This is a genomic window from Flavobacterium sp. UBA5153 (assembly GCA_002413745.1).
In the GTDB taxonomy this organism is placed as follows: Bacteria; Bacteroidota; Bacteroidia; order Flavobacteriales; family Flavobacteriaceae; genus Flavobacterium.
The window spans coordinates 1-57,671 of record DHXP01000035.1 but is presented as its reverse complement, the minus strand read 5'-3'; the positions used below and the strand labels follow the sequence as shown (position 1 = coordinate 57,671).

Sequence of the window (57,671 nt, the reverse complement as noted above, 5' to 3'; positions counted from 1 at the left end):
TACCTTGGTAATCGGAAGCAATTTACTGGTAATGTTCATTGGTTGGGAAGGTGTTGGACTTTGCTCCTATTTATTGATTGGGTTTTGGTACAAAAACCAAGATTTTAATGATGCCGCCAAAAAAGCCTTCATTATGAACAGAATTGGTGATTTAGGTTTTCTTATCGGAATCTTCATTATTGGTTCAATGTTCAATACATTAGATTTTACAAGTTTAAAAACTATAATTGCTTCTGCAAGTGACACCAATGATTTTTGGGTTGCTGCCGCTGCTTTAGCCTTGTTCATTGGAGCATCTGGAAAATCGGCACAAATTCCTTTGTATACTTGGTTGCCTGATGCGATGGCTGGACCAACGCCAGTTTCGGCATTAATCCACGCAGCGACGATGGTTACAGCAGGAATTTTTATGATTACACGATTGAATTTCTTGTTTGATATCGCTCCAAGTGTCCAGAATATCATTGCCGTTATTGGAGCTGTAACTTCTTTAGTTGCCGCAACAATCGCATTGACACAAACAGACATCAAAAAAGTATTGGCTTATTCTACGGTTTCCCAATTGGGATTAATGTTCCTAGCTTTAGGTTTGGGAGCTTATCAAGTAGCCGTTTTTCACGTAATCACGCACGCTTTCTTCAAAGCTTGTTTGTTCTTGGGTTCAGGATCTGTAATTCACGGTTTGAATGGCGAACAAGACATGCGAAAAATGGGCGGCTTGAAAAAAGCAATGCCCATCACTTTTATAACGATGCTGATTGCCTCATTGGCCATTTCTGGAATTTTCCCGTTGGCAGGATTTTGGTCAAAAGACGAAATTTTGATGACTGCTTTTCACCAAAACCCGACATTATGGGTAATTGGTTCGGTAGCATCAATAATGACGGCTTTTTATATGTTTAGATTAATGTACTTGACATTTTTCAAAACCTTTAGAGGAACGTCAGCACAAGAGCACCATTTACACGAAAGTCCAAGTTTAATTACTTTCCCTTTAATCATTTTGGCGATTTTATCTTTCTTTGGTGGAATTATCAGTTTACCAGGAAATAGCTGGTTAAACGACTATTTATCGCCACTATTTTCAAAAGTTGCTCACGAAGAACATTCATTGGGAACTACCGAATATACCTTGATGGCAATAGCCACGATTGGTGCTATAGCTGGAATAGTATATGCTCGTATGAAATATATCAAAAACAGTTTAATTCCGAGCGAAGATTCAGAAATCACTGGTTTAACCAAAGTTTTATACAACAAATATTATGTTGACGAAGCTTACGATGCAATTTTTGTAAAACCTGTAAATTTCTTGTCCAGTTTCTTTAGGGATTCTGTTGAAACGACTTTATCGGCAATGGTTTTTGGATTAGGAAAAGTGACCAACGAATTGGCTTTCCAAGGAAAAAAATTACACAACGGAAGTATTGGTCTCTATCTTTTCGCTTTTGTTATAGGAGTTTGCGCCATATTAACCTATTTCTACTATCAAAATAATTTTTAAATAATGGATGTAACTACTATATTAATTATACTTCTGGTTGGCGCATTGGCTACTTATTTTTCGGGCGATAAATGGGCTCCAAAAGTGGCATTGCTTTTTGGATTGACTGCATTTGCCAGTTCAATTTGTTTGCTAAGCCAATACAATTTAGGAAACGAAATTGACTTTATAAAACCTTGGATTTCTAAACCAAGAATCTATTTTGCTTTACACGCAGACGGCCTTTCATTAGCGATGCTTTTGCTGACAACTGCTTTGACTCCAATTATCATCTATTCTTCTTTTGGAAACACGTATAAAAACTCGAAAGCTTTTTACGCACTAATCTTGTTTATGACCTTTGCGATGGCGGGAACTTTCCTGGCTTCTGATGGACTTTTATACTACATTTTCTGGGAGTTGTCATTGATTCCTATTTACTTCATCGCATTGATTTGGGGTAATGGTGATGCCGAAGAACGCAAAAAAGCAGTGGTGAAATTTTTCATTTACACTCTTGCCGGTTCTTTATTTATGCTGGTTGCTTTTATTTATTTGTATCAAAAAGCAGGAAGCTTTTTAATTAGCGATTTAGTTAAAACTAATTTAAGTTCAACAGAACAATTTTGGATATTCTTGGCTTTCTTCCTGGCTTACGCCATCAAAATTCCATTAATTCCTTTTCATACTTGGCAGGCAAAAGTGTACCAAAAAGCACCAACCGTTGGAACGATGTTGCTTTCGGGAATTATGCTAAAAATGGGATTGTACAGCGTTATTCGTTGGCAATTGCCTATTGCGCCACTTGCCGCAAAAGAATATATGTTTGTTTTTATTGGGCTCGGAATTGCCGGAGTAATCTATGGTTCCATCGTGGCATTAAGACAAAAAGATTTGAAAAAATTATTGGCTTATTCTTCCTTGGCACACGTCGGGTTGATTGCTGCAGGTTCATATACATTAACACTTGACGGATTCCGAGGCGCCGTTTTGCAAATGATAGCACACGGATTTGTTGTTGTTGGTTTGTTTCTTGTTGCCGAAATCATTTTCAGAAGATATGAAACAAGAACCATTTCAGAAATGGGAGGCATTCGTTCTCAATCACCAAAATTAACTTCAATGTTTATGTTATTGGTTTTGGCTTCTGTGGCTTTGCCGTCAACATTCAACTTTGTGGGGGAATTTACCGTTTTATTCAGCCTTTCTCAAGTAAACATTTGGTTTGCCATCCTTGGCGGAACAACCATAATCTTGGGAGCTTACTATATGTTGAAAATGTTTCAACACGTGATGTTGGGTGAAACCAATGTGAAAATTTTCAAAGACGTGACTTTCAACGAAGGATTGTCTTTGGTTCTTATCATTGCCGTTTTATTCTTCTTTGGGTTGTATCCAAAACCAATTATGGATTTGATTACTCCAAGTCTCGAAAATATTTTAACTCAAGTAAATAGATTTAATTAAAGAATTAGGATTAAGGATTTGAGAATTAGGATTTTTGTTTGATGAGTAAAGAACAATATTTATAAATTTTTGAATATGACTAAAGAGGAACTTAAAAACCGCACCAAACAATTTGCATTAAATGTTTTTAAATTTTTAATGTCATTAGATAAGAACAAAGCGGTTGATGTAGTTTGCTATCAACTTTTTAAATCTTCATCTTCGGTTGCTGCAAATTACAGAGCAGTTTGCAGAGGTAAATCGAGTGCTGATTTTTTGAATAAATTAAAAGTTGTAGATGAAGAAGCCGATGAAAGTTTATTTTGGCTAGAATTTATAAAAGGGTTAGAAATAGAATGTAATAGAGTTGAGCTTGAAAAATTAATAAAAGAAGCAGATGAATTAGTAGCCATATTTTCATCAGGAATAAAAACAATAAAAGAGAAAAATAATATAAAAAATTAGGGTTTGGGAATTGAGAATTAGGATTTTTGTAGATTATAATCCAGTTTCACAAATCCTAATTCGTAAATCCTAAATCAAAAAATCAAAAAATGAATACATTAATAGCTATAACAGGATTAGGTGTTTTATGCCTTTTATTTGAAATTTTAAATTTTAGAAAAGCCATTGTTCCCATAACGATTATTGGATTATTGACAGTACTTGGATTAACCTTTTCGGAATTTAATTCTCCGGGAAGTTATTACAATAATATGATTGTGGTGAGCAAATTTTCTTCCTCATTTTCAGCATTGTTTATTGTTCTTACTATTTTCTTGGTCGCTTTGAGTCACGATTTTTACGAAGATCACCAAACTAAAATTTCCGATTTTATTGCCATAAAAATATTTATGTTGGCTGGTGCGGTTGCAATGGTGTCTTTTGGAAACTTGGCAATGTTCTTTTTGGGAATCGAAATTTTGTCCATTTCCCTTTACATTCTTGCCGCAAGTAGTAGAACGAATATAAAAAGTAACGAAGCAGGAATGAAATATTTCTTGATGGGTTCCTTTGCTTCGGGAATTATTTTGTTCGGAATTTGTTTGATTTATGGCGCAATGGGCACTTTTGACATTGCCGAAATTACAGAATGGTCACGTTCTGCCGAATTGCCTTCTTGGTTTCCAATTGGAATTTCATTGGTAACTATCGGAATGCTTTTCAAAATTGCCGCAGTACCTTTCCATTTTTGGGCACCTGATGTTTACGAAGGTTCTCCAGCTTTGACAACCGCAACAATGAGTACTTTGGTAAAAGTGGTTGCAATGGCAACTTTATACAAATTGCTTACTGCAATGAATGCTGATCTTTCGGATGCATTTATCAATATCATCATCGTAATCTCGATTGCTTCAATGACCGTAGGAAATATAATGGCGTTGAAACAAAACAATGTGAAACGTATGTTGGCTTTCTCTGGAATTTCACATGCAGGTTTTATGTTGATGGCTTTGTTGAGTATTAGCACTTCAGCTGGAAGTTTATTGTATTATGCTTCGGCTTATTCATTGGCAGGAATTGCTGCTTTCGCCGTGATTTTATACGTTTGCAAAAACAAGGATAATGAAGATATTACTAACTTCAACGGATTAGGAAAAACCAATCCATTATTGGCAGCCGTTCTTACGGGAGCTTTACTTTCAATGGCTGGCATACCAATTTTTGCCGGATTTTTTGCAAAAATGGTTTTGTTCAATCAAACTATTCAAGCGGGTTATTTGGTGGTCGTAATCGCAGCGGTTATCAACTCGATTATAAGTGTGGGTTATTATTTCAAATTAGTCTTGGCTATGTATGGCAAAGAGCCCAATGAAGAAGCCGCAAAAACTCCTTTTGTATTTTATGCCGTGGCTGTTGTCGCGATTCTTTTGAATATCGTTTTAGGATTGTTTCCTTCTGTGGTATTGGATTTATTGGGATAATTCTAAATAAAAAATAAATTACACGAAACCATCAAAAGCAATTTTGGTGGTTTTTGTCTTCATTATAAAACAGATTATACAACCAAAATATGTTTTTTAACTCTTTACCATTTGCTGTTTTTTTGCCAATAGTATTTCTACTGTATTGGTTTGTTTTCAGTAGAACCAAAAACACACAAAACATATTTCTCGTTGTGGTGAGTTATTATTTTTATTCTTGTTGGGATTGGCGATTTTTATTTTTATTGCTTTTCTCGACCCTTTTATGTTATTACACGGGGATCAAAATAGAAAAAAGCACTCAGGATCGAGAACGCAAATTTTGGTTTTGGCTGAGTATCTTTTTCAATCTGGGATTTTTGGCAATATTCAAATACTACAACTTTTTCGCTTTTTCCTTTTCAGAAGCTTTAAACAATATTGGAATACAATCCAGTCCGCTTTTGCTGAACGTGATTCTTCCTGTTGGAATTTCCTTTTATACTTTTCACGGCTTGTCGTATGTGATTGACATTTATTACAAAAGGATAAACTCCGAAAAAAACGTTGTCGATTACGCCTTATTCGTGAGTTATTTTCCGCTTTTGGTAGCCGGTCCCATCGAAAGAGCGACACACTTATTGCCTCAGGTGAAACTAAAAAGATCCTTTGATTTCGAAAAAGCAAAAGAAGGTGTGTACCAAATTATTTGGGGATTAGTCAAAAAAGTGGTTATCGCCGATACCTGTGCGACTTATGCCAACGCCATTTTTGACAACTATACCTCGATGAATTCCTTGTCACTGATTTTAGGCACTTTTTATTTTGCATTCCAAATTTATGGCGATTTTTCGGGCTATTCGGATATGGCTTTAGGAATGTCTAAACTCTTCGGATTAGACTTGCTACGAAATTTCAATTATCCTTATTTCTCCAGAGATATCGCAGAGTTTTGGCGTCGTTGGCACATTTCCTTATCGTCTTGGTTTCGGGATTATTTGTACATCCCTCTTGGCGGAAGCCGAGGAAACAAATTAAAACAAGTGCGCAATGTATTTATCATATTTGTCGTGAGCGGTTTTTGGCACGGAGCCAATTGGACTTTCCTGGCTTGGGGATTTATCAACGCTCTGTATTTTTTACCGTCATTGCTATTGGGAACCAATCGGAATAATATGGAAACGGCGGAGCTGCATTGGGATACGGATTCCATAAAAGTATTCTTTAGCATTATCGCAACTTTCACCATTACGTGTGTGGCTTGGATATTTTTTAGGGCAAAATCCATAAGCATTGCTTTCGATTACATTGGAAGAATATTCACTGACCGAACCTTTTCATCGCAATATTTGGTAAACGAACGCTACAGCAACGAGTTAATCCTGTTGGTTATTGCTTTTGTTGTGGTGGAATGGAACAGCAGAACTAAAATAGAACCCATTTCAGGAAAATACAGCGGACTAAAACTGGTTTTGTGTCTCTTGGCCATCATCGCCTTGGGCACTTATTCTGACTATAAAGAATTTATATATTTTCAATTTTAATGAAAAAATTTATATTATTTGTCGCCAAAATTCTGGTTATAATTCTAGTCCTTCTAGTAATGCTGGATTGGGTTTATACGACCGTGTATTTGCATTCCCACAATCGAGGAAAGGTAGAATATGTTTTTAATTCCAATGCCAGAAATTATGATGTCGTAATTTTGGGTTCTTCGAGAGCCAACAATCATTTTGTATCCCAAATGTTTGAAGACAGAGGACTGAAAACCTTTAATTACGGGATGAGTGGCGCGCATTTATTCGAAGCTTCCCTGATGCTAAAGCTAATGGCGGAGCGACATTATAAAATCAAAACCGTGATTTTAGAAGCCGATTTAGGTCTTTGCAATGAGAAAGAATCCGAAGGAATTGCGGCAAAATTCCTGCCTTATATCCATCATTCAAAAACAATCAGGGAACATTTTTCTGGTCAGGAAGACTTTAATACGTTGTATTACGTCCCTTTTTACCGTTATGTCGATTTTGATGCCCTCATTGGTTTCAGGGAAATGTACCAAACGGCAATACACACGCCCACGAATAATTTGGATTATTTAGGATATCATCCTTTGGGTCATAAACCCGTAAATATGAAGAATGATATAAGGGCTTTGAAACCCATTCACAACAAATATTACGAGGAAATCAAGCAAATTTGCAAGCAAAATAATTACAATCTGATTGCCGTAATGACGCCAATGTGTACCAATGTGAAAGGACTGGATTATTTTGAGAAAGCAAACAAAATTTATCCCGAAATTCACAATTTGGAAAATGTAGTGCAAGGCGACCAGTACTTTTCTTCCTGCGGCCATTTGAATGATGCCGGCGCGCGGATATTCACGAAGGTTGTCATAGAAAAGTTTTTTGAGAAGAAATAAACCTATGATTGAGCAAATTCCATTAGTGGCTGCAACTCATTCTTATCTGCCAATTTAACTGCTTTGATATAGGAATTTCTCGTATCAGTTTGTTTAACCAAACTATTTCCTCCCCAACTAAAAATCGGTTTTCCAAAAACTTTTTCCATAATCAAGTCCGCCATTAATCTGGAATGTCTTCCATTACCATTTGCGAAGCAATGAATACTAACCAATTTATGTTTGAAACGCACCGCAATCTCAACCGATTCAAAGGTGTTGTTTTCTATCCAAAACAAGCAGTCGTCCATTAAAATCTTGAGTTCTGTGGCAATTTTATAACTCGCAACTCCTAAGTTTTTTTCTGATTTTCGAAACTTTCCAGCCCAACGCCACACATCACCATACATTTTTTTATGCAATTCTTTAATAAATTTTTCAGACAGTAGTTGCTCTTTACTCAATTTTCGGGAATAAACCCATTGAATAGCTTTTTCAATGTTGTATTGCTCAAACTCGTCCAATTCTTCACGAGTAGAAATCGTTGTAATTTGCAATCCTTCTTTTTCCTCTTCGTCTAACGGAGTTTGTCCATTATTATAAACTAAATCTAATCCCATAAATATTTTGGCATTTCCGTTTTAATTTCGGCTGTCTTTTGCTCAATGGCTTTTTTAATTCGATCTGCAGAGTTTTGTTGGTCTTCTAATATCATTGAATTATTAGTGCGTAACACAATTTCTCTGGCGATTTCTTGCGCTCTTTTTTCAATCATTTTGTCCAGACTTTCGTGCTTGGAAACAAAACCGTAAACCAATTTCATATCTAATACTCTTGCAGCTTCATTAAGTGATTTAATGGAAATGGAACCGTTAGCTTCCCGTGCTTCCATCTCTTTGACACTTTGCGCAGCCATTGACAATCTAATTCCCAATTGTCGCAGAGACATTTTTAATGATTTTCGTATGGTGTGTATCCATCCATTTGGAGGAATAACAATGGCTTCAAGCGAACGGAATGGCTCCAATTTTCGTTCGGTTTGTTCCATTAAAAGTTGTTGTTTAGTGTTTTTCATAAGGGTATAGCCTTAAAATTAAAAAACAAATATAAGGTTATAACCTGAAAAAACAAATTTATTTTAAGGTTATAGCCTTAAAATAAAATTTATCCCGAAATTCACAATCTGGAAAACGTCGTGCAAGGCGACCAGTATTTTTCTTCTTGTGGACATTTGAATGATGCGGGAGCAAGGATGTTTACTGCGGTTGTGATAGAAAGGTTTTTTGAGAAGAAATAAACTATACTCAGTCATTAGATGCTGGGCAAAATCTCCCGACTTTGTTCCCGCAATAATGAGCAAACAACACGATCAACAAATAAAAATTACAACGGTAAGAAGTTGTAGTTTTTTTCGTTAATTTTGAATTGGTTTTAATAAACTCAAAGTCGAGACTTTGCCAGCAGGGCATAAATATTCACTCTTTTATAGTTGCAATTAACAACAGATTTTCAGCTATTGTAAAATGCAAATTGCTGCTTTTTGTAATTTCGGAATTGCTTTTTCGCTCATTTCGTTTTCAAAAGATAATGGACCAACATTTATTCTTATATAGATTATTTTTAAAGTAGATAGTAGCTTGAAATCTTCATACGTAATAGTATATGTAGAAACATAATTAGTTGCAACTGTTTTACCTGAACTAATAATTGGTTTTGGTGTAATTCGGTTCTTAGAATATAATGTAATCACATTTCCATTTTCAAGTTTTAACATCAACGAATCACTTTCTTCAATATTTTCATTTGAAATTGTATTAATGCCCAATCTACTTATTAGAGAATAGTCATCTCCCATTCTGTCAAAATCAATACCCCAAGCACTAACTGCTGAGAACATAGCCATAGATTTAATTAGAACATTGGTTGCTTTGTGTTGTTTCCCAGTTAATTCATCTGTTTTATCAACATAAAATTTACACTTGTCTTGAGCACTAGCAGAAGTACAGTTGAGAATTAGATACGTACCAATAATCAGAATCAATAATAATGTTTTTTTCATTTTTATAAGTATTAATTTGTTCCCTACTCGTATGGCTTTTAGGAATCGCCCCGTTTATATGGTTTCTGGTCTCCATTTTCGTTATTTAATCCTTAATACATCGTACAGAAAAACCATATACTTTATTGGGTCCCATAATACGCACAGTACCATCACCATAATAGAGTGAGATGGTAAGTGCATTTTTAGCATCGATTTCTGTAGAACTCCACCAGAAACTACCTACACCCACATTATTAAAATTACCACCAAAATCTCGTTGCCCTCCTGGAAGACCTGTAAAACCACTACTATTTGTGGCATCTGTGTTAGGCATATCCCAATGTGTAGTGCCAGCTTCCTTCAGTATTCCTCCAGCAGTACCCACACCTCCTGAATTTGTTATGATTAGTGTAGACCAGTCTGAATCTGTAGGAATATGGTATCCCGTTGGTACTAATCCTCTTGAGTCATTAACAGCATACCAATTATAGAGTTTCCCATATATAGCACCTCTAGCCACATCATTACTGTAATAACACCAAGCTCCAGTTGTTAAGTTTGCCCATGCTAGGGCATCTTGCACTTGGGATATCAAGTCTCCGTTTCTGTATTTATCTACATCAAGATTTTTTTTCATCCAAATTTGGCTTCCAATAGTAACTGTTGCACTTGAACCTGATGGTGAGTTATTAGCATCATCTTTGGAACATGACAAAAAAGTACCCAATACTAAAATGACTAATAAAAATAATTGTCTTACATTTTTTTTCATTTTAAAAAATATTAATTTCCCTATTCATAAGCTTTTCGGTTCCGCTCCGTTTTTTAAAGTGGGTTCTGGTTTCCACATTTAATTCATTCCATCAAGACGGTAATTTCAAAAATATTTATGGTGTTAATTTTCACCACATTGTCATTTTTCTACCCAAACAAAATCTCTCCTTAGAATAATTTTGTTTGTTTTGCATAATGATTATTTTAAATATGAATATTTTAATCTTCTGATGCTTCCCCTTTGTTTGCTATCTCAAGCTTTTTTGCTTCTGTAAAACCTTTTATATGTATTGTAAAAGTATCTGAAAGACCTGTAAATCGTCTTCCCCTAAAGTTGTGGTACTGTAATACCCTAGGCAGATCCGGATTATAATTTAACAACTTAATATTATGCTAGAGTCACCCCTTATTTTTATTGTAAAATTGTATTGATACACCAGCTTTAAATAGCTCAAAAGTGCCAGCACCTGCAAATAAATTAATTATCTTTCCTAATTTATAGGTCGCAACGGCACCTACATTAATTTTAGATACCCCGGCAGCTTTACCTGTACCAATAGTAGGAGTTACTGAAAATTTGTCTGTTGATGGAAATACGTAGCCTGCAGAGAATAATGTAATAACATCATCATAAGCGTATCTACCAGTATAGACGCCGCCGCCAGTAACAGTTCCTAATTGTGCATTAGCAAAACTTACATAAAAGCGATTCACTGTAGCATTAAGGTTGAAACCAGTTACTGCTGGATAGGATTCAGTTTTATTAAAATAGGAAATTCCACCACCAACTGCAACAGACTTAATAGCCTGACCGAATGACATCGTAGCAGTAATCATAAGCATAAACATAAATAACATTTTAAACTTTTTCATAATTAAGATATTTATTTTCCTACTCATAAAGCTTTTCGGTTCCGCTCCGTTTATATGGTTGCTGGTCTCCATTTTTGTTTAAGTCACTCAAACACACAATGTATTTATATCTTTTTGTTTGTTAAAATTTCCTTAAATAAATTTAATGCATAAAAAAGAATCCTCTTGAATCTTGCAACTATAATATATTCACTAAAAGAATAATTTATTTGAAATATTTTTATACATTTGAAAATAAGTTTGATACAAATGATACTAGGACATAAAATAAAAAAACTGCGGGAATTAAAGGATTTAACCCAAGAATATATGGCTCAAGAATTGGGTCTTAATCAAAGTGCATACAGCAAAATAGAGAGCGGAGCAAGTGATGTCTCTTTTTCTAAACTAGAAAAAATCGCAACTGTTTTAGGATTGAAACTGGAAGATATTTTGAGCTTTAACGAGCAGCTGGTTTTTAATGTTATGAACAATCAAAATGGTCAAAATGGATTAGTCATTAACAACTCCGTTTCAGAGAATGAAAAAGGTCTTTATACAGGTCAAATAAGCTCATTGAAAGAGGAAGTGGCTCATCTTAAAAAGATATTAGATCAGGTATTGACAGCAAAGTAGTAGCCTTTTTATAACTTTACAATTATGAAAACGAAAAACGAAAACTCTAACAATCTTGCCACTCCAGGCAAACCAATGTCTCAAAAGAAACTGGCTTCTTTGATAAAAGAGGCTGAGGAAGGAGAATTTTTAACATTAGACGAGTTCAAAATTAGATTTGATAAATGGAGATTACAAAGAAAAAAGTAGTCAAATCCGTTTATTATTATAAAGATATTCAAGATATTTTTGAATATGGAGAAGCAACTTTCAGCGAAAAAGCGGCATTGTCGTTTTTCGATGAAATAGTATTCGTCACTCGTAATCTCGAATCTCACTATTTACTTCATCCAGAATGTCGTCATCTGGAGACCAAATCTAAAATATACCGGAATATAATTTTTGGTTCCTACCTCATCATTTATAGAATTACGCCCCATAGAATAGAAGTTTTGAGAGCTTTTCACGGCAGTCGTTCTCCAAAATCCATCAAGAAATCAAGAAATATTAAAGTCGATTAATTTTTATCAACAATCCCCAAAATTAACTTTTTATCCACACCACAATGATCGGCTATTCTGTAATTTTACACGATGTACGCATTAGTCGATTGCAATAATTTTTACGCCTCCTGCGAACGTGTTTTTCAACCGAAATTCAACGGAAAACCTGTCGCGATTTTATCAAACAACGACGGCTGCGTAATTTCGAGAAGCAACGAAGCCAAGGCTGTTGGCGTTCCAATGGGCGCTCCGGCATTTCAAATCAAGGAATTGGTACGAGAAAAAAACGTGAAATTATTTTCTTCCAATTATCCACTTTACGGGGATTTGAGCAATCGAGTGATGTCGATTTTGGGTCAGTTTACACCTAATCTGGAAATCTACAGCATTGACGAAGCCTTCCTGAATTTTGATGGTTTGACCATTTCAGATTATCATAATTATGGAATCCAAATGAAAACCCGTGTGCAAAAATGGGTCGGAATTCCGGTTTGCATTGGCTTTGCCGAAACCAAAGCTTTGTCGAAAGTTGCCAACAAAATTGCCAAGAAATTCCAAGACAGAACGCAAGGTGTTTATGTAATTGACACCGAAGAAAAACGCATCAAAGCCCTGAAATGGACCAAGATTGAAGATGTTTGGGGCATTGGCTATCGAATGAATAAAAAAATGAAGTTGAAAAATATCAAAACGGCTTTCGATTTTGTTCAACCTCAATACGAAGCTTGGATCAAGAAAGAAATGGGCGTTGTGGGAATGCGGTTGAAATATGAACTGGAGGGAAAATCAGTTTTAGATTTAGAACCCGTTGTCGACCAAAAGAAAAGTATCGCCACCACCAGAAGTTTCCCCAAACAAATTTCTGATTTTGACTTGTTACGGGAACGCGTGGCAACATTTGCTTCGGTTTGTGCGGAGAAATTACGGAAACAAAAATCCTGTTGTCATACGATTATTGTGATGTTGGTGATTGATAAACATACGATTCAAACCTCGAAATATTATTTTAATATGGCGGTTACGCTGCCTTTTGCCACGAATTCGACCCTGACTATTTCGAACACGGCAATCGATATGTTGAAAAAACTGCACAAAGGAAATGAAAACCTAAAGTTCAAAAAAGCAGGCGTTATTGTCACCGAACTCATAGACGAAAACAAAAAACAATTGCAATTGTTTGAGGAAGAAAACCCAAAACATTTGGCTTTGATGCAAGTTATGGATAAACTAAACAACAAAATTGGCGACAAAAAAGTGAAATTGGCCACGCAAAACTTAAACCTGACCTGGGATATGAACCAGAATCATCTATCGCCAAAATACACCACTAATTTTAAAGATATTCTCGAAATACGATGCATATAAATAAAGATCAAAAACTAACTTTTTTTCATCCTGATTTAGAAAGTAAACTCCGAATTCCTTTCATAAAAGAAGGCGTTTCGGCGGGATTTCCCTCACCTGCGGCTGATTTTATGGAAACTAATATCGATTTGAATACCGAATTAAGCGAGAATCCTTTGGCAACTTTCTACATCAAAGTCAAAGGAAATTCGATGATTGACGCCGGCATCAACGACAAAGACGTACTCGTGGTGGATCGAAGCCTGGAACCTCAAAACAACAAAATCGCCATTTGCTTTATCGACGGCGAATTTACCGTGAAGCGCATTCAAAAAGAAAAAGACTGCTTGTACCTTATGCCAGAAAACTCCAATTATTCTCCCATAAAAATCACCGAAGAAAACGAATTGGTCATTTGGGGAATCGTGACTTATGTGATAAAGAAGGTGTGATGAAACAGTAAAATGTATTATGGCATTTAGTATATTTGACTAGTTTCCAATAATTTTAAAGAGCATAATTGTAATTTTAGATTAAAACAACCACAAATTAAACTAATAAAAACGTTGCGTCAATAATAATTAGTTATTTAGTAACAAATTAATTACATTTGCAAAAGATTAACCAATGAGAACATTATTTATCACACCCGAATTTACATCGTTTTTAGAAAGTTTAGACCATTCAACAAAAGAAAAAATATCCTATTTATCTGAAATTTTAACAACGCAACCCGTAATAAATACCAAAGTAGCAAAGAAATTAACCAATACCGAATTTTACGAAGTACGAATACAAGTAAAAAATGAATATCGAATTATCGTTTTTGCAATAGACAACGATAACATAAACCAAAGTAAAAACATTTTGTTACTCAACGGATTTATGAAAAAATCGACAAAGGATTACGACAAACAAATAAAAATAGCAACTAAAATTTTAATACAATGGCTAGACCAAAATTAGATTTAGAAAGAATAAAAAGGGAGCTGCACACAGTCAACGACTATTTAGACGAACAATACGGCAAACAAGGAACACCTGAAAGAGAAGAGTTTTCAAAAAACGCATTGTCTTTTTACTATGGCGAATTAATAAAAGAAAAACGCAAAGAAAAACATCTTACCCAACAGCAACTCGCTGACCAAATAGGCAAAGAACGCGCCTATATTGCCAAAATTGAACAAGGTAAAACCGATTTGCAAATTTCAAATTTTGTACAAATTATCAATGCATTGGGATTGACTTTGCAAGTGAAAGAAAGTTAAAAACAATTAACCCGACCGCGCGGATATATCTCTAATTTGATAGCGCGGAATTGCATTCCGTACCCACAATCGAGAGCAAACAAAAACAAACTACACTGGAATTCGTTGCGATGTAAAACCAAAAAAACCGCTTCTTTCGAAGCGGTTTTTGTACCCGGAGCCGGAGTCGAACCGGCACGGTTTCCCACAGGTGTTTGAGACCAGCGCGTCTACCAATTCCGCCATCCGGGCTTAGCAGACATGAAATAAAAACAATTATTTCAACGCAATAAAAGAGGAGATTGTTATAAATCAACCATCGATTCCTTTAACACGGTGCAAATGTAAAAAATAATATTAAAAATTCTATTAAAAATACACGAAATTTTCCTTTCAGAGTTCGATTTTATTCCTAAATTTGCACCTCGGTAAAACGAAACACACTAACTAACTACACCCGAGGCGCATACATCATAAAGCTAAGACAAATAACAAAGCCGAATTGTATGGTGCGTAGCGGAATAAAAACAACATACTAAATGTCACACTTAGAGCCAGAAGCTAAAATTTTTGCGTGTTCACAAAGTGTTTATCTCGCTGAAAAAATATCCAAGGAATATGGGATTCCATTAGGCAAGGTTACTATGTCAAAATATAGTGATGGAGAATTTCAACCATCTTATGAGGAATCTATCAGGGGTTTACGCGTATTTATTGTTTGTTCCACTTTTCCAAATGCCGATAATTTGATGGAATTGCTACTGATGATAGATGCTGCAAAACGGGCTTCAGCAAGACACATAACAGCAGTAATACCATACTTTGGTTGGGCAAGACAGGATAGAAAAGACAAACCAAGAGTTCCGATTGGAGCCAAATTGGTAGCCAATTTATTAGATGCTGCGGGTGCAACCCGAGTAATGACAATGGATTTGCATGCCGATCAAATTCAAGGATTCTTTGAAAAACCGGTAGATCATCTTTTCGCATCGACAATATTTTTGCCTTATGTAGAAAGTTTAAATTTAGAAAATTTAACTATTGCATCTCCGGATATGGGAGGTTCTAAAAGAGCGTATGCCTATTCAAAGTTTTTAGAATCCGATGTGGTGATATGCTACAAGCAACGAAAAGAAGCCAACATCATTGATACGATGGAGCTGATTGGCGATGTGAAAGGCAGAAATGTAATTTTGGTTGACGATATGATTGACACTGGAGGCACATTGGCGAAAGCTGCAGATTTAATGATCGAAAAAGGAGCATTGAGCGTAAGAGCGATTTGTACCCACGCCATTTTATCAGGTGATGCCTACGAAAAAATAGAAAATTCGAAATTACTCGAATTAATAGTTTCAGATTCTATTCCGTTAAAGAAGGAATCAAACAAAATAAGAGTGGTGAGTTGTGCACCTCTTTTTGCAGAAGTAATGCACATGGTGCATCACAACAATTCCATAAGCGGGAAGTTTTTGATGTAGGTTTTGCCACCACGAGCGTCAGCGAACTGACGAAGTAAAGGCACAAAGGCGCAACGATTTTTAAATTTCAATGTTTGAAATTGAAATTGCCATTTATTAAACAGTAATTTATTATTTATTAACTATATTTTTTTACAATGAAATCGATTACAATTAAAGGATCAGAAAGAGAAAGCGTGGGCAAAGTTGCGACTAAAGCCTTACGTAATGCTGGAGCGGTTCCTTGCGTGTTATACGGAGGAAATCAAGCAGTACATTTTTCAGCGGACGAAAAAGCATTCAAAACCTTGGTTTACACTCCAAACGCACACACAGTTGTGATTGAACTTGGTGAAGGAAAATCATTCAATGCTGTTTTACAAGACATTCAGGTTCATCCTGTGTCTGACAAAATTTTACATATTGACTTCTTTCAATTATTTGATGACAAAGAAATCACTATGGAAGTTCCCGTGAAAATCGTTGGAACATCAAAAGGTGTTCTTGGAGGTGGTGATTTACGTTTGAACACACGTAGATTAAAAGTAAAAGCGTTGCCAAAAAATCTTCCGGATTTTATTGAAGCCGACATTACTCCACTTGAAATGGGGAACAAATTGTATGTAACGAAACTTGTTTCTGACAAATACAAATTGATGCACCCAGACAACACTGTTGTTTGTCAAGTAAGAATTTCTCGTGCAGCAATGAAAGCGGCCCAAGAAGCAGCAAAAGCAGCAAAAGCTCCTGTAAAAGGAAAGAAAAAATAATATTTTTTCAAGAATTTAAGAAAGCATCAGTTGTAAAACTGGTGCTTTTTTGTTTTATGAAGCACCGCGATTCGCGATCTAAAGAACCTCTGCTCCTGCTGTACGTTCTATCTTTTGTTCTGAACTCCAGAACAAAAGGATGCCACTTCCATCAGGGCTAAAAAACAAACACTCTTTTTAATTTGTCATTTCGACCATCGGGAGAAATCACATAACGGGAGCAACAAATGTGATTTCTCCTGCGTCGAAATGACAAACAATTCGCAGCAAACAAACAATTTACAAAAATCTATTCCAGTAAAATCTAAACTAAAATGGTATAATTGTGCAATTACACTACTTTTGCAATATGCTAAAATGGTTAAACGCACTGTTTTCAAAAACAAAAACAGAAGACAACACTGATTTTATGAAGAAATTTTTAATCGTAGGACTTGGAAACATTGGCGCCGAATATGTAAATACCCGACACAACATAGGTTTTAAAATAGTCGATTTCTTTGCCAAAAAAGAAGGAATCAACTTCGAGACCGTGAAACTGGGTTCGCTTGCCGAATACAAATTTAAGGGAAGAACTTTTTTACTTTTAAAACCAAACACCTATATGAATCTGAGCGGGAAGGCCGTAAAATATTGGATGGACAAGGAGAGTATTCCACTCGAAAACATAATGGTGATTACTGATGATTTGAATCTGTCTTTTGGAACCATCCGCATCAAACCAAAAGGAAGCGATGGTGGACATAACGGACTAAAAAGTATCCACTCGATTTTAAACACGACTGATTACACCCGTTTTAGATTCGGTATTAGCGACGAATTCAAAAAAGGAAAGCAGGTAGATTATGTTCTTGGCGACTGGGATGAAGTTGAAAAAGCGAAACTTCCTGAGCGATTAGAACTGGCTTCCGAAATCATAAAATCCTTCGGAACCGCTGGATTAGAAAACACAATGACCGCTTTTAACGGAAAATGAAAGGCAATTTTTTAAAATTCATTTCTTTTTATATTTGAGATATTTCAAAATCCGTAACTTCACTAATTATTTTTCTAAAAATGAAAAGAATCGCTCCCGTTTCTACCCATAAAATTTTTGTTTTGATTTGTTTGTTTACTCTTGGCATTGCGTATGGCCAAGGCAAAAAACAAACGAAAAACACTTTGTTTGGCAAGCCAGTAACGAAAGAAAATGTGAATCCAAAAAATGGATATACCAGGTGTGCGACTACTGAATATGAGAAGTTTCTTCAAGAAAAAAATCCAAAGAGAATGACTGATGCCCAGTTTGAAGCTTGGGTAACTCCATTGATTAGGCGTTACGCCGCCATGCGAACCACTTCTCAATCTGGAGGAATAATAACCATCCCGGTGGTTGTTCATGTTATACACAACGGCCAAGCAGTGGGTACGGCACCAAACATTACCGATGCCCAGGTACAATCCCAGATAACGGTAATGAATCAAGATTATAGAAAAATGGCAGGTACTCCCGGCTATAACACAAACCCTGTAGGAGCGGATACCCAAATTCAATTTGCTCTTGCACAACAAGATCCAAACGGAAACCCCACAAACGGAATTGACCGTGTGAGTCTCTGTCAAACATCATGGTCAGATACAGAAGTGGATTCGACCGTAAAACCGGCAACCATTTGGGATCCAACCCAATATATGAATATGTGGACCGTTCAATTTACAGGCAATACCCTTTTGGGCTATGCCCAATTCCCTGACAATAATTTTACCACAACCGATCCTAATTATTTAGCAGGCCTCAATACTTCGGGGGGAAGCGCTAACACTGATGGAGTTGTTTCCAACTATAATGTATTTGGCAGTAATGCTTATAATGATGGCACCTTTTTGTTGAATTCGACATACGACAAAGGAAGAACCATGACGCATGAGGTGGGTCATTGGCTGGGACTAAGGCACATTTGGGGCGATTCCACTTGCGGTAATGATTTTTGTGCAGACACGCCGGTTCATCATGATGCAAATTATGGTTGCCCTTCACCAATTCCTTTAAGCTGTGACACTCCTCCTGTTAACGAAATGATCGATAATTATATGGATTATACGGACGATTTGTGTATGGATATTTTTACCCAGAATCAAAAAGACAGAATAGTTGTCATCATGAATAATGCGGCCAGGAGAAGCACGCTAAAAACTTCCACTAAAAACTCGCCAATGACTTTATTTGCCAATGATGCCGAAGTAAAACTTGAGGCTAGTTGCCCGGCTGTAATTTGTGGTGCTGCGCCCAATCAAACTATTCAGAAGATAACCATTTACAATAGAGGCACAAGTAATTTAACATCGGCAAGGCTAAATTATTCCATTAATGGCGGGGGTAATATTACTTATAATTGGACTGGAAATTTAGCGACCCATAAATCTGCCACATTTGAGATAACCATAAATTCAGCTACAAATGGAACCATAAACGTTAGTATTGCCACAGTTAATGGCGTTACTGACCCGAGAACGACAAATAATACCGCATCAGGAACTTTTATTATCCCAACCGCTCCCACTAACTATACCTTTCTCAATTATGTGTTTAGATTACAACAAGACTATTTTGGAAGTGAAACTACTTGGAGTTTAATAAACGCCTCTGGAATCACTTTATATAGTGGTGGTCCATACACAGATAAGGCCACTTTACCTGCCCTATTAACTAAAAACTGGATATTGGCTAATAACCAATGTTATACTTTTACCATAAACGATTCTGCAGGTGACGGAATTTGTTGTGGTACTACTAGTGGCAGTGGCTATTATGACATCAAATCGACTGATGGCCTAACCGTCATTAAATCCGGAGCCTCTTTTACCTCAAGCGAAAGCACCTCTTTTACCACCAATACACTCGCATATGAGAAATTTGAAACATCAAATGACATGTATCTTTATCCCAACCCCACAAAGGGAACTTTAAACATAAAAGTATCCCGCAATTTTGGTTTACCAAACAGCTATACAATTTATAATTATTTGGGTCAAATAATCAGTCAGAAAAATGTTTCGAATGAAAATGATTTATCCATAAATACTTCCACTTTAAGCAATGGAGTTTATTTCATCATGATTGTAAAAGAGGACCAGAAAAAAACATTACAATTTATCAAAGGATAGTTTTACCCAATAAAAATTTTGAGAGGGTTGATTTCTTTCAATCCCCTTTTTTTATATGTTATTATTAACATAAATTTGCATCACCATAAAACTACCGCTTTGAAGATTTTTCATTCTATAAACGATTTCAAGTCCGCAAAAAAAACAATCCTCACCCTGGGCACCTTTGATGGCGTACATATTGGCCATAAAAAAATTCTGGAGAAGGTAACCCAAAACGTCGAAAACGGAAAATATGAAAGTCTGGTACTTACTTTTTTTCCTCATCCCAGAATGGTTTTACGGGAACAATCGGAAGTAAAATTACTGAATACCATATCGGAAAAAATTGATTTACTGGAAAAGACAGGAATCGAAAATCTTGTCATTCATCCTTTTGACGAAAGTTTTTCGAGGTTGACCGCCCAGGAATTTGTTAAAACAGTTCTTGTGGATCAATTCCATATCAAAAAAATAATTATTGGTTATGACCATCGATTTGGAAGAAATCGGACGGCAGATATTAATGATCTAATCGCTTTTGGAAAACAATATGATTTTGAAGTGGAACAAATATCAGTACAAGAAATAAATGATGTCTCCGTAAGTTCAACCAAAATCAGGAAGGCTTTATTAGAAGGGAATATGGCTTTGGCCAATGAATATCTAGGATATGACTATTTTTTGACGGGTACGGTTTTCAATGGAAAACAATTAGGAAGAACCATTGGATTTCCCACTGCGAACCTAAAAATCAAAGAAAACTACAAACTTATTCCCAAAAATGGGGTTTATGTCGTGAAAAGCATAATCAATCAGAAAACTGTTTTCGGAATGATGAATATTGGATATAATCCAACTGTGGCGGGAGAAAATTTGTCCATTGAAATTCATTATTTTGATTTTGATACTGATTTGTACAACCACGAAGTATCTGTTTCTATCATGCAATATCTCCGTCCCGAACAAAAATTTGAATCTGTTGACTTACTAAAAGAGCAATTAAAAAAAGACGCGGATACTGCATTAGCCTATATTAATAAACTTTTACCTTCAGTAAAAGCAGATTAACCCTGGATCGATAAAATTGTTGAGACAGGCCTTTTTTCGGAACCACGGCGTTGCTTCTTTGGAACAATTTAACTACTTTTGAGCCATCAAAAAATCACATCGATGAGCATCACAAAACACGACTGGACAAAGGACGAAATTATTGCAATCTATACTAAACCTATGATGGATTTGCTTTTTGAAGCAGCCACCATCCACAGGGAACATCACGATCCAAATGTAGTTCAAGTTTCAACATTATTATCCATTAAAACTGGGGGTTGTTCCGAAGATTGTGGCTATTGTCCGCAAGCAAAACGATATCATACCTCTATCAAGACCAATGCTTTAATGACCGTAAGCGAAGTTAAAGAGCAAGCTATACAGGCAAAATCGAGTGGTTCATCACGCGTTTGTATGGGTGCGGCTTGGAGAAACGTAAAAGATGGTGCTGAATTTGACCAAGTGCTGGAAATGGTTCGCACCATAAACAAATTGGATATGGAAGTGTGTTGCACCCTCGGAATGATTACCGAAAACCAAGCACATCGATTGGCCGAAGCCGGTTTATACGCTTACAACCACAACATAGACACCTCAGAAGAATATTATAAAGAAGTGATTTCAACTCGTGGATTCGAAGATCGTTTACAAACCATTGAGAATGTTCGAAAAACAAATATTACCGTTTGTAGCGGCGGAATCATTGGGATGGGAGAAAGTATCGAAGACCGAGCAGGAATGCTTGTGGCACTTTCCACTTTAGACCCACAACCGGAATCGGTGCCAATTAATGCTTTGGTTCCCGTTGAAGGAACCCCGCTGGAAGAAGAAAAACCAGTGGAGATTTGGGAAATGATTCGAATGGTGGCAACAACTCGAATCGTTATGCCTGAAACACAAGTGCGTCTTTCGGCCGGAAGAATAAATATGAGTCGTGAAGGTCAGGCGATGTGCTTTTTTGCGGGTGCCAACTCCATATTTTCAGGAGACAAATTACTTACGACTCCTAATAATGACGTAAACGAAGATATGAAAATGTTCGAAATTTTAGGACTACGAAATCAACAGCCATTTGCTAAAGTACACCAACGCGAAACTGTTGAAGCAGCTGATTCCCAGTTTGCCTCACTTGGTGAAAAACCAAAATGGTCACGTCCTGGACATACCATTGATCGTAATCTTGAAGCATCCACCAAAGGAAAATAAAAGTTATAATACATTTCATAAAAAAATCCCATCTTGTTTGAACAGGATGGGATTTTTGGTAAAACTTTTTTTGGGTAGCCTAATAACTGATTTTATTAGAAACCACTTGCCCATTTTGTAAAACCGTTTTCACCACCACAACTTGATGACCGGAAGTCAAACCAAGTATAGAAAGTTCGTTACTGTTTACCTTGTTTTTTTGATAGATTTGTCTTCCCAACAAATCGTAAACCAAAACCTTGTCTATCGTTTCAGCCGAGGAATTGATTTTTATTTGTTTGTTTGTATTGGAAACCAAAACCGTATTTTCGAGTGTGTCAAATTTTTTGGCTCCTAACGTTTTGCTTGTATAACGCAATATGAATCGGTCATTGAATGTCCCTGGAACTGTGGTAAAAGTATATTCCCCACTTTTTAAATCAAAAATTGTGTTGCTTAACTTGTCTTCAATAAATATGGCTTGATTTGCAAGTAATCCATCCGTCTGGTCGATATTTATTATAAAAGTACCATCAATGGTGGTACGATAACCCAGCGGTACTTCATCCGTTTCATCAAATGGCAAAGCTCTTCCTTGAATCACTAAATTCTTGTCTTGGTTAATGCTGTAAAAATCCACGAATTCATTCCCGTCAAAACTCTCTCCATCAAAACGACTATCATATTCATTCGTGGCTCCTGTCACATAACCCACCAAGGCTTGTTTGAAAGCACCTTGACTATTGGACAAACTCAACCAAACACGGTGTTTTTCGACTGCATTAGTTGTTTTTCCTTTTGTGTTGCTCGTTTTGAAAAACTGGGAATTATTGACAATGGTAGATGTTGTTCCCGCCACACGAATATCGTTATTATACACAATTGCACTACCAGTAGGATTAACCAGACTGGATGCAAAGAACCCTTGCCCAGCGGCAATTTTACCCGACGGTATGTTCGTGTTTCTTCCTAAACTGTTTGCTTTAGCCGTAATACCTGGAGCTATACCAACACCTCCTGTAACGTTATAAGAAGCATAATCGTCCTGAGTATAAGCATATGCACCTGAACCCGCTTTGGTTAAACCTGTTACTGGATCAATACCAATAAGGGTTCTGTCTTGCATGGCAGTATTATGTGTCCAGAAATACAAGGTTCCGTTCAGAACAGTTGCATTCTCATTCAAAAATGTATCGGCATTTATGGCAGATGGATACGGATTTCCCAAGAGATAAGAACTATTTGGAACAATAGTTCCTGCAAGAGAAATTGCCCCATTATTTGGAACCCCATAAAAAGGAGCTAGATAAGTAGATACTGCGCTTGTTGATTTCGGACCGCCAACAATATAGCCTATCCCCGCAACCATTGATGTTGTGGGAGACTCCTGTTTCCAATTTTGTGATGGAACGTCAAACGAATAATAATTGCTGGAAAGCGACTGATTTTTAGAAAGCCCTCCCAAGGTTTGAGGCAATACCGGTGACGACCAATAGGTATAATCCGTACTAATGACCGCCGTGTTTGTCATTCGATTGTAGTTTATTTTGCCTGAATTATTATTTGTGACAACGTTATTTAATTGAACCAAACTAGCCGAGTTAATTGGGTTAGCGCCAAAGGTGTGGTCATAATCAAAGGTTAAAGTTCCTGTTGACTCAACAGTAACCCCATTCGTTATTGTTAAAGTATGAAGGGGGTTTATGGTAACATTCCTGCCTGCTTTCACAAGGCATGAACAGGCTGTTAAATCTGCAGTAGATGAAAAAGTCCCATCAAAAACAATGTTTTGATTGCTAGTAGGCGTACCATTATCCCAAGACGTAGTATAGGTGTTAGTAATTAATACTAATGGATTTATTACAACAAAATTAGGCAAGGAAGTACAACCGTTAGTGGAGGTCACACTATAATTGCCTGCTGCCAAGCCTGAAAACACTCCAGTGGCATTCGTTACTGCTGCAACAACTGGACTTGTCCCAGTAACTGTATATGTAATTCCAGCAGCTGGTAAGGGTGCAGTTACGGTTATTGTTCCTGTTGGTACTGCACAAACAGGTTGGATTGTTGCAACTGATGGGGTTGATGGTAGCGAGAGAATTGTAGCGGTGGCTGTGGCATCAATTGGAGATGAATTTACACAACCATTTGCATCCGTAATTGATAGTAATGTATATTTAGTTGTTGCTATAGGATTAGGACTTAAGGTAAAAGTAGTCGGGTTATCAGTTAAAATAATTTGAGTAGAAATATCAAGAGTAGTTTCATTTCTATACGATAATGCATAAGGAAGTACTCCTGAACCGTTATTTGCATCAAACGTTATTGTAGCTTGATTGCCTACACAAAATGAAGTACTACTAAATCCAGTTCCAGTATTATCTACCAAAGTATTGACTGTAACAGTTACCGCTTTTCTAATTAAACTTACACAACCTACCGAGCTAACCGCCTCAACATAATAAGTAGTAGAAATAGTTGGAGATATGGTTTGAGGTATCGTGCCTACTAAAGCACCTCCTGAAGAAGCGGTATATAAGTCATACGATAAACCTGTACCTGTTATACTTGCTAAGGTGATTGTTGTGCTTGATCCCTTGCAAATTGCCGCTGGAGCACTTATAGAAGTAATCGTTGGCAAAGAATTAACTGTAACCGTTGCTGTTATTGCACATCCATTGCTGTTTTTATACGTTATGACACTTGTCCCTGTAGAAATCCCTGTCACTAATCCTGAATTATTTACAGTTGCAACAGTTGGTGTTGCTGAAACCCAAGGAGCGGTAGCATTTGCTGTAGCCGAACCTGTTAATTGTGTAGTTGATCCAGCACAAACACTTAAAGAGCCAGTTATAGTTGGCAATGCATTAACGATTACTGATATAGTTCTAGAATTGGAAAATGACTTACTATTGTAAATTGCGGTGCAAGTCATAGTAACACTATAGGTGCCAGCTATAGCATTAGAAATGTTTACGTTTTGAGCTGAAACTGTTGTTGTTATTGGTCCGGTAATCGACCAACTATATGACGGTGGATTAGTTCCTGTTGGACCTGACATACTTCCGGCCAGATTAATAGCATCTCCTTCACAAATAGGTGAAGGAGTAGTGGTAATAATTGCATTAAGAGTGCCTCCATTATCTATCAAGTTCTGGAATGTAAAACTTGTATCTGCATTATTACCAGTACAAACTGAGAATTCTGTAGGCCCAATATAAATGGATTGATTATTACTGCAATCTCCTATAAGCCCGTTAGCACCAGGAACTAATTGAATAGTAGCATTTAGTGGTAATTTCAAGTTCACTTTATTATATAATGCAATATGTCCAGACGTGGTAACGATAATAGTCTGCGTAATAATATTATAATTAACAGCTGAACTATTATCCCCGTTCAAAGTTAATGTACCGCTAATTGTCAGGGTTCCCATTGCTGCAGTTGTTATACCCGAATTACCTATGATTATATAATCCCCAGCCTGAATCAGAACATCACCTGTTGTAACTCCTGTTGCCCCGGGATAATTCATTGCATTCACCCAAGAAGATCCGTTAAAATATTGCCAACTTGCAGGAGTAGTCCAGTTTAGAGGAACAAGTGCCGTTCCTGTTCCGGCAGAACGATAATCCCCAACATTTTGTGAAAAAACCACAGATTGAACTAAAATTAAAAAAAGCGGAAGGAGTAATTTTTTGATCATAAATAGTTCTGCTTTGTTTATTTAAAATATCTTTTGTTGTAAATATTAACTTATTATATACAAAACAAACAAAACTTATTAAACTAACAAAATTAAGTCGTTCAAATACCTCTTTATCAGTTATACTACCATGTTGAAAAGATTGAAAATCATTCCCTTTTAAAACCCCATTTTCCTGTTAAAAAAGCAATACAAAAAAATGCCTATTTTTGTTCAGGTTTGACTAGCCTACAAGAATAAAAACTAAATTAAATTTGATTGAGAAAAAGTATAAAAAATACGGATTTTGAATCCCAAATTTTGAAATAATAACCAACCTATGAAAGACGTTTTTTCAGTAAAAGAAGCCAAACAAAAGATAGAATATTTTTGTTCCTATCAAGAACGTTGTCACGAGGAAGTGGTTTCTAAATTGCGCAGCATGAAGATGGATTCAGAGGAAATAGACGAAATTATGGTGCATCTCATTGCTTCGAATTTTCTGAACGAGGAACGTTTTGCCAGCAGTTATGCCAGAGGAAAACACCGCATTAAACATTGGGGAAAAATCAGGATTGTCAACGAGTTGAAGTTTAAAAAAATATCGCAAACCCTTATCAACATTGCGCTCAAAGAAATCACTCCCGAAGAATATTCAGCAACATTTCACACACTGGCCGACAGACATTGGGAATCCATCCGAGAAACAAACACATTAAAAAAGAAAAAAAAATTCTGTGATTATATGCTTCGACGAGGTTTTGAAGGCAATTTAGTTTTCGAGAAAGCGAAGGAATTGGAAGGGTTGGGACGCGGATGAAACTGATGTTACGCTGATAAAAACAGATTTTATTTGTCCGAGCGAATCAGTAAAATCTGTTGCCCCTTTTTTGAAAAAATGATCACAACGACAGCAAAACACTCACTGCATTTCCACCAAATCCCACGGCATTGACCAGAACTTTGCGAATTAGTTTTCTTGGCTTTTGTGCTTCGGCATAAGGAACGCCAATAAATTCTTGGTGTTGCATCATCAAAATCGCCATTTCAATACTCAACATTCCTGATGCACCAAAGGTGTGCCCAATCTTCCATTTGTTGGTGGTAAGCATCGGCAAAGTGGAACCACCCGAGACCGAAGATCGAACTGACGAAGTAAATACTTTTTGAATCGCTTTATATTCGGTTAAATCCCCCGCTTTTGTTCCCGGAGCGTGCATCACAATGACGTCAACTTCGGACAAATCGGTATTTTGCAACGCCATTTTCATCGATTTTTGGAAACAAGTCGCTTCCGCCGAAATAGAAATATTGTGTTCCAAGATTTCGGTGGCATAACCAATCCCTTCTATAAAAGCCAACGCCTTTTCTTTTCTGCCAATTTCCAAACAACACACCGCAGCACCTTCACCAAGAATTAGGGTATTTTGTATTTTTTCTAAATCAAGGGCTCGATTTGGCCATTGACCTTCATCCAAATTGGCTCGTGAATAAATTTTTAATGCCCGCATTTGCGCAATCGTGAAATCGGTCAGAGGCGCTTCACTTCCGCCAACCATAAATTTATCTGCCATTCCTGCCCGAAGCCAGGCCACACCGTTCAACAAAGCGTGTAAAGCGGTCGAACAGGTAATGGAATGTGAAATTTCGGGGCCCTGACTTTGTAAATCGTGGGCAACCCAAGAGGAAATATTTCCCAAAGTTGTCGTTGGCGATGCCAGAGTTTGCGCTTTACCCGTTTCTAAATATTCCTGATGATGTTTTTCGAATAAATCAGTGGCACCACGAGAAGAACCAATGTTTATCCCGAAAACATCGTTTGGTGTCCAACCTGCATTTTGTATGGCTTTTCGAGAAGCCGCCATCGCATACAAAACCGTTTTGTCCAAAGATTTGTATTTGATATCCGATTGTTTTAATGCTGCGATTATTTCCTTTGAATCATCGTCCAATTTGGCAACGAGTGTTTTTTTGTGGTCTAAAAAATGTTCGGTGAAACAATGATTGGTATTTAGATAATTTCCCCAAATGGTTTTTGGATCGTTGCCCAAAGGGGAAATGGAAGATATGGCTGTTATGGAGATGGTTTGTGACAAGACTAATTTATTTTACCGCAAAGGTCGGGAAGTTTTTTTAAAAAATTGTACACAGATGACACGGATTTGCTAAAGCAAAAACGCTGATAAAAACGGATTTATTTTTTAACCGTATAAGAAATATAAGGTCATATAAGTTGGAAAACAGTGAAAATCTTCAATGGAAATCCGTGTAATCCGTGTAATCTGTGGCCAAAAAAATTGTGGCCAAAAAACTAACCTATTTCCAATGCCTTTTCGACAACTTCGTACACTTTTTGCAATTGCTCGTCGGTCATAATATAAGGCGGCAAAATATAGACAATATTGCCCACAGGGCGCAAAATCACACCGTTTTCGATGAAGAAATCGTAGAGTTTATTGCGCAATGTTCCATAATAACTTTCAGAGCTTTCGGTTTTTATTTCCAAGGCAAAAATCACTCCCAAGACTCGTGTCGTGGTAACTTTTGGATGGGATTCGATATGTTTTTGAAAGCCCAAATGACTTTTATTTATTCGAGTAAGATTGTCTTGCATTTCACTAGATTGCAACAATTCTAAACTCGCCAATGCTGCCGCACAACCCGTAGGATTTGCAGTAAATGTATGTCCGTGAAACAAAGCTTTGTTGATATCTTCATCATAAAAGGCATCAAAAATTTCTTGGGTAAAAGTGGTGATTGCCATAGGGATTGTCCCCCCGGTCAAGGCTTTCGACAAGCACATCATATCGGGATTTTCATCTAAATAATCTGTTGCAAAAGTCTTTCCCGTTTTTCCAAAACCGGTCATCACTTCATCGGCAATGGTGAGTACATTATTTTTCTGGCAAATTCGAATCAATTCGTCGAGTGATTGGGGTTCGTACATCACCATTCCAGCCGCTCCTTGAACAAGCGGTTCAAAAATAAAACCTGCACAATTATTGTTTTTTATGGCTGCTGCCAAAGCATCAAAACTTGCTTGTTCCTGCCCTTTTATTGGAACGGGAATCCGAACCACATCGATGAACATTCCCTGAAAAGCCTGGGTGTAAAAGGAAATTCCGCTTGCTGCCATTGCGGCAAAAGTGTCGCCGTGAAAGGCATTTTCGAAAGCAATTATCGTGGTTTTCTTTTCTCCTTTATTAAAAAAATATTGCAAGGCCACTTTTATTGCGACTTCAACGGCAGTTGAACCATTGTCAGAAAAAAATATTTTTTGTTGATTTTTGGGTACTATTTCTATCAACTTTTCGGCCAAAACTACGGCAGGTTCGTGCGTGAATCCACCAAAAAGAACGTGTTCAAGAGTGGTCAATTGTTTATAAATTGCATCCGCAATAAATTTATTGGAATGTCCGTAAGGATTTACCCACCAGGAAGCAATCGCGTCAATATATTCCTTGTTATTTTCGTCCCAAAGCAAAGCTCCTTCGCCTTTTACTATAGCAATTGGTGGTTTTGAAGTTTTATGTTGCGTATAAGGATGCCAAAGATATTGGCTGTCTCTTTCAGTTAGGTTCATTTTGCAAAGATAAAAGAAGCAAGAGGAAAGAAGCTAGAAAAACATAGAAATCAAGTCTTGATTCTTTCTTCTTGTTTCTATATTTAAAGATTTAATAAATTCTCCCGAAACAAATCGGCGTATTCCCGAATAACGGCTTTATCAAAATAAGGCTCTTGTTCTATTCTTCCAATACATTTTACTCCCGACATTTTCAGAATAATTGATTCAGAAGATTTATTTTCGTCTCCGTTAAAAATGATTCCTGCAATGTTTATTTTTCTATTTTTTAAGGCTTCGATGGTCAATAATGTGTGATTGATACTTCCCAAATAATGTCTTGAAACAACAATCACTTTATAGTCTTTTTTGATTAAATCGATGACACAATCCTTGTCGTTTAACGGAACAAAAACTCCTCCGGCTCCTTCAATGACAAGATGATTTTTTTCCCGATAGCTATCGGGATTGGGTTCTTTAATCTGATTTAAAACAATAGTAATTCCATCCAATTCAGCAGCGAGATGTGGACTTGCGGGTGTGTTGAGTTTATAGCTGTTTTCGTGAATGGTGGTTTTGTGGTTTGAAATATAGCTTTTGATTTTATGACTATCGGAATTTTCCAAATCCCCTGCTTGAATGGGTTTCCAATAATCGGCTTTGAGTGCTTCGACAATTATGGCGGAGGCAATTGTTTTGCCTACATCGGTAGAAATTCCTGTGATGAATATTTTCATTTATAAAAATTTAACCCTATCAGGGTTTGGAACCCTGACAGGGTGTTATGAACTAAAACACAAAGGTACTTAACAAACCCAATACTTCCGAGATTTCTTCTTTTGAATTAAAACTGTGGATGCAAAAACGCAATCGCTCCTGACCTTCGGGAACTGTTGGTGAAAGAATCGCTCTGACATCAAATCCCTTTTCCTGAATTTGTTTGGCTATTGATTTTACGTTTTGATTTCCTGGAATTATGGCACTTTGTATCGCCGATTTACTTTTGACAAACATTGGTTTCAATCCCAATAAATGCTGGACTTGATTGAAGTGGATGATGTTTTCCCGTAACTTGTTGACGGTGTTTTTATCTGTTTTCAAATGTTGATACGCCATTAAAATCGCGCCAACCGAATGTGGAGACAATCCTGTGGTATAAATAAAACTCCGGGCAAAATTAACTAGATATTCCTTCAATTCCTCACTTCCGACTATCGCTGCGCCGTGACAACCCAATCCTTTTCCGAAAGTCATAATTCTGGCAAAAACTTTGTCTTGTAAACCCAACATTTGAACCAAGCCTTCTCCGTTTTTCCCGAAAACACCAAGCGAATGAGCTTCATCAATAACCAAATGGCAATTGTATTTCCCTGAAAGTTGCGTCAATTCTTCGAGATTTGGCGTGTCGCCATCCATTGAGAAAACACTTTCGGTGACGATGTAAACTTCGTTTGTTGAGGCATCTCGTCCCTCGACTGCGCTCGGGATGACGCGCTCGATGTGACATCGCTGGATGAGTTTTTCCAAGTCTTCGAAATCGTTGTGCTGGTATTTATAGGCTTTGGCATTCGAAAGCTGGATTCCGTCACGGATGGAAGCGTGGCACAATTCGTCATACAAAATCAAGTCGCCTTTTAGTGGCACGGAACCGAAAAACCCAACATTGGCATCGTAGCCCGAATTGAAAATCAAAGCACTTTCCGATTGATGGAATTTGGCAATAAATGTTTCAGCTTCTTGATAGACTTTGTGGTTTCCAGATAATAATCGGGAACCTGTTGCTCCATTTTGGATGCTATTATTGTCAATTAGATATTGATGTGTTTCCTCGAAAATGGCTTGGTTTTTCGAAAAACCGATGTAATCATTGGAGGCAAAATCAATTAAATTATTAGGCAAGGACAATTTTCTCAAAGCATTGTTTTGCTTGCGGGTTTCAAGTTTGGCGGCGAGATTTTTTGGAAACTTCATAAAAGCAAAGTTATCATTTAAAAAATGAAATTTTATGTTTTATGGATTTTTAGCCCAGATGGAAACGGCATCCCACGCTTTTTCAGCGTGGATACAGTGAACAGCTGACACGAGCGAAGCGAACTGACGAAATAAAAAAGCTCCAAAAAAAAGTCACACATTGCTGTATGACTTTGTATTTTGATTGTGATTTTTTATCTAAAATTATAGTGTATTCCGAACAATAAATTCCCTTTTGGCATAGGAATCAAATTCGTTTCGGTATAGGCCGTATTGAAAATATTATTGGCAAACAAAGAAATTTCGAAAGCTTTCAAGTGATAGGACGCTCCAAGATCTACAACCGAATACGAATTGCCTGTAGTTCGTTCCGCATAACGATACGAAATTGTATTACTGAAGTTTTTCAAAAATTGCATCGTATAACTTCCCACAAACTGATGTTTCATTGAGTTTAAAGCATACTGCGAGAAATTATAATTGCTATGTTTTACATCATCCTCTATGAAGGAATAACCAATTTGCAACTTCTGATTGAACGAATTAACAGTAAACTTATAAAGTAGTTGCGTTTCGAAACCTTTAGTAGTAATATCTTGAATATTTTGAGCTTGCCAAGGATCTGTACTTAAATCTTTTACATAATCAATCAAATGATTCGAATTACGATTAAATGCCGCCGCGGATAAATCAAAATTGGAAACATTCCATTTCAATCCTAATTCTTGCGCAAATGCTTTTTCAGGTTCTAAATTAGAATTTCCAATAGTTGTTGCCGATTTATAATACATATCAGTGTAAGTTGGAACTCTATACGTATACCCCGCATTACCATAAATCCTAACATTATTAAGCAATTGATAACCAATATCTATTCCTGGAAAAGCAAAAAATTTGAAATCAGAAAAATAAGTTACAGCAACTCCCGGAGTAATATCTAGCTTATTCTTAAGTAAATTTAAACGATGTTCTAAAAATAAAGTACTTACGAAACGATTGCTAGCCCCAAGATTGTTACTGGAAAGTAAAACTTTGGCCGTTTCTATTCCAAATCCTGTAACACCAATATTTGATGTATAAGTGCCATTTAATTCGGCGGCAAATTTATTTGAAATATGTACATTTCTGTAAAGTGACGGATTGCTTCTAACGTAGCTATATTCATCCTCATTACGTCTCCAATATACTTTTGGTTTCCAAGTAAAATTTCCTTTTTTGATAGTTGTAGAAAAACCAACTAAACTCGCTTTTGTTTTCTCATATTGATTAATTGCTGCTGGCGTAGCATAAAAACCATTTGCGCCAAAGTTTCTTTCCGAAAGGGAAACCAACATCTCAATTGGTAATTCTTTTTTATCGAAAGTGCTTTTTAATACAAAATTAGTATTGTCGAAATCGGTATTATAGCGGTACCCATTCGATGCGTTTTTAGAAAAATGGATTATATGACTACTATCCTCCAAATTAACTCCTGCTGTAACGGCAGCACTAACTTGACCATAAGAACCCGCTTTAAGATCCAAAGAAACGCTATTATCAAGTGAATCTTTTGTAACGATATTTACAGCTCCTGTAAAAGCATTTTGACCAAATACACGAGCTGCTGGCCCTTTTATAATTTCGATTCTCTTGATAACTTCAATCGGCAAAGCCAAGTTCATCGTATGATGTCCGGTTTGAGCATCATCTACTTTAATTCCATCAATCAGAAGTAATGTTTGATCAAAACTTCCACCACGAATATATAAATCGGCTTGCATTCCGCTAGTACCACGACGACGAATATCAATTCCAGCAATTTGCTGTAGCGCATCGGCAACATTTGTAACTCCTGATTTTTTTAAATCTTCGGCAGTAATCAACTGAATCGTTCTGGAATTTTCTTTGAAAGGCAGATCAATCCTACTGGATGAAATAACCACTTCTTGTAACGAATCTATCTTTATGCGATTTTGAGCGAAACTAACATTAAGGATCAAGCTCAAAGCAAATAATAAAAATATATTTTTCTTCATATCAGAATAATTAAAAAGTCATACATAAAAAAAGTCACACATTGCTGTATGACTTTTCATTTTTATATTGAAATTATCTTAGTCGGCTAAAACAATTACTTTATTGTCTTTCATTTCGATTGTTCCAGATTCAATGGCAAGTGTATAATTCTGATCGTCTACTTTTGTAAATAAATCTTCGGATTCTTTGCTAAACTTGAAACTTGGAGCCGTAATTTTTACAAGTCCTTTTTGAAGCAGTGAAACAATTGGTGCGTGATTATTCAACATTTGAAAATGACCATCGACTCCCGGAAGGGAAACTGAAGTGATTTCTCCTGAAAATAATTTTGCTTCTGGTGATACTATTTCTAAAATCATATTTTTTAGTTTACAGTCTCAGTTTACAGTCTCAGTACTGAATACTGAACACTGAATACTGAACACTAGATTATGCTTCTGCCAACATTTTTTCTCCGGCTTCGATAGCGTCTTCAATAGTCCCTTTAAGGTTGAAAGCTGCTTCTGGCAAGTGATCTAATTCTCCGTCAATGATCATATTGAATCCTTTGATGGTATCTTTTATATCTACTAAACATCCTTTTAATCCTGTAAATTGTTCTGCTACGTGGAAAGGTTGAGATAAGAAACGTTGTACACGTCTTGCTCTTGAAACCGCCAATTTATCGTCTTCAGAAAGTTCTTCCATACCCAAAATTGCAATAATATCTTGCAATTGTTTGTATTTTTGAAGAATTTCTTTTACTCTTTGCGCACAGTTATAATGCTCCTCTCCAATAATTTGAGGAGTCAAAATTCTTGAAGTTGAATCCAATGGATCCACCGCAGGATAAATACCTAACTCGGCAATTTTACGAGACAATACTGTAGTTGCATCAAGGTGAGCAAATGTTGTTGCTGGTGCTGGATCCGTTAAATCATCCGCAGGAACGTAAACCGCTTGTACAGATGTAATAGAACCTTTGTTTGTCGATGTGATACGCTCTTGCATCGCTCCCATTTCGGTAGCAAGAGTCGGCTGATAGCCTACTGCAGATGGCATACGACCTAAAAGTGCCGAAACCTCAGAACCTGCTTGTGTAAAACGGAAGATATTATCTACGAAGAAAAGAACGTCTTTTCCTTGGTCAGAACCTGCGCCATCACGGAAATATTCCGCAATAGACAATCCTGAAAGTGCCACACGAGCACGAGCTCCAGGAGGTTCGTTCATTTGACCGAAAACGAAAGTAGCTTTAGACTCTCTCATTCCTGGCATATCTACTTTAGATAAATCCCATCCTCCATTTTCCATAGAGTGCATAAATTCATCCCCGTATTTTATAATTCCTGACTCTAACATCTCACGAAGTAAGTCATTTCCTTCACGTGTTCTTTCTCCTACTCCTGCGAATACTGAAAGTCCGCCGTGACCTTTTGCGATATTGTTAATCAACTCTTGGATCAAAACCGTTTTACCTACACCAGCACCACCGAACAATCCAATTTTTCCTCCTTTTGAGTAAGGCTCAATCAAATCGATTACTTTAATACCCGTGAATAAAACTTCAGATGAAGTTGATAAATCTTCGAATTTTGGAGCTTGACGGTGAATAGACATTCCGTTTTCACCAGTTTTTGGCAAATTCCCCAAACCATCAATAGCATCTCCGATTACGTTGAATAAACGACCGTAAATATCTGGGCCAATTGGCATTTTGATTGGGTTACCTGTTCCAACTACTTCATAACCTCTGCTCAAACCGTCTGTCGAGTCCATTGAAATGGTACGAACCGTGTTTTCACCAATGTGAGATTGTACTTCTAGAACCAATAAAGTCCCATCTTTTTTTGTGATTTCTAACGAATCATAAATTTTTGGAAGTTCAACATCCTTTCCGTTGAAAACAACATCAACTACTGGACCAATAATTTGCGCAACTTTTCCTATTACTTTTGACATTACTTATGTGTTTATTAAACAGCTATTCAGGTTTATGAAATACGATCGATCGAAACTAATTGATACAGATGCATTTTCAGTGCGCAAAGGTAATTTTTTAAAATATAAAAATCAATACTTTTTTTGGAAAAATTAGGTGGAATTTAGACGGATTCTCTATAAGAGAGAGGAAAATCGAAGAAAGTATTTAAAAACAGAAAAACCATCCGCCTTTGAACGAATGGTTTTTCAACTATTTTGTAAAATATAATTATGGATTAATCGTCCAAGAAGCAAAATATTGTTGTCCTATTGCTCCAGCACCCAATACTTGGGTGTATTCTTTACCTCCTATGTTAGCTGCACCAATTTTTATCACTGATTTTAGTTTTGGGATACCATAGTTGATTTGTGCATCAATAACAGTTGCAGCAGCGATCATTCCGTCAACCATTGTAGATTGCCATAAATACTCGCTGTTCCATCTTCCGCTCACATTGAATCCAAAATTTTCGAACAATCTATCATTCCCAATAGATGCTTTAACCCTGTGTTTTGGAGTATTGAAACCAGCTTCGAAACTTGGGTCTTTTGCTTGGTCAAAATTAAATTGAGCATAGTTATAACTAACACCAAATTCATAATTTCCAAACATTTTTTTAGAAACTCCTATACCAACTCCAAGAGATTTAATTTCAAGATTCGTATTGGTATATAATTGATATGCTCTCCAATCACCTGCTTGAAGTGCATATAATGATTGAAACCCTAGATTAGCTGGATTAACAGCAGGATTAGGCGCATCTTGTGCTTTACCGTAATAAGGTGCCACTACTGTCAAGTTTCCAATGAAGTTGTTATATACATTATAGTATGCATTAACGTCAAAATTAATGTTTTCTATTTGAGAACGATACCCTAACTCAAATGCTTTTACCTCTTCGGGTTTTACTAACCCTACATTTGTTTTTTTCAACAATGCTGGATTACCTGTCGCTAAAAGCTGATCAACTGATAATTTCGTATAAGAATTATCATAGGCGTTTACCCCGGTCATTACTGCTGTTGTTCCCCCAGCAAAGGCCTGTCCATAACCCGCTGAAACTGGTAAAGTTTCACTATATCTTAATAAATTATCAGGTGCAGAACCTACTAACACGGCATTTCCAACATTGAAACCAATGTATTGATCCTGTGTACTTGGATTTCTGAAACCCGTTTGAAAGGATGCCCTGAAATTGTGTTGTTTGTTTTCTCCTGCCGAATATACCAATGATAATCTTGGAGAATAATTACCGGCAAAATTTTTGGATTTATCATAGCGAATAGATCCAGTGAATTTCAATCTATCCTCCATTAATTTTTTTTGCAATTGTGTGTAAACCCCGTATTCATTGTAAAAAATTGACCCGTTTGAATCCGTGTAAATTCTTCCGTGAGAATTCAAATCATATTCTCTAAAAGACCCACCTATTTGAATTTCGGCAAATTTAATAATGTCTTTAAAATTATAATTGGCGTCAAAATGATATATTTTAGAATTATCTACCAATTTTGATCCTGTCAATACACTTGGATCAGCAATTACTTGGTTAAATGCCGATTGGAAAGCAGCCGAGCCAGGAACTAATCTACCTGTATCAGCAATAGTACGAGCAAATGCATTAGATGTCGCTGCGTTACCTGCCAATCCAGGAACTGGAATTAAGCCTGCAAACCCTTTAGCATAGGCTACTGCATATTGTGTAAACCAATCGGCGTCTGATTTCCAAGCTCTATCAATGTTGATTCCGGTAAAAGCCATATCATACGATTTCCCTCCATCTTCTGAAGTTGTATATCCTCTTAAGAAAAAGTTTTTCCCTTTTATTTCTAGTTTATGCTGTTGCATAAAAAAGTTGTTCAAATAATATCTATTGGCACCTTGGTAAACAGCATTTCCGTAACCAAATTTACTTTGCCAAATAATTTCCAGGTTTTCATTCCCTAATGGTCTAAAATGAAGTGAAAAGTCAAGTTTAGTGTTTCTTGCTTTATTGTTCGTTAAATCAACCTCATTGTATCCTGTTCTTGAAACATAGCCTTGATTAGCTAAAGTTGGTAATAATCCTGCAAATGCTGGATTAGCTGCTACAATTTTTTGTCCAACACCATAGATACTTGTGCTTACCTCATCACCATATACATTGATACCGTCATAATTTTTATCGCTTCTGGTTATTCCTGGGCGAGTTTTATCATCATAATTTGTTGCAAACCAGTCTGTCCCATCCATATAGGTAAAGTTGGCTTTTGCAGCAAAATATTTATTGAAAGCATGAGCCATTCTTATTCCAAAATCATAAAAGCCATTTGTTCCTGCGGCTTTTTGGCTGGTTTCTCCATATTTAAGATACGTTGAAATACCTTGATAGGTAAATGGGCTTTTACTGTTCATAAACATAATTCCATTAAAAGCATTGGCTCCATATAATGCAGATGATGCCCCAGGCAATAACTCTACGCTTTGAACATCGATTTCTGAAACACCAATCATATTTCCCAATACAAAATTTAATAGTGGGGAAGAATTATCCATTCCATCAACTAATTGCATAAAACGGGTGTTGGCAACAGTTGCAAAACCACGAGTATTTATTGACTTGAAAGTCAAACTACTTGTGTTCATCTGTACTTCTTTCAGATTTTCCAATCCATCATAAAAAGTAGGAGATGCAGTTCTCTTGATGTCCTTAATTCCAATTCTTTCAATGGTAACTGGAGATTCTAAAACTCTTTCTGGGGTTCTGGATGCAGAAACAACAATTTCATTCAACTTTGTTTCTTCATACGTTAGTTTTATACTTACTTTTTGGTTACTTGATGAAACATTTACGCTTTTAGATTCATAGCCCACACTTGTCACGTCAATTGTAAAAGGGAGTTTTTTAGATGAACTTAAAGTAAATTTTCCATCACCATCGGTAACTGTGCCTGCAGAATCACCAACAACTTTAATGTTGGCTCCAGAAATAGGTTGATTGTTACTATCTGTAACTGAACCTGAAATTGTATTTTGAGCAAAAGTAATGCTGCAAAAAAACAAAGACAAAATAAGTAAATACACTCTCATTTGGTTAAATTTTGTTGGTTTATAAAGTAAAAGTAAAAATATTTTTGATATTATCATAAAAAGGTATAAAAAAAATCATAATTATCAATTTTTTTGATTCATTTATAATTATTTCATATTATACGTTTTTACTTATTAATTAACGTTTTTGTCGAAAGTTCAATAATGTACTATGCTCGCATATAAATTTTAACAAAAAAAATGGATTATTCTTAGAAAACAGTAATTTTATCATTACTGCCCGAAATAAATTTCGTTTAGTCCCTATGGGACAATCTCTTGTTTTATAAATACTTAACTATCAAAATTTAGCCCCCACGAGCTTGCTCTGTTAGTGGCTAAATGTTGGCAGAAAAGAATTAATTAAGCCACACCATTTATAAATGTCCCGTAGAGACTATATTTATTGATATGTGACAAGATTTAACTTTTTTTATCGGACAGCAATGCAATTTTATATAACAATCATTGTCCTCCGCTAAAAAAAATTTAAAGCCGAATAATCCTTTTATTGATAGGGCTTATAAAACATATCGCCCCGTTGGGGCTTATTATTTGGGTGTTGAATTTTCTACAAACATTCTGTCCCGATGGGACTAAAATAGCTCCGTTAGGAGCGAAATGTTTGTAGAATGAATAGTTACCCCTTGATTAAAGCCCATCGGAGCGATAGGTACATTTTTTAAAATTTAATCGGGTAACCAATGTGTAACAATAACACATATTAAAAAAGCGAGAAAAAATCTCGCTTTAGATAAAAATATATATAAGTATTTACTTATTCCACCGTAACTGATTTTGCTAAATTACGGGGTTGATCTACATTGCACCCTCTCATAACCGCAATATGATAGGATAAAAGCTGTAAAGGAATGGTAGTTATTAATGGAGATAAAGCATCGGAAGTTTCTGGTATTTCGATGATATAATCTGCCAATTCACGTACTTGGGTATCCCCCTTTGTTACCACGGCTATAATTATTCCGCTTCTTGATTTAATCTCCTGGATATTACTTACAATCTTATCATAATGTCCTTGCTTTGGAGCAATAATAATTACGGGCATATGTTCATCTATTAATGCTATTGGACCGTGTTTCATTTCTGCAGCAGGATACCCCTCGGCATGAATATAAGAAATTTCTTTAAGTTTTAAAGCACCTTCAAGAGCTACCGGAAAGTTATAACCTCTGCCTAAATACAGGCAATTGTGTGAGTCTTTGAAAACAGAAGCAATTTCTTTTGCTCTATCATTAGTTTCCAAGGCCTCTTTTACCTTTTCAGGAATAATTTCCAATTCCTGTAAATACATGTGGAAATCTGAATTTGACAATGTTCCTTTAGCTTTTGCTAATCGCAATGCGATCATGGTCAGCACCGTAATTTGAGTGGTGAATGCTTTTGTGGAAGCGACTCCTATTTCTGGTCCCGCATGAGTATAAGCACCCGCATGAGTCTCTCTTGAAATAGATGAGCCTACAACATTACAAACCCCAAAAACAAATGCCCCTTTTTCTTTTGCCAGTTTTATGGCAGCCATAGTATCTGCAGTTTCGCCAGATTGCGATATTGCAATTACCACATCTCGGTTATTTATTATGGGATTTCTATATCTAAATTCTGAAGCATATTCTACCTCCACGGGAATTCGGGCAAATTCTTCAAATACATATTCCGCTACCAATCCTGCATGCCATGAGGTACCACAAGCAACAATAATAATTCTTTCGGCATTCAAGAATTTTTCTAAATTATCTTCGACACCCGCCATTTGTATTATGCCTTTATTAGCATTCAATCTCCCTCTATAAGTGTCTTTTATAACACTGGGCTGCTCGTATATTTCTTTCAACATAAAGTGATCATAACCTCCTTTTTCAATTTGCTCCAGATTCATTTGAAGCTCTTGAATATAAGGATCAACTAAAGAATCATCTTTAATTTTTCTCACTTTCAATGGTTTGTGCAATCTAATGTTTGCCATCTCGCCGTCTTCTAAATATACTGCATTCGAGGTATATTCAATAAATGGTGAAGCATCTGATGCTATAAAATATTCTCCTTCCCCAATTCCTATTGCCAATGGACTCCCCAACCGGGCAACAACAATTTCGTCTGGATTTTTTTTATCAAAAACAGCTATTGCATAGGCTCCAACCACTTGGTTTAGTGCTAATTGAACAGCTTTTCCTAATTTTAGTTTTTCCTTTTTTTGGATTTCTTCAATAAGGTTTACAAGTACTTCGGTATCGGTATCGGAGTGGAAAACATACCCTCTTTTTATTAATTCTTCTTTTAGTGGGGCATAATTTTCAATAATTCCATTATGAATTATTGCCAAATCACCTGAATTGGAAAGATGTGGGTGAGAGTTCACGTCATTTGGGACACCGTGAGTCGCCCATCGTGTATGCCCTATTCCAATAGTACCATTGGTGGTAATTTCTTTTGAAGCCTTTGCTTCAAGGTCTGAAACTTTTCCTTTTGTTTTAGAAAGTTTTATGGCATTTCCGTCGTATAACATAACGCCGGCACTATCATATCCTCTGTATTCAAGCCTTTTTAATCCCTTGATAACAATAGGATAGGCTTCTCTGTAACCGATATATCCAACAATCCCACACATAATTTTTGTTTTTAATTAGGTTTTGTATAATAAATTTCCAGTTTCAATCTTTTATCATCCGGAACTGTAGATTTACTTCCATAAAGTATCGTCCCTAATGGACTCATAACGCTTGCCTTTGGTGCTTGGGACAGAAAAGCATTTGCCGTTTTTAATTTATAGGAAGCCGCAGTGCTTATATCTTCCGTAACAACAATCCCCAACTTAACATTAGTTGAATCGGCATTTTTTATAAGTCCTCTAATCTGATCCGTAATCCTGATTTTATAGGTCAAGCCTCTTTTTGATGTTGCATCTATATTTATGTTTCCGTCAAATATTGTTTTTGACTTTTTAGGATTGGTGCTTGTCGTCGCGTCAGTATAAAAATCCATAATGGGACGATTATTGGTCAAATCATACAAATATATTCTGTTGGGCTCGTAGCTGTTTGCCATTGCACTTGCATCAATATTAAAAACCAGATTGGCTTCATTTATTAACCACTTATTGTTTCTAATAGTTTCTAACTCGTCCGCAACGCCATTGTTATCAAGATCTGGCCCAAAAAGGTTTAGTACAGCCATCGAACCTTCTCCTCCTTTTAGATACAGTTTTTCATCGCCTAATGTTGAATTCGAAGAGCTTATCGCATCAGAGTAAGCCTGATTTGTATTGCTTTGTTCCAGCAAACTTACCGTGTTTCCGGTCATGTTAAGAACTATTGATTTGGCAACTCTTGATGTTACTCCATTTGTAACAAGGTCTTCTTTATAGTTAATTGTAACAGTTCCTTTGGCAAAATTTATCATGGCCAAACTTTCTGGATCATTCCCAGAATGTTCCACTTTGAAATACAGTCCTCTAAAATAATTTTTAAAGATATCGTTTGTAGCCAAATTACCCGATGCGGCAGCGTCAATTATTTTTGATTTAAAAAAACTTTTGTTCAAGTTCAATTGCATTGCCGGAGCTATTCGTGTTGTTGTAACTACTTTTGTTGTGGCATCTGTAGTGGAGACCACATGTTCGGCAGGATCAAAGAAAAACGCATCATTTTGGGCAACGCTTGTGGAGTCATTCAAACGATTCCCTATTTTGAGATTGTCAAAATCAGTGTTTTGGTCTGTGAAATATTTTTGCGGGGATTGGAATCCACCAATTGGATCTGAATCCCTCATGAAATAACCTGATTCAAAAACACTTAGTTTAATTTTGGCATTGCTGGCTCCATAAATAGAGTCCAACACATATACATGGCTCCCGTCAGTATTGGTAACAGTTTTTAAAGGGTCGATAAAATATGGAACAGACAAAATTACATTATCTATCACAGGATTACCTCCTATAGTTGGATTCGTGGTTGCCAATGCCAATTGTGTTGCGAAATTTGCTGTCGTTTTACCAAAAGCAAGATTATCGTAAATCCCCAATGCATTTACCGGAAGATTATTTGATTGTATGGGAGTAATTTTTTGATTATAAGCTACAACATTTGAAATATACTTGTTGAACTCAAAATGATTTTTACCAATTAAATCAGCGCCAATTTCATTATAATCTTTATCGCATGAAACGAAAAGAACGACACTTGCAAGTAATAGAATTTGCTTAAAAAAAGAATTATTGTACATGTTTAATGAAAAAAGTTTAATTTATAGAACACTGTTTTTATAGAAATTAGTATACGCTTCAGCGAATTTATCTTTCGGCGTGAAAGGTAAAAAAGGTTTTCCTGAAGATTCTATAAATTTTGTTAAACTTGGAGACACATTTTCAGAAGCAATGATAATGGCATCAGAATGCTTGATGGTTGCTTTCATAATGCTTTCATAATCAGGGCTTTTAAGGTCTGCAATAGCATCGCTTGGAATGCCGTCAAATAGTACCTTATTGACCATTTCTATATTCAAAGTGCCTTCGAAAGACTGGCCGTAAACCGAGGTGACAATTTTTGTTTCCGAAAACAAGGCTTCATTTTTGTAAAAATGTTTCATATAAATGGGCAACATGGCAGCCATCCAACCATGAACATGAATAATATCCGGAACCCAATTGAGTTTTTTCACTGTTTCAACAACCCCTTTTGCAAAGAAAATTGCTCGCTCATCATTATCAGGAAACATGACGCCTTCCTCATCAGTAAACGTGGCTTTCCTTTTAAAATATTCATCGTTATCAATAAAATATACCTGTATTCTTTCCTTTGGTATCGAAGCTACTTTTATTATCAAGGGCATATCCAGGTCATTTACCACCAAATTCATCCCCGAAAGTCGAATTACTTCATGCAATTGATGCCTTCTTTCATTTATATTTCCATATCTCGGCATGAAAATTCTTATTTGTCCTCCTTGATTATTAATCATTTTCGGCGCTTCATAAGACATTGAAGAAACCTCATTTTCAGCTAGATAAGGTACCACTTCAGATGATACATATAATATTCTCTTATCTTCCATATCGTAATTAACTTAATTTGTTGGCAATAAAAATCACGCAAAATTACAAAAATTTATGCAGTTATGGACTAAAATATTAAGTTTGCATTTAATTTCAACATAATAGCCATGCATATTTTCTATGGAAAAGTAGCTTTGACAGACCATTTAAAATCTATTAAAACCACACATTCCACCATTGGGTTTGTTCCAACTATGGGTGCTTTGCACCAAGGACATTTGACATTGATGCGGCAATCATTGTCAGAAAACGAAATTACCGTTGTAAGTATTTTTGTAAATCCTACCCAATTTAACAATCCCGAAGATTTAGCAAAGTATCCCAGAACACTGGACGATGATATAAAAAAAATTGCAGATTTAAACCCAAAAATTATAATATACGCCCCAACTGTCGACGATATTTATGACGGAAAACCCCTTTCGCAATTTTTTGATTTTGGCGGATTGGAAAATCAAATGGAAGGACAATTCAGACCTGGTCATTTTAATGGGGTTGGAACCATTGTAAAACGTCTTTTCGAAATTGTGGAACCTACCAATGCCTATTTTGGCGAGAAAGATTTTCAACAATTACAAATCGTAAAAAAAATGGCAGCAAAAAACAATTTGAATGTCAACATAATAGGCTGCCCAATTCACAGAGAACCCAATAATCTGGCGATGAGTTCCAGAAACGAGCTCTTGTCAGCCAGTGAAAAACAAGAGGCTTCCCTGATTTATAAAACATTGGTGGGTGCAAAAGCAAGATTCGAAACAAACAGTGCCGCTTCTGTAACAGAATGGGTGCAAAAATCATTTAAAAAAAATCCCGCTTTTACATTAGAATATTTTCAAATTGCGGATGAAGCGACGCTATTGCCTTGTTTGAGGAAAAATAAAAACAAAAAATACCGCGCTTTTATTGCTGTTTTTGTCAATAATATTCGATTGATTGATACCATTTCATTAAATTAATTTACTTTTGCAGTATGCAAATACAAGTCGTAAAATCAAAAATTCACCGTGTAAAAGTTACTGGAGCCGATTTAAATTATATCGGGAGCATTACCATTGACGAAATATTACTCGAGGCTTCAAACATCATTGAAGGCGAAAAAGTATCGGTTGTAAATATCAATAATGGGGAACGATTCGAAACTTATGCCATCAAAGGCGAAAAAAATTCAGGCACGATAACACTCAATGGCCCAGCCGCCAGAAAAGTGCAAAAAGACGATATTATTATTATTATTTCTTATGCCACGTTAGACTTTGAAGAAGCCAAAACCTTCAAACCATGGATTATTTTTCCCAACGAAAAGGACAATTCCTTGACCTAATTTTTTAAAAACAAAATCTCCAATCGCCACAAACGTTCCTTGTTTTGATTTTAGGACTGTTATTTTTTTACTATCCCTGTTTTAAATAAAAGCAAATAAAGTATTATATTGCTGCTTCTTTAGAATAAATTTTAATTTCTAAAATATCCAAAATTATGAAACAGGTATTACTATTGTTGCTCTTTTCTGTTTCCGGCTTTTCACAAAAAACCACAGAATTATTCAATTCCACCATATTAGGCGGAAATCGGGAAATCACGATTGGTTTGCCTCCTTCTTATGAAAAAAATCCAACTAAAAAATATCCTATACTCCTTTTGCTTGATGGCGATTACTTATTTGATCCTTTTTATGGCGCTTTGAGCTATGGCGCTTATTGGGACGATTTACCCGAAACTATTGTCATTGGCATAAGCCAAAACAAAAAAGACGAACGAGTTGACGACAGTACTTATGACGAAACTGATGGCATTCCTTCCGGAAAGGGAGCAAAATTCTTCGAATTCATCGGCGGGGAATTACTTCCCTACATCGAAAAAAAATACCGTGTCGCACCCTTCCGAATTATTGCAGGACACGATACAACAGCTGGGTTTTTAAATTTTTTCTTATACAAAGATTCTCCCATATTCAATGCTTATATTTCTTTAAGTCCAGAACTCGCTCCTGAAATGGAAAATCGCATTCCGGAAAAAATTTCAAAACTAAAACAACCTATTTTTTACTATCAATCCAGCGGAGATGGCGATGTAAAAGAGCTGCTTGATCCCATCCAAAAACTGGACGAAAATATAAAACTAGTTGTCAATCCACTGCTTAGTTACAAATACGACCATTTCAAAGATGCATCGCATTATTCCTTGGTTTTATATTCCATTCCAAGTGCTTTATACCAATTTTTCGGCTCCTATAAGCCCATTTCCATGTCTGAATATTCCAATAAAATTGCTGTGCTCCCTAATGGATATGTAAAATATTTGACGGATAAATACGATGGTATTGCAAAAACTTTAGGACTGAAAGTAACTATTCGAGTATCCGATTTTAAAGCAATCGAAGCCGCAATTCTAAAAAATAAAGCCTACCAAGAATTGGATAAGTTATCTGAAATTGCCAGAAAAAATTATCCAAAATCAATGCTCGCCGATTATGAACTCGGCTTAATGTACGAGAAAATGGGCGATCCAAAAAAAGCGGCAAAATCATATCAAAGCGCCGCCCAGTTAGAAGAAATTGGCGATTTGACCAAAGATATGATGTTTGAGAAATTCGATGATATGAAAAGTTTAATGCCCAAAAAATAATGTCAAAAATAAAAACCACCTTTTTTTGCCAGAATTGTGGCGCCCAATATTCAAAATGGCAAGGACAGTGCAATTCCTGCAAAGAATGGAATACCATAGCCGAAGAAATCATCCAAAAGCAAGAAAAACTGGCTTGGAAAAGCGAATCAACCTCCAGCCAGAAAGCCCCAAAACCATTACGCATCAACGAAATTGATTCCAGCCAAGAAATCCGAATGGATACTCGTGACGGAGAACTCAATCGCGTTCTGGGTGGCGGAATTGTTCCCGGCTCTTTAATCCTTTTGGGCGGTGAACCCGGCATTGGAAAAAGTACGCTTTTACTCCAAATTTCTTTGAAACTGCCCTACAAAACCTTATATGTTTCGGGCGAAGAAAGCCAAAAACAAATAAAAATGCGTGCCGAAAGAATCACGCCAAACAGCGATAATTGTTATATCCTTACCGAAACCAAAACCCAAAACATCTTCAAACAAATTGAAGCCATCGAACCCGAAATTGTCATCATCGATTCGATTCAAACGCTTCATACCGATTATATCGAATCAACGCCGGGAAGTATTTCGCAAATTCGAGAAACCACTGCCGAACTCATAAAATTCGCCAAAGAAACCAATATTCCAGTGATTCTCATTGGTCATATTACCAAAGATGGAAACATTGCCGGACCCAAAATATTGGAACACATGGTCGACACGGTTTTGCAATTTGAAGGCGATAGAAATCACGTATACCGTATTTTGCGTTCGCTAAAAAACCGTTTTGGCTCCACTGCCGAAATCGGGATTTATGAAATGCTGGGCAACGGTTTGCGTGAAGTTTCAAACCCTTCGGAGATATTGATTTCGCACAAAGACGAGGAATTGTCCGGAACCGCAATTGCTTCGACTCTCGAAGGAATGCGTCCGCTAATGATCGAAATTCAGTCGCTCGTAAGCACCGCAGTTTACGGAACGCCACAACGCAGCACAACGGGTTACAATGCCAAGAGACTGAATATGATTTTGGCAGTTTTAGAAAAAAGAGCCGGTTTTAGGCTTGGCGCCAAAGACGTTTTCCTGAACGTAACCGGAGGAATTTCGGTGGATGATCCCGCGATTGATTTGGCAGTTGTAGCGGCCATTTTATCATCGAATGAGGACATTCCCGTGAACAAGGATTTTTGTTTTGCCGGTGAAGTGGGACTTTCGGGCGAAATTCGTCCCGTAAATCGTGTGGACCAACGTATCCAGGAAGCTGAAAAATTGGGATTTTCGACTATTTTTGTTTCGAAATACAATAAAATTGCCTTGAAAAACACAATAATAAAAATCCGATTGGTCGCAAAAATTGAGGATGTAGCGAGCGAGTTGTTTTGATAAGAATACTTTTTAAGTTTATCGCCAAAGAATAAAACATACATTAAATCTATTAGTTATGAATCTAAAAACTTCATTTATTGCACTACTTTTTGTAGCAATTCCTTTTTTTTCAAAAGCGCAACAAGCCGTTAATCCAAATGCTTTTCCTGTTCAGATAACCACTGCAAATGGCACTATTGAAGGCGAGTTCGATGTAAAAACCAACATTCAGAGCTTCAAAGGAATTCCATTTGCACAACCACCTGTTGGAAATTTACGTTGGAAAGCACCGCAACCCGCAGCCAATTGGACTGGTGTGAAACAAACCAAAAAGTTTGGACCAAGAGCAATACAACCCGCATTATTTAGCGATATGGGTTTCAGAAGTGACGGCATAAGCGAAGATTGCCTCTACCTCAACGTTTGGACTCCTGCCAAATCTACCAATGAAAAACTACCGGTTTTGGTCTATTTCTATGGCGGAGGCTTTGCTGCCGGCGATGGTTCGGAATATCGTTATGATGGCGAGAATATGGCAAAAAAAGGAATTGTAACCTTAACGGTAAACTACCGTTTGGGTATTTTTGGTTTTTTTTCCCACCCGGAATTAACCAAGGAATCTCCCAATCACGCTTCGGGGAATTATAGTTTTCTTGACCAAAATGCTGCATTGAAATGGGTTCAGGCAAATATTGAGCAATTTGGAGGTGATCCAAAAAGGGTAACAATTGCTGGAGAATCGGCAGGTTCTATTGCTGTGAGTGCCCAGATGGCTTCTCCATTATCTAAAAACCTGTTTGCGGGAGCCATTGGTGAAAGCGGCGGTTCATTTTTTCCAACCTTATCTCTTGTTCCTTTGGCCGAAGGCGAAAAAACCGGTCTTGAATTTGCTCAAAAAATTGGGGCAAAATCACTGAAAGAGCTGCGTGCCATGTCAACATTGGAACTGTATCAAAAATCAATTGGAACAAGTATGGGTGTTTTCAAAACAACCATTGACGGCTATTTTTTGCCAAAATCTTTGCCGGAAATTTTTGAAGCCAAACAGCAAGCAATGGTTCCTTTGTTGCTGGGATGGAATTCGGAGGAAATGTCCTATCGGGCTTTAACTATGGGAAAAGATCTGAACAATGAAAGTTATGCCCAAAAAATAAAGGAATTATATGGCAACAAAGCCCCAGAAGTGCTGCAATTATATCCCGTAGGAACGCCAGAAGTAACGGAACAATCCGCGACCGATTTAGCCGGCGATCGATTTATTGCTTATAGTACCTGGAAATGGTTTGATTTGCATCGAAAAAATAGCTCACAACCTGTCTATCGCTATTACTATTCACATCCCAGACCTAATTTGCGTGACAAAAACGCTGAAGCGGGTCTTGCGGGTGGCGTCATCAAAAAAGATAAAAATATTCCAAAGACACCTAAAGGAGCCGTTCACTCATCCGAAATTGAATACGTAATGGGAAACTTGGCAAGCAATAAAGATTACGCTTGGACAGAAGACGATTATAAAGTATCAGAAACGATGATGAATTACTTCGCCAACTTCATTAAAACCGGAAATCCAAACGGCGACAAACTGCCAGTTTGGCCTATGGCAAAAGAAGAAGAAAAACCTGAAATTATGGTTATTGATTTGGATTCGAAAGCAAAAAGGGCGGAAAATGATGTTCGTTACTTGTTCTTGGACAAAGAATACATGAAATAACAGTGTTTTATGTTTCTGAAATAAAGAGGGCGCCATGAAAAATGACGCCCTCTTATTTATTAACGACTCTTTATTTTGGACAAGAAGCGATCTCTTTTGTAAAATTTATGTTTTTTAAAATTTGTGGGAATAGCCCGTAAACAAATTACACTCTTCTTTATCGCTTTTTATTTGAAAATCCATTTGTGATTTTTAAATAAATCTGCACCCTGTTTTTAATAAAAAAACAAATCAAGGATGCGATTCATTATTTTTTTGTAAATTTATATGTAATTTTCTCTCATCTAAAGAATTTAGAAAATGAAACCATCAGATAAAACAATGATTCATTTCTACCAGCAACTTGGCAAAGTGTTTTACAGCGTTGCCACAGTGGATAAAACTGTTCGAGAAGAAGAAATTACGCGACTCAAAGAAATAGTAAAAAAAGAATGGCTTCCGTTAGAAAATACTTTTAATGAATTTGGAGACGATTCTGCTTACCAAATCGAAATTGTTTTTGACTGGCTTGTAGAAAATGACTGGAATATTGGAGACGTTATATCTGATTTCGAATTTTTCAAAAAAGAACACCCAAGTTTGTTTACAGAGTCAGTCAACACCTTGATTCTAAAAACCGCAAAGGTAATTGCAGATTCCTTTTCGGGAAAAAACAAGTCGGAATTGGTTTTAATTAACGAATTGAGCGGCATTTTGTCAAAGCAATAATATCTCATATCAAAAACTAAAGCTGTTTAAAAAATAATCCTCTTTAACATAAAAAAATAAAACCATGAAAAAAATACAAACTGGCATCTGGATAGACACCTCAAAGGCCATAATTATTACTCTTGAAGGTCATAAAGAAGAAAAAATTACCGAAATAGACTCTGAAGTTGAAAACAGCGTTTATCATAACAAAGAGGGCAACAAAGGAACTTTCTCCTCGGAAACTCGTCACAGCGACAGTGAAACGAAATTTGACAACCGGGAAAAAGAGCAAATGAATTATTTTCTAAAAGCGGTACTTTCCTATGTAAAAGGATCTGATGAACTCTATGTCTTTGGGCCGGCAGAAACCAAAATTAAACTGGAACAAAAAATTAGTGATGGAAAATTATTTGACGCCAGCAAACTAAAAGCGGTTGAAACATCAGACAGCATGACCTTAAATGAGATTGTGGCCAAGGTCAAAAAGTTCTATAACCCACAGGATTTCTTCTAAATTGCAAGAACCATTCTTTGATTTGGCAAGGTCTTGATCTAAAAATCTAAAAAATACATTTAAAAGACTGCAGCATAAAAAATGTTGCGGTTTTTTTATGCTTTCAAAATTAAAAAAAACAACTACAACCCAGCACCTAACAGGAAAATATCTTCTAAAAGAACGTTAAAAAGAAAGCCAATAAATTATTCCTTTCATAGTTTTTCCTTTTCTTTACGGAACACTTCCCCAAATCTAAAAAATGAAGTTTGTAAAGTGATTTTTTATTTGAGTCAAACCAGAAATGAGAACCAGAAAACAAAAAATAATTCTTTTCGCGAAAATTGTCACCGTGGCTTTTGTGGTGGCAGTTATTTCCTTTTTTGTTTTTAGAAATACCATTTTACGACAAGCAATCACAAGGGTTTCCGAAAAAATGGAACGCGATTACAACAGTGATTTCTCGGTAAAAGACGCTTCTTTTGTTGGTTTTTCCGGTATAAGTATGTCCAGAATAACTTTGGTTCCGAAAAATGCCGACACGATTTTTAACATCCGAAAAACGGAAACCAGCGTCAGTTTTTTGCGCTTGTTGGTTGGCGACATTCAGCTTGGAACTTTAGAAATTACAAATGGTTTTGTCCAATTAGTCAAGAATGACAAAGGGCGGAATTTTCAGGCTTTTCTAAAAAGAGACAAGGAAGATAAAACACTTCCTTCCGAAAGAGGAGATTATGCCAAATTTACCTACAGAATCATCACGAAAGTGCTTAATTTAGTACCAACCGATATGAAAATAGAAAACCTTTCGTTTCGGCTGAATGACAACGGCAAAAAAACCACAATCAATTTCCAAAAACTGCGATTGGTCAACCAGCAACTTGAAACTTCCATAAAAGTCGAAACCAACACCTTCACGCAGCGAATTCGAATCCAAGGTTTCGCAGATCCAAGAAATAAAAAAGCCGATATTCGGTTTTTCAATATGGATACCGGCGCCATCAAAGTGCCTTATCTTGACGAGCGTTTTAACTTGAAATCAAGCTTCAATTCCATCCGGTTGAACATCCAAAATATTGACAGAAATGGCGATGAATTGCACATTGACGGCGTTGCTTCCATTGCCAATTTAATGATAAACCATCCGAAAATTGCCAGCAAAGATGTGGTGATTAAAAATGCGCGTTTTGATTACCGGTTCTTGTTGGGTTCCCATTTTATTTCGATTGACAGCAGTTCAACCGTCGAATTCAACAAAATAAAATTCCATCCCTATCTGGCTTACGAAACCGAAGAAGACACGATTTACAAACTCAAAGTGGCGATTCCCAAGATGAAAGCGCAGGATTTTATCGCTTCATTGCCAGATGGTTTATTTACTCATTTTCAGGGAATGGAAGCCGAAGGGAATTTCGAGTACAAGCTCGATTTTATGTTCAATAAAAACAAGCCCAACCAACTGGTTTTTGACAGTAATTTGAAGAAAGAAAATCTGAAAATTACCAAATACGGCAAAGCCAATCTCAACAAACTTAACGAGGAATTTGTCTATCGGGCAATCATAAATAACGTGCCGCAACGTCCAATTTTGGTTGGTTCTTCCAATCCAAATTACACGCCTTTAGACCAAATTTCGCCTTATTTGCAAAAATGCATTCTAACGTCCGAAGATCCGTCCTTTTTCTCTCATCGCGGTTTTATCAACGAAGCTTTCAAACAATCGATTCTCAAAAACATTCGCACCAAGAAATTCTCCCGTGGCGCCAGCACGATTAGTATGCAGTTGGTCAAAAACGTGTTTCTTACCCGCGAAAAAACGGTGTCTCGAAAAATGGAGGAAATTTTGTTGGTATATCTCCTTGAAAATAACCGAATCGCCAGCAAGGAACGAATGCTCGAAGTGTATTTCAACATTATCGAATGGGGACCAAATGTATACGGAATTGGCGAAGCCGCCCAATTTTATTTCCAGAAAAAACCAGCCGATTTGACCTTGAAAGAATGTTTATACTTGGCAACGATTGTTCCAAAACCAAGGAAATTTATGTGGCAATTTGACACCGAAGGAAAACTAAAATCATTTGCTGTAAAGCAAGAAAAATTCCTGAGCAGTTTAATGTTGCGAAGAGGACTTTTAACTTCCGAAGACACCATTGGACAGTCTATTCCGCTTGATATTTCGGGTTTTGCCCACTCGCTTTTGAAACTGAAAGTGCAAGATTCCATCCCTGTGGATTCGCTGGCCGTGGATTCGCAATTTGAGTTTTGATAATTTGTAAATAAACTAAACCCGACAGGTTTTAAAAACCTGTCGGGTTTTTCTATATCACTTTACGGTGCGGGATCCGGAATTATAGCATGAACTCCTTCTATTTCCTTCAGGATTTCATCGGATAAAACGACATCAATCGTGGCGATGTTTTCCTTTAATTGTTCCGTCGTCGTGGCACCAATAATCGTGCTGGTCACGAAAGCTTGTTGTCTCACAAACGCTAAAGACATTTCGGTCAAAGTCAGGCCGTTTTTGTTGGCAATTTCCTGATACAATCGGGTAGCTTCGGTGCTTTGTGCGCTGTTGTATCTCGAAAATTGGGGAAATAATTTGATTCTCGCATTGGGATGGCTTTCTCCAGACAAAAATTTACCGGACAAAACGCCAAAAGCCATTGGCGAATACGCCAACAAACCCACGTTTTCCCTGATGCAAATTTCGGCAGAACCACTTTCGAAAAGCCGATTCAACAACGAATAGGGATTTTGGATGGTTTTTATTCTTGGAAGATTCTGGTATTTGCTTTCTTCCAGAAAACGCATAATTCCCCAAGGCGTTTCGTTCGAAAGCCCAATATGGTTTATTTTTCCTTGTCGGATCAAACCGTCCAAAGTTTCAAGAACAGAATGAACATTATCCTCCCAAGCGTCGTCTTGCAATTTGAAACCGCGTTGCCCAAAGAAATTTGTCTTCCGTTCCGGCCAATGCAACTGGTAAACATCAATATAATCGGTTTGCAAACGTGTCAAACTTTGGTCTAATGCAAACTTTATACTCGCTGGTGAAAAATCTACATTCTCACGCATATAACCAAAATTTGGGTTTGGTCCCGCGATTTTCGATGCCAAAACTATTTCTTCTCTTTTTCCTGATTTTTTGAACCAAGTCCCAATAATTTTCTCGGTGCTTCCATAAGTTTCTTCGCGTCCCGGAATGGAATACATTTCGGCGGTGTCAAAGAAATTGACTCCTTTTTCGAGTGCATAATCCATTTGGGCATGACCTTCGGCTTCGGTGTTTTGTTGACCAAAAGTCATTGTGCCGAGGCATATTTGACTAATTTTTATGTCGGAATTGGGTAAGGTGGTGTATTTCATTTAATTGAAGTGCTAAAAATTATAGGACACAAAAGTAAGGTTTAGTATTACAATTGGGCGTTATGTTAACAATTTTTTAAAACAAAAAAGGTTCTGCATTTATAGGAGAACCTTTTTAGATTTGGTTATTTTGAGCTTAATTTATTTCCTTCAACATTTCGGCAATTTCGTCTAATCTTGGCGTTAAAATAATTTCGATTCTACGGTTTTTTGCTTTCCCTTCGGGGGTGGAATTACTTGCCAATGGAGAGAATTCGCCTCTACCGGCGGCGGTTAGATTTTTTCTGTTGATGCTTTTGTTCTCGCTCAAAATGGCTACAATTGCGGTGGCTCTTTTGGTTGATAAATCCCAGTTATCGGCAATTGGTCCTGAACCTGCATAAGGATCATCATCGGTATGACCTTCAATAAGAACAGAAATATCGGGGTTGTCGCCCAACACTTTTCCCACTTCAACAACGGCTTTTTTACCTTCGGAACCTACAGCCCAACTTCCGGAATTGAAAAGTAATTTGTTCTCCATAGAAACGTAAACTTTCCCGTTTTTTTGTTCCACCGTCAAGCCTTTCCCTTCAAAACCATTCAAAGCATTCGAAAGTGTTTCTTTTAGTTTTCGCATGCTTGCTTCTTTGGCGGCAATCAAAGCCTCCAATTCGCCCAATCTTTGACTGCTTTTATCCAAACGTTCTTGATCCAATGCCAATGCTTTTCCTTTGGCTTCCAATTGTTCCAGTAAATCACGGTTTTTGGCCATATTCGCTTTCAAAGCTTCGTTACTGTTTTTTTCCAAAGCATTGTAGGATTGCTGCAAAAGATCATATTTGTTGTTTGCAGCAGCATAATCAAGCTCCAATTTATCATGTTCCGATTTTGCTTTTCCCAACTCTTTGTTTAAAGCATCACGGTCTAATTCCAGTTGGCTTTTGGCTTTTAGTAAATCTGCATTTTCGTCAGAAATGTTTCTATTTTCTTTCTTTAAATCGGCATATTTATTTTCTAAATCATTGTATATTTTCTTGGAAACACAAGAAGTTGTAAGTGCTACAACCAGCAATCCGAGGGAAATTCTTTTTATCATTTTTAAAAATTTAATATTGTTAAAGTTATATTTATTGAAATTGATTTTTGCAATTGACATTGCCATTATTTATTCCACTTCCACCAATGTCGGGCAGTGGTCAGAATGTCTGGCTTCGGGTAATATAACGGCTCTTTTTAGTTTTTGTTTCAAAGGTTCGCTAACTAAACAATAATCGATACGCCAACCCTTGTTATTTACTCTTGCGGTGGGTACTCGAACGGTCCACCAAGTATAATTGTCGGGTTCTTTGTTGAAGAAACGAAAACTGTCTACGAAACCGTTTTTCATAAAGGTGTCAAGCCAAGTTCTTTCTTCGGGTAAAAATCCTGAAACTTTTTTGTTTCGAACCGGATCGTGTATGTCAATGGCTTCGTGGCAAATGTTGTAATCGCCGCAAATTATGAGATTGGGAATTTCGTTTTTCAATTCGGTAATATAATTTTGGAAATCATCCATAAACATAAATTTATGGTCTAATCTCTCAATATTGGTTCCCGAAGGCAGGTACAAACTCATTACCGAAAATTCATCGAAATCGACCCGAATGTTTCTTCCTTCAAAATCCATGTGAGGGATTCCAGTTCCAAAAACCACTTTATTGGGTTCTTTTTTAGACAAAATTGCCACTCCACTATATCCTTTTTTAGTGGCTGGAAACCAATAATGATAGGGATAACCCGCAAGTTCAAAATCTAAAAGCGGAATTTGCTCTGGAGTTGCCTTAATTTCCTGAAGGCAAATTACATCAGGATTAGCTTGTTGCAACCATTCGACGAAGCCTTTAGAGATGGCGGATCTAATCCCGTTAACGTTATAGGAAATGATTTTCATTGCATTTTTTTGAGTTTCAAATGTAATAAAAAAGGAGAAAGATTGATTAAGAAAAAAGAAAGAAAATGGAGTTTTTTGCTATCTTTGTTTCTTGCTCAATAAACAAAAATTACATGGGTTTAGTTACCGCTAAAGAAGTTGCAAAAGCAATAAATGCTGATAAGTACGGATTTTTAGGTACTTTTTCGGGCTGGTTATTGATGAAGGCTTTGAAAATCTCTACATTAAATAAATTTTACGACAGAAATAAACACTTAAAAGATGTTGATTTTTTAAATGCCATAATAGATAATTTACAAATAAAATTCGAAATTCCTGAGGAAGATTTCAAACGTTTGCCCAAAGACGGAGCCTACATCACCATTTCCAACCATCCGCTGGGAGGAATTGACGGGGTTTTGTTGCTAAAATTAATGCTCGAAAGAGAACCTAATTTCAAAATTATTGCCAATTTTCTGTTGCATAGAATTGAGCCTTTGAGAAAATACATTATGCCTGTTAATCCTTTCGAAAACCACAAAGATGCTAAATCAAGCGTGGTGGGAATCAAGGAAACGCTTCGCCATTTGAGGGACGGAAAACCGTTGGGAATGTTTCCTGCAGGAGAAGTTTCTACTTATAAAGACGGCAAACTTGTTGTGGATAAAGCATGGGAAGAAGGCGCCATAAAAGTAATTAGAAAAGCACAGGTTCCTGTTGTTCCCATCTATTTTCACGCCAAAAACAGTTGGTTGTTTTATTTACTTTCTAAAATCAGCGACACGATGCGCACGGCAAAATTGCCTTCGGAAGTGTTCAGCCAAAAGCGTCGCGTAATAAAAGTCCGCATCGGAAAACCAATTTCTGTAAACGAACAAAACGAATACAAAACAATTGAAGAATATTCGGAGTTTTTAAGACGAAAAACGTATATGCTCGCCAATCCTTTCGAAAAGGAAACCCCATTTTTGCCAACACCCAGTTTAAAACTTCCAAAAAATCCAAAAACAATTGTCACTGCCGCAAGTCAAGACAATATGATTAATGAAATAAATGCCTTGAGAGAAAACGATTGTCGGTTGTTGCAAAGCAAGAACTACGAAGTGTTCTTTGCCAAAGCAAAAGAAATACCGAATGTGCTTCACGAAATAGGTAGATTGCGTGAAATTACTTTTAGGGAAGTGGGCGAAGGAACAAATGAATCGACGGATATTGACTCTTTCGACACCCATTATCGTCACATGTTTTTGTGGGATGATGATGCCAAAAAAATCGCAGGTGCCTATAGGATGGGATTGGGCTCAGAAATTTATCCCAAGTATGGAATCGAAGGATTTTACCTGAATGATCTTTTTAGATTTGAACCGGAATTATATGACATGATTCACAAATCGATCGAAATGGGTCGCGCCTTTATCATTAAGGATTACCAACAAAAACCAATGCCGCTTTTCCTGCTTTGGAAAGGAATCATCCATATTACACTGCGCTATCCCGAGCACAAATTCTTGCTTGGTGGCGTGAGCATCAGCAATCAATTTTCTGATTTTTCGAAATCATTGATGATTGAATTTATGAAATCGAATTTTTATGATCCTTATATTGCACAATATATTCATCCTAAAAAAGCTTTCAAAGTAAAATTAAAAGATGCCGACAAGGATTTTGTTTTTAATGAAGCTGAAGCTGACTTGAATAAATTTGATAAAATTATTGACGAATTAGAACCTGGAAGTTTGCGTTTGCCTGTTTTAATAAAAAAATACATCAAACAAAATGCCCGAGTAGTTGCTTTTAATGTGGATCCGTTATTTAATAATGCAGTTGATGGATTGATGTACATCAGAATTTCTGACATTCCTGACAGCACCGTAAAACCCGTAATGGAGGAATTTCAGGCTGAATTAGAGAGAAAATTGGCTGAAAAAGGAGAGAGTGATTAGGTTTCTGATGCAGATTCCTGATTAATACCGCTAGTTATTTCAAATTAGTTCAATAAAAATTGAACTAAATGAAA

General features: G+C 36.7%; 49 protein-coding genes and 1 tRNA gene (1 of these 50 running past the window's edge). 29 read left to right on the top strand and 21 right to left on the bottom strand.

Going from position 1 to position 57,671, the window contains the following annotated elements; all coding sequences use genetic code 11:
- The 6 genes from nuoL to B2145_RS07555 form a co-directional block, all read left to right on the top strand.
- Positions 1–1,504, top strand: the 3' portion of a protein-coding gene (nuoL, locus tag B2145_RS07580) for an NADH-quinone oxidoreductase subunit L (protein ID WP_291100459.1). The gene continues 386 nt to the left of window position 1, outside the view; the window shows 1,504 of its 1,890 coding nt (coding positions 387–1,890); its start codon lies off the left edge, out of view; the stop codon is at positions 1,502–1,504.
- A gap of 3 nt (positions 1,505–1,507) precedes the next feature.
- Positions 1,508–2,950, top strand: a complete 1,443-nt coding sequence (locus B2145_RS07575; RefSeq protein WP_291100457.1) for a complex I subunit 4 family protein — start codon at positions 1,508–1,510, stop codon at positions 2,948–2,950.
- A gap of 75 nt (positions 2,951–3,025) precedes the next feature.
- A complete protein-coding gene (locus tag B2145_RS07570; RefSeq protein ID WP_291100453.1) occupies positions 3,026–3,394 on the top strand; it encodes a four helix bundle protein in 369 nt (122 codons plus the stop codon).
- 89 nt (positions 3,395–3,483) lie between these two features.
- Positions 3,484–4,854: an NADH-quinone oxidoreductase subunit N gene (locus tag B2145_RS07565; RefSeq protein WP_291100451.1), complete on the top strand. Its 1,371-nt coding sequence runs from the start codon at positions 3,484–3,486 to the stop codon at positions 4,852–4,854.
- An 89-nt stretch (positions 4,855–4,943) separates the two neighbouring features.
- Positions 4,944–6,377: an MBOAT family O-acyltransferase gene (locus B2145_RS07560; RefSeq protein WP_291100449.1), complete on the top strand. Its 1,434-nt coding sequence runs from the start codon at positions 4,944–4,946 to the stop codon at positions 6,375–6,377.
- A complete protein-coding gene (locus B2145_RS07555) occupies positions 6,377–7,255 on the top strand; it encodes a hypothetical protein (protein ID WP_291100448.1) in 879 nt (292 codons plus the stop codon). Before B2145_RS07560 ends, B2145_RS07555 begins: the two co-directional genes overlap by 1 nt.
- 2 nt (positions 7,256–7,257) lie before the next feature.
- Here the strand turns inward: B2145_RS07555 and B2145_RS07550 are convergent, their stop codons facing one another.
- The 5 genes from B2145_RS07550 to B2145_RS07530 form a co-directional block, all read right to left on the bottom strand.
- Positions 7,258–7,854 (bottom strand): mobile mystery protein B, encoded by a 597-nt coding sequence (locus B2145_RS07550; RefSeq protein ID WP_291100445.1) that lies wholly within the window; start codon positions 7,852–7,854, stop codon positions 7,258–7,260.
- A complete protein-coding gene (locus B2145_RS07545) occupies positions 7,845–8,282 on the bottom strand; it encodes a mobile mystery protein A (RefSeq protein ID WP_291100442.1) in 438 nt (145 codons plus the stop codon). The genes B2145_RS07550 and B2145_RS07545 overlap by 10 nt, the downstream gene beginning before the upstream one ends.
- Before the next feature lie 465 nt (positions 8,283–8,747).
- The gene (locus B2145_RS07540; protein WP_291100439.1) at positions 8,748–9,293 is read right to left on the bottom strand and encodes a hypothetical protein; all 546 of its coding nucleotides are present in this window, start codon (positions 9,291–9,293) and stop codon (positions 8,748–8,750) included.
- An 85-nt stretch (positions 9,294–9,378) separates the two neighbouring features.
- On the bottom strand, positions 9,379–10,047 hold the full coding sequence (locus tag B2145_RS07535; RefSeq protein ID WP_291100437.1) for a fibrobacter succinogenes major paralogous domain-containing protein: 669 nt from the start codon (positions 10,045–10,047) through the stop codon (positions 9,379–9,381).
- 401 nt (positions 10,048–10,448) lie between these two features.
- Positions 10,449–10,922 (bottom strand): hypothetical protein, encoded by a 474-nt coding sequence (locus B2145_RS07530; protein WP_291100435.1) that lies wholly within the window; start codon positions 10,920–10,922, stop codon positions 10,449–10,451.
- Between the two features lie 249 nt (positions 10,923–11,171).
- Here B2145_RS07530 and B2145_RS07525 point away from each other — a divergent pair, with 249 nt between their 5' ends.
- From B2145_RS07525 to B2145_RS07495, 7 genes are all read left to right on the top strand, one after another.
- Positions 11,172–11,537 carry a helix-turn-helix transcriptional regulator gene (locus B2145_RS07525; RefSeq protein WP_349677723.1) on the top strand — a complete coding sequence of 122 codons (366 nt, stop codon included), beginning with the start codon at positions 11,172–11,174 and terminating at the stop codon, positions 11,535–11,537.
- A 24-nt stretch (positions 11,538–11,561) separates the two neighbouring features.
- Positions 11,562–11,726 carry a hypothetical protein gene (locus B2145_RS07520; protein ID WP_165783980.1) on the top strand — a complete coding sequence of 55 codons (165 nt, stop codon included), beginning with the start codon at positions 11,562–11,564 and terminating at the stop codon, positions 11,724–11,726.
- The gene (locus tag B2145_RS07515) at positions 11,702–12,037 is read left to right on the top strand and encodes a type II toxin-antitoxin system RelE/ParE family toxin (protein ID WP_291100425.1); all 336 of its coding nucleotides are present in this window, start codon (positions 11,702–11,704) and stop codon (positions 12,035–12,037) included. Before B2145_RS07520 ends, B2145_RS07515 begins: the two co-directional genes overlap by 25 nt.
- A 72-nt stretch (positions 12,038–12,109) precedes the next feature.
- A complete protein-coding gene (locus B2145_RS07510; RefSeq protein ID WP_291100422.1) occupies positions 12,110–13,384 on the top strand; it encodes a Y-family DNA polymerase in 1,275 nt (424 codons plus the stop codon).
- On the top strand, positions 13,375–13,815 hold the full coding sequence (locus B2145_RS07505) for a LexA family protein (protein ID WP_291100419.1): 441 nt from the start codon (positions 13,375–13,377) through the stop codon (positions 13,813–13,815). Before B2145_RS07510 ends, B2145_RS07505 begins: the two co-directional genes overlap by 10 nt.
- 175 nt (positions 13,816–13,990) lie before the next feature.
- Entirely contained in the window at positions 13,991–14,329 is a 339-nt protein-coding gene (locus B2145_RS07500; protein WP_291100416.1) for a type II toxin-antitoxin system RelE/ParE family toxin, read from the top strand.
- Positions 14,311–14,631, top strand: coding sequence for a helix-turn-helix domain-containing protein (locus tag B2145_RS07495; RefSeq protein WP_291100413.1), 321 nt, complete (start codon positions 14,311–14,313; stop codon positions 14,629–14,631). The genes B2145_RS07500 and B2145_RS07495 overlap by 19 nt, the downstream gene beginning before the upstream one ends.
- A gap of 151 nt (positions 14,632–14,782) precedes the next feature.
- Here the strand turns inward: B2145_RS07495 and B2145_RS07490 are convergent.
- A tRNA-Leu gene (locus tag B2145_RS07490) sits at positions 14,783–14,862 on the bottom strand.
- Between the two features lie 287 nt (positions 14,863–15,149).
- Here B2145_RS07490 and B2145_RS07485 point away from each other — a divergent pair.
- The 6 genes from B2145_RS07485 to bioB all read left to right on the top strand — a co-directional run bounded on the left by B2145_RS07485 (position 15,150) and on the right by bioB (position 22,222).
- Positions 15,150–16,091 (top strand): ribose-phosphate pyrophosphokinase, encoded by a 942-nt coding sequence (locus tag B2145_RS07485; RefSeq protein ID WP_291100410.1) that lies wholly within the window; start codon positions 15,150–15,152, stop codon positions 16,089–16,091.
- Between the two features lie 137 nt (positions 16,092–16,228).
- Positions 16,229–16,840, top strand: a complete 612-nt coding sequence (locus B2145_RS07480) for a 50S ribosomal protein L25/general stress protein Ctc (protein WP_291100407.1) — start codon at positions 16,229–16,231, stop codon at positions 16,838–16,840.
- 349 nt (positions 16,841–17,189) lie between these two features.
- Positions 17,190–17,816: an aminoacyl-tRNA hydrolase gene (pth, locus tag B2145_RS07475; protein WP_291100500.1), complete on the top strand. Its 627-nt coding sequence runs from the start codon at positions 17,190–17,192 to the stop codon at positions 17,814–17,816.
- 80 nt (positions 17,817–17,896) lie between these two features.
- Positions 17,897–19,984, top strand: coding sequence for a T9SS type A sorting domain-containing protein (locus tag B2145_RS07470; protein WP_291100405.1), 2,088 nt, complete (start codon positions 17,897–17,899; stop codon positions 19,982–19,984).
- Between the two features lie 99 nt (positions 19,985–20,083).
- Complete coding sequence (locus B2145_RS07465; protein WP_291100402.1) at positions 20,084–21,034, top strand: bifunctional riboflavin kinase/FAD synthetase; 951 nt, start codon at positions 20,084–20,086, stop codon at positions 21,032–21,034.
- Positions 21,035–21,136: 102 nt separating this feature from the next.
- Entirely contained in the window at positions 21,137–22,222 is a 1,086-nt protein-coding gene (gene bioB / locus B2145_RS07460; RefSeq protein ID WP_291100399.1) for a biotin synthase BioB, read from the top strand.
- Between the two features lie 79 nt (positions 22,223–22,301).
- Here bioB and B2145_RS07455 read toward each other — a convergent pair whose 3' ends face one another.
- Positions 22,302–25,907, bottom strand: coding sequence for a T9SS sorting signal type C domain-containing protein (locus B2145_RS07455; protein ID WP_291100396.1), 3,606 nt, complete (start codon positions 25,905–25,907; stop codon positions 22,302–22,304).
- 319 nt (positions 25,908–26,226) lie between these two features.
- Here B2145_RS07455 and B2145_RS07450 point away from each other — a divergent pair, with 319 nt between their 5' ends.
- On the top strand, positions 26,227–26,706 hold the full coding sequence (locus B2145_RS07450; RefSeq protein WP_291100392.1) for a regulatory protein RecX: 480 nt from the start codon (positions 26,227–26,229) through the stop codon (positions 26,704–26,706).
- A gap of 82 nt (positions 26,707–26,788) precedes the next feature.
- On the opposite strand, the gene B2145_RS07445 is transcribed toward B2145_RS07450, so the two are convergent.
- The 11 genes from B2145_RS07445 to B2145_RS07395 form a co-directional block, all read right to left on the bottom strand.
- On the bottom strand, positions 26,789–27,982 hold the full coding sequence (locus B2145_RS07445; protein ID WP_291100389.1) for a beta-ketoacyl synthase N-terminal-like domain-containing protein: 1,194 nt from the start codon (positions 27,980–27,982) through the stop codon (positions 26,789–26,791).
- 215 nt (positions 27,983–28,197) lie between these two features.
- Positions 28,198–29,469: an adenosylmethionine--8-amino-7-oxononanoate transaminase gene (bioA, locus tag B2145_RS07440; protein ID WP_291100385.1), complete on the bottom strand. Its 1,272-nt coding sequence runs from the start codon at positions 29,467–29,469 to the stop codon at positions 28,198–28,200.
- Between the two features lie 83 nt (positions 29,470–29,552).
- Positions 29,553–30,185: a dethiobiotin synthase gene (gene bioD / locus B2145_RS07435; RefSeq protein WP_291100382.1), complete on the bottom strand. Its 633-nt coding sequence runs from the start codon at positions 30,183–30,185 to the stop codon at positions 29,553–29,555.
- Between the two features lie 52 nt (positions 30,186–30,237).
- Positions 30,238–31,419, bottom strand: coding sequence for an aminotransferase class I/II-fold pyridoxal phosphate-dependent enzyme (locus B2145_RS07430; RefSeq protein ID WP_291100380.1), 1,182 nt, complete (start codon positions 31,417–31,419; stop codon positions 30,238–30,240).
- A gap of 194 nt (positions 31,420–31,613) precedes the next feature.
- Positions 31,614–33,434 (bottom strand): TonB-dependent receptor plug domain-containing protein, encoded by a 1,821-nt coding sequence (locus B2145_RS07425; protein WP_291100378.1) that lies wholly within the window; start codon positions 33,432–33,434, stop codon positions 31,614–31,616.
- 78 nt (positions 33,435–33,512) lie between these two features.
- Positions 33,513–33,794, bottom strand: coding sequence for a F0F1 ATP synthase subunit epsilon (locus tag B2145_RS07420; RefSeq protein ID WP_291100375.1), 282 nt, complete (start codon positions 33,792–33,794; stop codon positions 33,513–33,515).
- Between the two features lie 70 nt (positions 33,795–33,864).
- Positions 33,865–35,376, bottom strand: coding sequence for a F0F1 ATP synthase subunit beta (gene atpD / locus B2145_RS07415; RefSeq protein ID WP_291100372.1), 1,512 nt, complete (start codon positions 35,374–35,376; stop codon positions 33,865–33,867).
- Between the two features lie 250 nt (positions 35,377–35,626).
- Positions 35,627–38,467, bottom strand: coding sequence for a TonB-dependent receptor domain-containing protein (locus tag B2145_RS07410; protein WP_291100370.1), 2,841 nt, complete (start codon positions 38,465–38,467; stop codon positions 35,627–35,629).
- Positions 38,468–39,245: 778 nt separating this feature from the next.
- The gene (gene glmS / locus B2145_RS07405; protein ID WP_291100367.1) at positions 39,246–41,093 is read right to left on the bottom strand and encodes a glutamine--fructose-6-phosphate transaminase (isomerizing); all 1,848 of its coding nucleotides are present in this window, start codon (positions 41,091–41,093) and stop codon (positions 39,246–39,248) included.
- 11 nt (positions 41,094–41,104) lie between these two features.
- Positions 41,105–42,706 (bottom strand): DUF4270 domain-containing protein, encoded by a 1,602-nt coding sequence (locus tag B2145_RS07400; protein ID WP_291100364.1) that lies wholly within the window; start codon positions 42,704–42,706, stop codon positions 41,105–41,107.
- A gap of 21 nt (positions 42,707–42,727) precedes the next feature.
- On the bottom strand, positions 42,728–43,534 hold the full coding sequence (locus tag B2145_RS07395) for a glycogen/starch synthase (protein ID WP_291100362.1): 807 nt from the start codon (positions 43,532–43,534) through the stop codon (positions 42,728–42,730).
- A 108-nt stretch (positions 43,535–43,642) separates the two neighbouring features.
- On the opposite strand from B2145_RS07395, the gene panC reads away from it, so the two are divergent.
- The 8 genes from panC (at position 43,643) to B2145_RS07355 (ending at position 52,663) form a co-directional block, all read left to right on the top strand.
- Positions 43,643–44,491, top strand: a complete 849-nt coding sequence (gene panC, locus B2145_RS07390; protein ID WP_291100359.1) for a pantoate--beta-alanine ligase — start codon at positions 43,643–43,645, stop codon at positions 44,489–44,491.
- A gap of 14 nt (positions 44,492–44,505) precedes the next feature.
- Positions 44,506–44,856 (top strand): aspartate 1-decarboxylase, encoded by a 351-nt coding sequence (gene panD, locus B2145_RS07385; RefSeq protein ID WP_291100357.1) that lies wholly within the window; start codon positions 44,506–44,508, stop codon positions 44,854–44,856.
- Between the two features lie 155 nt (positions 44,857–45,011).
- Entirely contained in the window at positions 45,012–46,160 is a 1,149-nt protein-coding gene (locus tag B2145_RS07380) for an alpha/beta hydrolase-fold protein (RefSeq protein WP_291100356.1), read from the top strand.
- The gene (gene radA / locus B2145_RS07375) at positions 46,160–47,518 is read left to right on the top strand and encodes a DNA repair protein RadA (protein WP_291100353.1); all 1,359 of its coding nucleotides are present in this window, start codon (positions 46,160–46,162) and stop codon (positions 47,516–47,518) included. The genes B2145_RS07380 and radA overlap by 1 nt, the downstream gene beginning before the upstream one ends.
- Positions 47,519–47,576: 58 nt before the next feature.
- A complete protein-coding gene (locus B2145_RS07370) occupies positions 47,577–49,211 on the top strand; it encodes a carboxylesterase/lipase family protein (protein WP_291100351.1) in 1,635 nt (544 codons plus the stop codon).
- Positions 49,212–49,511: 300 nt separating this feature from the next.
- Positions 49,512–49,919: a hypothetical protein gene (locus tag B2145_RS07365; protein ID WP_291100349.1), complete on the top strand. Its 408-nt coding sequence runs from the start codon at positions 49,512–49,514 to the stop codon at positions 49,917–49,919.
- Between the two features lie 64 nt (positions 49,920–49,983).
- Positions 49,984–50,415, top strand: a complete 432-nt coding sequence (locus tag B2145_RS07360) for a hypothetical protein (protein ID WP_291100347.1) — start codon at positions 49,984–49,986, stop codon at positions 50,413–50,415.
- 283 nt (positions 50,416–50,698) lie between these two features.
- Positions 50,699–52,663 carry a transglycosylase domain-containing protein gene (locus tag B2145_RS07355; RefSeq protein WP_291100344.1) on the top strand — a complete coding sequence of 655 codons (1,965 nt, stop codon included), beginning with the start codon at positions 50,699–50,701 and terminating at the stop codon, positions 52,661–52,663.
- 62 nt (positions 52,664–52,725) lie between these two features.
- Here the strand turns inward: B2145_RS07355 and B2145_RS07350 are convergent, their stop codons facing one another.
- From B2145_RS07350 to B2145_RS07340, 3 genes are all read right to left on the bottom strand, one after another.
- Positions 52,726–53,763, bottom strand: coding sequence for an aldo/keto reductase (locus B2145_RS07350; protein ID WP_291100341.1), 1,038 nt, complete (start codon positions 53,761–53,763; stop codon positions 52,726–52,728).
- Positions 53,764–53,899: 136 nt separating this feature from the next.
- A complete protein-coding gene (locus B2145_RS07345) occupies positions 53,900–54,841 on the bottom strand; it encodes an OmpA family protein (RefSeq protein ID WP_291100338.1) in 942 nt (313 codons plus the stop codon).
- Positions 54,842–54,910: 69 nt separating this feature from the next.
- Positions 54,911–55,675, bottom strand: coding sequence for an exodeoxyribonuclease III (locus B2145_RS07340; RefSeq protein ID WP_291100335.1), 765 nt, complete (start codon positions 55,673–55,675; stop codon positions 54,911–54,913).
- Between the two features lie 113 nt (positions 55,676–55,788).
- Between B2145_RS07340 and B2145_RS07335 the strand changes: the two genes are divergently transcribed.
- Entirely contained in the window at positions 55,789–57,597 is a 1,809-nt protein-coding gene (locus B2145_RS07335; protein ID WP_291100332.1) for a GNAT family N-acyltransferase, read from the top strand.
- Positions 57,598–57,671 lie beyond the last annotated feature (74 nt).

What these genes read in the sequence shown, in the direction of transcription:
- B2145_RS07575 (WP_291100457.1), top strand. Translation starts at nt 1,508, where the DNA reads ATGGATGTAACTACTATATTAATTATACTTCTGGTTGGCGCATTGGCT.
- B2145_RS07570 (WP_291100453.1), top strand. Translation starts at nt 3,026, where the DNA reads ATGACTAAAGAGGAACTTAAAAACCGCACCAAACAATTTGCATTAAAT.
- B2145_RS07565 (WP_291100451.1), top strand. Translation starts at nt 3,484, where the DNA reads ATGAATACATTAATAGCTATAACAGGATTAGGTGTTTTATGCCTTTTA.
- B2145_RS07560 (WP_291100449.1), top strand. Translation starts at nt 4,944, where the DNA reads ATGTTTTTTAACTCTTTACCATTTGCTGTTTTTTTGCCAATAGTATTT.
- B2145_RS07555 (WP_291100448.1), top strand. Translation starts at nt 6,377, where the DNA reads ATGAAAAAATTTATATTATTTGTCGCCAAAATTCTGGTTATAATTCTA.
- B2145_RS07550 (WP_291100445.1), bottom strand. Translation starts at nt 7,854, where the DNA reads ATGGGATTAGATTTAGTTTATAATAATGGACAAACTCCGTTAGACGAA.
- B2145_RS07545 (WP_291100442.1), bottom strand. Translation starts at nt 8,282, where the DNA reads ATGGAACAAACCGAACGAAAATTGGAGCCATTCCGTTCGCTTGAAGCC.
- B2145_RS07540 (WP_291100439.1), bottom strand. Translation starts at nt 9,293, where the DNA reads ATGAAAAAAACATTATTATTGATTCTGATTATTGGTACGTATCTAATT.
- B2145_RS07535 (WP_291100437.1), bottom strand. Translation starts at nt 10,047, where the DNA reads ATGAAAAAAAATGTAAGACAATTATTTTTATTAGTCATTTTAGTATTG.
- B2145_RS07530 (WP_291100435.1), bottom strand. Translation starts at nt 10,922, where the DNA reads ATGAAAAAGTTTAAAATGTTATTTATGTTTATGCTTATGATTACTGCT.
- B2145_RS07525 (WP_349677723.1), top strand. Translation starts at nt 11,172, where the DNA reads ATGATACTAGGACATAAAATAAAAAAACTGCGGGAATTAAAGGATTTA.
- B2145_RS07520 (WP_165783980.1), top strand. Translation starts at nt 11,562, where the DNA reads ATGAAAACGAAAAACGAAAACTCTAACAATCTTGCCACTCCAGGCAAA.
- B2145_RS07515 (WP_291100425.1), top strand. Translation starts at nt 11,702, where the DNA reads ATGGAGATTACAAAGAAAAAAGTAGTCAAATCCGTTTATTATTATAAA.
- B2145_RS07510 (WP_291100422.1), top strand. Translation starts at nt 12,110, where the DNA reads ATGTACGCATTAGTCGATTGCAATAATTTTTACGCCTCCTGCGAACGT.
- B2145_RS07505 (WP_291100419.1), top strand. Translation starts at nt 13,375, where the DNA reads ATGCATATAAATAAAGATCAAAAACTAACTTTTTTTCATCCTGATTTA.
- B2145_RS07500 (WP_291100416.1), top strand. Translation starts at nt 13,991, where the DNA reads ATGAGAACATTATTTATCACACCCGAATTTACATCGTTTTTAGAAAGT.
- B2145_RS07495 (WP_291100413.1), top strand. Translation starts at nt 14,311, where the DNA reads ATGGCTAGACCAAAATTAGATTTAGAAAGAATAAAAAGGGAGCTGCAC.
- B2145_RS07485 (WP_291100410.1), top strand. Translation starts at nt 15,150, where the DNA reads ATGTCACACTTAGAGCCAGAAGCTAAAATTTTTGCGTGTTCACAAAGT.
- B2145_RS07480 (WP_291100407.1), top strand. Translation starts at nt 16,229, where the DNA reads ATGAAATCGATTACAATTAAAGGATCAGAAAGAGAAAGCGTGGGCAAA.
- pth (WP_291100500.1), top strand. Translation starts at nt 17,190, where the DNA reads ATGCTAAAATGGTTAAACGCACTGTTTTCAAAAACAAAAACAGAAGAC.
- B2145_RS07470 (WP_291100405.1), top strand. Translation starts at nt 17,897, where the DNA reads ATGAAAAGAATCGCTCCCGTTTCTACCCATAAAATTTTTGTTTTGATT.
- bioB (WP_291100399.1), top strand. Translation starts at nt 21,137, where the DNA reads ATGAGCATCACAAAACACGACTGGACAAAGGACGAAATTATTGCAATC.
- B2145_RS07455 (WP_291100396.1), bottom strand. Translation starts at nt 25,907, where the DNA reads ATGATCAAAAAATTACTCCTTCCGCTTTTTTTAATTTTAGTTCAATCT.
- B2145_RS07450 (WP_291100392.1), top strand. Translation starts at nt 26,227, where the DNA reads ATGAAAGACGTTTTTTCAGTAAAAGAAGCCAAACAAAAGATAGAATAT.
- bioA (WP_291100385.1), bottom strand. Translation starts at nt 29,469, where the DNA reads ATGAACCTAACTGAAAGAGACAGCCAATATCTTTGGCATCCTTATACG.
- bioD (WP_291100382.1), bottom strand. Translation starts at nt 30,185, where the DNA reads ATGAAAATATTCATCACAGGAATTTCTACCGATGTAGGCAAAACAATT.
- B2145_RS07430 (WP_291100380.1), bottom strand. Translation starts at nt 31,419, where the DNA reads ATGAAGTTTCCAAAAAATCTCGCCGCCAAACTTGAAACCCGCAAGCAA.
- B2145_RS07425 (WP_291100378.1), bottom strand. Translation starts at nt 33,434, where the DNA reads ATGAAGAAAAATATATTTTTATTATTTGCTTTGAGCTTGATCCTTAAT.
- B2145_RS07420 (WP_291100375.1), bottom strand. Translation starts at nt 33,794, where the DNA reads ATGATTTTAGAAATAGTATCACCAGAAGCAAAATTATTTTCAGGAGAA.
- atpD (WP_291100372.1), bottom strand. Translation starts at nt 35,376, where the DNA reads ATGTCAAAAGTAATAGGAAAAGTTGCGCAAATTATTGGTCCAGTAGTT.
- B2145_RS07410 (WP_291100370.1), bottom strand. Translation starts at nt 38,467, where the DNA reads ATGAGAGTGTATTTACTTATTTTGTCTTTGTTTTTTTGCAGCATTACT.
- glmS (WP_291100367.1), bottom strand. Translation starts at nt 41,093, where the DNA reads ATGTGTGGGATTGTTGGATATATCGGTTACAGAGAAGCCTATCCTATT.
- B2145_RS07400 (WP_291100364.1), bottom strand. Translation starts at nt 42,706, where the DNA reads ATGTACAATAATTCTTTTTTTAAGCAAATTCTATTACTTGCAAGTGTC.
- B2145_RS07395 (WP_291100362.1), bottom strand. Translation starts at nt 43,534, where the DNA reads ATGGAAGATAAGAGAATATTATATGTATCATCTGAAGTGGTACCTTAT.
- panC (WP_291100359.1), top strand. Translation starts at nt 43,643, where the DNA reads ATGCATATTTTCTATGGAAAAGTAGCTTTGACAGACCATTTAAAATCT.
- panD (WP_291100357.1), top strand. Translation starts at nt 44,506, where the DNA reads ATGCAAATACAAGTCGTAAAATCAAAAATTCACCGTGTAAAAGTTACT.
- B2145_RS07380 (WP_291100356.1), top strand. Translation starts at nt 45,012, where the DNA reads ATGAAACAGGTATTACTATTGTTGCTCTTTTCTGTTTCCGGCTTTTCA.
- radA (WP_291100353.1), top strand. Translation starts at nt 46,160, where the DNA reads ATGTCAAAAATAAAAACCACCTTTTTTTGCCAGAATTGTGGCGCCCAA.
- B2145_RS07370 (WP_291100351.1), top strand. Translation starts at nt 47,577, where the DNA reads ATGAATCTAAAAACTTCATTTATTGCACTACTTTTTGTAGCAATTCCT.
- B2145_RS07365 (WP_291100349.1), top strand. Translation starts at nt 49,512, where the DNA reads ATGAAACCATCAGATAAAACAATGATTCATTTCTACCAGCAACTTGGC.
- B2145_RS07360 (WP_291100347.1), top strand. Translation starts at nt 49,984, where the DNA reads ATGAAAAAAATACAAACTGGCATCTGGATAGACACCTCAAAGGCCATA.
- B2145_RS07355 (WP_291100344.1), top strand. Translation starts at nt 50,699, where the DNA reads ATGAGAACCAGAAAACAAAAAATAATTCTTTTCGCGAAAATTGTCACC.
- B2145_RS07350 (WP_291100341.1), bottom strand. Translation starts at nt 53,763, where the DNA reads ATGAAATACACCACCTTACCCAATTCCGACATAAAAATTAGTCAAATA.
- B2145_RS07345 (WP_291100338.1), bottom strand. Translation starts at nt 54,841, where the DNA reads ATGATAAAAAGAATTTCCCTCGGATTGCTGGTTGTAGCACTTACAACT.
- B2145_RS07340 (WP_291100335.1), bottom strand. Translation starts at nt 55,675, where the DNA reads ATGAAAATCATTTCCTATAACGTTAACGGGATTAGATCCGCCATCTCT.
- B2145_RS07335 (WP_291100332.1), top strand. Translation starts at nt 55,789, where the DNA reads ATGGGTTTAGTTACCGCTAAAGAAGTTGCAAAAGCAATAAATGCTGAT.